The organism is Brevundimonas sp. (assembly GCF_036405315.1).
In the GTDB taxonomy this organism is placed as follows: domain Bacteria; phylum Pseudomonadota; class Alphaproteobacteria; order Caulobacterales; family Caulobacteraceae; genus Brevundimonas.
In genome coordinates this window covers 1-48,587 of the sequence record NZ_DASWXW010000027.1, presented here as the reverse complement: position 1 = coordinate 48,587, position 48,587 = coordinate 1, and the positions used below count along the sequence as shown (strand labels likewise).

34 protein-coding genes and 1 tRNA gene are annotated in these 48,587 nt (G+C 67.8%); 22 read left to right on the top strand and 13 right to left on the bottom strand.

All coding sequences use genetic code 11. The features are described from left to right. The 16 genes from VGE49_RS01945 to VGE49_RS01870 form a co-directional block, all read left to right on the top strand. A partial coding sequence (locus VGE49_RS01945) for a bacterial transcriptional activator domain-containing protein (protein ID WP_331032904.1) occupies window positions 1-397 on the top strand: 397 nt, incomplete at its 5' end. 344 nt (window positions 398-741) lie between these two features. Next, window positions 742-3,981 carry a TonB-dependent receptor domain-containing protein gene (locus VGE49_RS01940; RefSeq protein ID WP_331032903.1) on the top strand — a complete coding sequence of 1,080 codons (3,240 nt, stop codon included), beginning with the start codon at window positions 742-744 and terminating at the stop codon, window positions 3,979-3,981. Window positions 3,982-4,228: 247 nt separating this feature from the next. Then, window positions 4,229-5,677, top strand: coding sequence for an aldehyde dehydrogenase family protein (locus tag VGE49_RS01935; RefSeq protein ID WP_331032902.1), 1,449 nt, complete (start codon window positions 4,229-4,231; stop codon window positions 5,675-5,677). A gap of 12 nt (window positions 5,678-5,689) precedes the next feature. Continuing rightward, window positions 5,690-6,454: a glucose 1-dehydrogenase gene (locus VGE49_RS01930; protein WP_331032901.1), complete on the top strand. Its 765-nt coding sequence runs from the start codon at window positions 5,690-5,692 to the stop codon at window positions 6,452-6,454. Between the two features lie 4 nt (window positions 6,455-6,458). Continuing rightward, complete coding sequence (gene leuB / locus VGE49_RS01925) at window positions 6,459-7,559, top strand: 3-isopropylmalate dehydrogenase (protein WP_331032906.1); 1,101 nt, start codon at window positions 6,459-6,461, stop codon at window positions 7,557-7,559. A 10-nt stretch (window positions 7,560-7,569) separates the two neighbouring features. After that, window positions 7,570-8,856, top strand: coding sequence for an acetylornithine deacetylase/succinyl-diaminopimelate desuccinylase family protein (locus VGE49_RS01920; protein ID WP_331032900.1), 1,287 nt, complete (start codon window positions 7,570-7,572; stop codon window positions 8,854-8,856). Window positions 8,857-8,861: 5 nt separating this feature from the next. Continuing rightward, window positions 8,862-9,431: a cupin domain-containing protein gene (locus VGE49_RS01915; RefSeq protein WP_331032899.1), complete on the top strand. Its 570-nt coding sequence runs from the start codon at window positions 8,862-8,864 to the stop codon at window positions 9,429-9,431. A gap of 296 nt (window positions 9,432-9,727) precedes the next feature. Then, window positions 9,728-11,923: a TonB-dependent receptor gene (locus VGE49_RS01910; protein WP_331032898.1), complete on the top strand. Its 2,196-nt coding sequence runs from the start codon at window positions 9,728-9,730 to the stop codon at window positions 11,921-11,923. Window positions 11,924-12,107: 184 nt separating this feature from the next. Further along, window positions 12,108-13,427: an omega-aminotransferase AptA gene (aptA, locus tag VGE49_RS01905; RefSeq protein WP_331032897.1), complete on the top strand. Its 1,320-nt coding sequence runs from the start codon at window positions 12,108-12,110 to the stop codon at window positions 13,425-13,427. Between the two features lie 28 nt (window positions 13,428-13,455). Beyond that, a complete protein-coding gene (locus tag VGE49_RS01900) occupies window positions 13,456-15,672 on the top strand; it encodes a TonB-dependent receptor (protein WP_331032896.1) in 2,217 nt (738 codons plus the stop codon). A gap of 78 nt (window positions 15,673-15,750) precedes the next feature. Further along, window positions 15,751-17,331: an alkaline phosphatase D family protein gene (locus tag VGE49_RS01895; protein WP_331032895.1), complete on the top strand. Its 1,581-nt coding sequence runs from the start codon at window positions 15,751-15,753 to the stop codon at window positions 17,329-17,331. Between the two features lie 17 nt (window positions 17,332-17,348). Continuing rightward, on the top strand, window positions 17,349-18,200 hold the full coding sequence (locus tag VGE49_RS01890) for an acid phosphatase (RefSeq protein WP_331032894.1): 852 nt from the start codon (window positions 17,349-17,351) through the stop codon (window positions 18,198-18,200). 114 nt (window positions 18,201-18,314) lie between these two features. Then, window positions 18,315-20,894 (top strand): ABC transporter substrate-binding protein, encoded by a 2,580-nt coding sequence (locus VGE49_RS01885; RefSeq protein ID WP_331032893.1) that lies wholly within the window; start codon window positions 18,315-18,317, stop codon window positions 20,892-20,894. Beyond that, entirely contained in the window at window positions 20,891-21,742 is an 852-nt protein-coding gene (locus VGE49_RS01880) for an ABC transporter permease (protein WP_331032892.1), read from the top strand. The genes VGE49_RS01885 and VGE49_RS01880 overlap by 4 nt, the downstream gene beginning before the upstream one ends. 2 nt (window positions 21,743-21,744) lie before the next feature. Further along, window positions 21,745-23,361: an ABC transporter ATP-binding protein gene (locus tag VGE49_RS01875; RefSeq protein ID WP_331032891.1), complete on the top strand. Its 1,617-nt coding sequence runs from the start codon at window positions 21,745-21,747 to the stop codon at window positions 23,359-23,361. Continuing rightward, window positions 23,358-24,479, top strand: a complete 1,122-nt coding sequence (locus tag VGE49_RS01870; protein WP_331032890.1) for a P1 family peptidase — start codon at window positions 23,358-23,360, stop codon at window positions 24,477-24,479. Before VGE49_RS01875 ends, VGE49_RS01870 begins: the two co-directional genes overlap by 4 nt. Window positions 24,480-24,653: 174 nt before the next feature. Here the strand turns inward: VGE49_RS01870 and VGE49_RS01865 are convergent, their stop codons facing one another. Then, the gene (locus tag VGE49_RS01865) at window positions 24,654-27,125 is read right to left on the bottom strand and encodes a zinc-dependent metalloprotease (protein ID WP_331032889.1); all 2,472 of its coding nucleotides are present in this window, start codon (window positions 27,123-27,125) and stop codon (window positions 24,654-24,656) included. Between the two features lie 24 nt (window positions 27,126-27,149). Then, a complete protein-coding gene (gene ggt / locus VGE49_RS01860; protein ID WP_331032888.1) occupies window positions 27,150-28,889 on the bottom strand; it encodes a gamma-glutamyltransferase in 1,740 nt (579 codons plus the stop codon). Window positions 28,890-29,281: 392 nt separating this feature from the next. Between ggt and VGE49_RS01855 the strand changes: the two genes are divergently transcribed. Next, window positions 29,282-32,338, top strand: coding sequence for a TonB-dependent receptor domain-containing protein (locus tag VGE49_RS01855; protein WP_331032887.1), 3,057 nt, complete (start codon window positions 29,282-29,284; stop codon window positions 32,336-32,338). An 83-nt stretch (window positions 32,339-32,421) separates the two neighbouring features. Then, complete coding sequence (locus VGE49_RS01850) at window positions 32,422-33,873, top strand: amidohydrolase (RefSeq protein ID WP_331032886.1); 1,452 nt, start codon at window positions 32,422-32,424, stop codon at window positions 33,871-33,873. 280 nt (window positions 33,874-34,153) lie between these two features. On the opposite strand, the gene VGE49_RS01845 is transcribed toward VGE49_RS01850, so the two are convergent. Further along, window positions 34,154-34,588 carry a low affinity iron permease family protein gene (locus VGE49_RS01845; protein ID WP_331032885.1) on the bottom strand — a complete coding sequence of 145 codons (435 nt, stop codon included), beginning with the start codon at window positions 34,586-34,588 and terminating at the stop codon, window positions 34,154-34,156. A 50-nt stretch (window positions 34,589-34,638) separates the two neighbouring features. After that, window positions 34,639-36,921 (bottom strand): S9 family peptidase, encoded by a 2,283-nt coding sequence (locus VGE49_RS01840; RefSeq protein WP_331032884.1) that lies wholly within the window; start codon window positions 36,919-36,921, stop codon window positions 34,639-34,641. A 106-nt stretch (window positions 36,922-37,027) separates the two neighbouring features. Here VGE49_RS01840 and VGE49_RS01835 point away from each other — a divergent pair, with 106 nt between their 5' ends. Then, on the top strand, window positions 37,028-37,843 hold the full coding sequence (locus VGE49_RS01835; RefSeq protein ID WP_331032883.1) for a ferredoxin--NADP reductase: 816 nt from the start codon (window positions 37,028-37,030) through the stop codon (window positions 37,841-37,843). A gap of 4 nt (window positions 37,844-37,847) precedes the next feature. Further along, on the top strand, window positions 37,848-38,180 hold the full coding sequence (locus tag VGE49_RS01830) for a chorismate mutase (protein WP_331032882.1): 333 nt from the start codon (window positions 37,848-37,850) through the stop codon (window positions 38,178-38,180). 132 nt (window positions 38,181-38,312) lie between these two features. Here VGE49_RS01830 and VGE49_RS01825 read toward each other — a convergent pair whose 3' ends face one another. After that, window positions 38,313-38,666 (bottom strand): Hpt domain-containing protein, encoded by a 354-nt coding sequence (locus tag VGE49_RS01825; protein ID WP_331032881.1) that lies wholly within the window; start codon window positions 38,664-38,666, stop codon window positions 38,313-38,315. Next, window positions 38,666-40,075 (bottom strand): amino acid permease, encoded by a 1,410-nt coding sequence (locus VGE49_RS01820; protein ID WP_331032880.1) that lies wholly within the window; start codon window positions 40,073-40,075, stop codon window positions 38,666-38,668. The genes VGE49_RS01825 and VGE49_RS01820 overlap by 1 nt, the downstream gene beginning before the upstream one ends. A 195-nt stretch (window positions 40,076-40,270) precedes the next feature. Here VGE49_RS01820 and VGE49_RS01815 point away from each other — a divergent pair. Beyond that, window positions 40,271-40,346: transfer RNA gene (locus VGE49_RS01815), tRNA-Lys, on the top strand. 145 nt (window positions 40,347-40,491) lie between these two features. Further along, window positions 40,492-41,433, top strand: a complete 942-nt coding sequence (locus VGE49_RS01810) for a DUF808 domain-containing protein (protein ID WP_331032879.1) — start codon at window positions 40,492-40,494, stop codon at window positions 41,431-41,433. 15 nt (window positions 41,434-41,448) lie between these two features. On the opposite strand, the gene VGE49_RS01805 is transcribed toward VGE49_RS01810, so the two are convergent. From VGE49_RS01805 to cyoA, 7 genes are all read right to left on the bottom strand, one after another. Further along, entirely contained in the window at window positions 41,449-41,994 is a 546-nt protein-coding gene (locus VGE49_RS01805; protein WP_331032878.1) for a response regulator transcription factor, read from the bottom strand. Then, window positions 41,991-43,304 (bottom strand): ATP-binding protein, encoded by a 1,314-nt coding sequence (locus tag VGE49_RS01800; protein WP_331032905.1) that lies wholly within the window; start codon window positions 43,302-43,304, stop codon window positions 41,991-41,993. Before VGE49_RS01800 ends, VGE49_RS01805 begins: the two co-directional genes overlap by 4 nt. Window positions 43,305-43,309: 5 nt before the next feature. Next, window positions 43,310-44,023, bottom strand: a complete 714-nt coding sequence (locus tag VGE49_RS01795; protein WP_331032877.1) for an SURF1 family protein — start codon at window positions 44,021-44,023, stop codon at window positions 43,310-43,312. Window positions 44,024-44,093: 70 nt separating this feature from the next. Continuing rightward, complete coding sequence (gene cyoD / locus VGE49_RS01790) at window positions 44,094-44,477, bottom strand: cytochrome o ubiquinol oxidase subunit IV (protein WP_331032876.1); 384 nt, start codon at window positions 44,475-44,477, stop codon at window positions 44,094-44,096. Then, complete coding sequence (cyoC, locus tag VGE49_RS01785; protein WP_331032875.1) at window positions 44,474-45,118, bottom strand: cytochrome o ubiquinol oxidase subunit III; 645 nt, start codon at window positions 45,116-45,118, stop codon at window positions 44,474-44,476. The genes cyoD and cyoC overlap by 4 nt, the downstream gene beginning before the upstream one ends. A gap of 4 nt (window positions 45,119-45,122) precedes the next feature. Beyond that, entirely contained in the window at window positions 45,123-47,132 is a 2,010-nt protein-coding gene (gene cyoB, locus VGE49_RS01780; protein ID WP_414643585.1) for a cytochrome o ubiquinol oxidase subunit I, read from the bottom strand. Between the two features lie 13 nt (window positions 47,133-47,145). Continuing rightward, a complete protein-coding gene (cyoA, locus tag VGE49_RS01775) occupies window positions 47,146-48,375 on the bottom strand; it encodes a ubiquinol oxidase subunit II (RefSeq protein WP_331032873.1) in 1,230 nt (409 codons plus the stop codon). Between the last annotated feature and the right edge of the window lie 212 nt (window positions 48,376-48,587).

The following is a 48,587-nucleotide window of genomic DNA, read 5'->3' as shown; positions in this document are numbered from 1 at the left end:
GGACGACGCGCTGACGCTCTACCGCCTCGGCCGCCTCCTGGCGAGGAGAGGCGACCACGCCGAAGCGGCGCCGCTGTTCTCCCGCTCGGTGGCGATCGAGCCCTGGGGCGAGAACGCCTGGATGAAGCTGGCGCTGTCGCTCCAAGCTCTGGGAGACGACGCCGCGGCGCTCAAAGCCTGTCGCGAGGTCGTCCGCTTGCAGCCTGAGAATGAAGAGGCCAAGCGGCTGATCCTGCAACTTGTGCTTTCGACCCAACGGGCGCCGGCCGCAATCAGGCTGTCGTCGGGTCAACCCGCCGGGGTCGCGTTCAGCGGCGGCCCGACTCCCGACTGGATGCGGATCGGGCCGGCGGGCTGGGGCGCCCCTCAAACCGGCGTTGCGCCCGCACGCCCCTGAGGCGCGCGCCCGCCAAGAATGGCCTTCCCTGACGGACGCGCCAGGCGGCCGCCGGGGATTCGGCGACCTCCATCACAGGGCGGAAGACCGCGCGCACCATGACGCCCCCGACGCGGCGGCGAAGCACCGCGCTGAGCAGCTTCCTTCGAGCGCCCCACTCGCGGCCAAAACCCGACAAACCGTCACCCAAAAGTCTCATTGCATCGTAATTGCGTCGCCCCGCGGCCATAATTCTTGCCGTTACGTCCGCGAGCGACGATTGAGCTACGGCGGCAAAGGCGCCGTTTACCCGGACGCAGCTCCGGGAGGGGAAATATAAAATGTCCACAATCAAATCCCGGCTCATGAGCACGACCCTGATCGCGGGCCTAACGGCCGCTGCCGCGATCGGCGCGGCTCCGGTCGCCGCATCGGCTCAGACCCAGGAACAGGCGACCAACGTCGGCGAGATCGTCGTCACCGGCTCGCGCATCCGTCGCAGCCCGACCAACTCGCCCACGCCCCTGATCCAGATCGGTCAGGAAGAGCTGCTGCAGTCGGGCGAAGTCAACGTCATCGACTTCCTGGCCGACATCCCCGCCCTGTCGACGTCGCAGGTGCCGGAAGACACCACGGGTTCGAACCTGAACGACGGCGGCCTGTCGCTGCTGAGCCTGCGCGCCCTGGGCGCCGTTCGCACCCTGGTCCTGGTTGACGGCCGTCGTCACGTCGGTTCGAGCCCCGGCTCGCTGGCGGTCGACGTCGACACCATCCCGCGCCTGCTGGTCGCCAGCACGGAAGTCATCACCGGCGGCGCCGCCGCCGTCTACGGCGCCGACGCCGTCTCCGGCGTGGTCAACTTCATCCAGCGCAAGGACTTCGACGGTCTGGAGATCGACGGCTCGATCGCCGAGATCAACCAGGACCACCAACTGAGCCAGCGCCTCTCGGTCCTGTGGGGCCAGAACCTGATGGACGGCCGCCTGAACTACTATGTGTCGGGCGAGTACCAGCGTAATGACGAGGTTCTGGACTCCGACGTCGATTGGCGCCGTGAATCCTGGGCCCTGATCGGCAACGACGCCGACCCGTCCAGCGCCCCCTCGGACGGCGTGCCGGACCAGATCCTGATCCGCGACGCCCGCACCTACATTCGCGGCACCAACTTCGGCGGCGTGACCATCCTGTCGACCGGCACCAAGCCCAGCGCCGCCAACGACCCCGACGTGCCGTTCCAGACCTGCTCGGCCACGACCTTCTCGGCCAACTGCTTCTCGCTGGCGCCGTCGAACCGTCTGGACAACTCCTACCTCTATAATGATCAGGGCCAGTCGCGCCCTGTCACCTTCGGCTCGATCCGTCAGGGCACCGGCTTCAGCCGCACCACCAGCAACGGCGGCGAAGGCCAGGTCTCGAACACCGAACAGGGCCAGGCCAGCCGTCTGCCGGAATCGGAGAACTATCGCTTCCAGACCGGCCTGAACTTCGACATCACCGACCGGGTCAGCCTGTTCGCCGAAGCCAAGTACGTCGAGGAAGAAACCTACGACGCCGGCCAGCGCGTCTTCCACGACTTCAACATCCGCAGCCTGGCCGCCAACACCGTCGGCGCCATCACGGCGACCTCGGCCTTCGAAATCGGCCTGGACAACGCCTACCTGCCGGCTGACGTGCGTCAGGCGATCACCAACAACCGCCGCGACATCTTCAACTCGGCCGGCGTCGTCACCAGCACGGTCGCCGACGCCCGCGCCCAGCACAAGCTGTACGGCCCGGCCCGTAACCAGCAGAACACCCGCGACCTGCAACGCTACGTCGTCGGCCTGCGCGGCGACATGGGCGACATCGGCTTCGTCAAGGACGTCAACTGGGAAGCCGGTTACACCTATGGCGAGATGAACAACTCGAACCGCGAACTGGGCGTGGACGTGGTCCGCTACCAGGCTGCGGCCGACGCCGTCGTCGACGTCGCGGGCAAGGTCCACGGCAAGCCGGGCGAAATCGTCTGCCGCGTGCAACTGATGAAGGCCAACGGCGTCGCCGTGCCGGACGCCGTCATCGGCGGCGTCACCTACTCGCGTCAGGGCGCCGTGATCGACGACTGCTCGCCGGTCCGCGTCTTCGGCCCGAACGGCTTCACCCAGCAAGGCCTGGACTACCTGCAGGCCGCCGTCACGGTGACTGACCAGAACAAGCAGCACGATTTCATGGCCTACACCTCGGGCAAGCTGTGGGACTTCTGGGGCGCCGGCCCGATCGGCGCGTCGATCGGCTATGAATACCGCAAGGAAATCACCAGCGGCACGGGCCGCGACCGCGACACCGCCGGCCGCTTCCTGTTCCTGAACGCCGGCCCTGACTTCGAAGAAGCCAGCTACGACACCAACGACGTCTTCGCCGAAGTCAGCATCCCGCTGTTCCGCGACAGCTTCCTGGGCAAGTCGGCTGAAATCAGCGGCGCCTATCGCTTCTCGGACTACTCGCACGTCGGTCAGCAAGAGACCTACAGCGGCCAGTTCCAGTGGCGCCCGGTCGATCAGTTCATGTTCCGCGCCACGACCGCCACGGCGATCCGCGTGCCGAACCTGGGCGAAACCAATGAACCGCTGGGCCAGACCTTCGCCAACGGCTTCAGCGACCCCTGCTCGGCCACGGTCATCAACAACCTGGCCGACCGTTCGATCGCCGCCAACCGCATCGCCAACTGCGGCGCTCTGGCCAAGGCCGCCGGCCTGAACCTGAACTTCGCCGACGCCTCGGCCTCCAACGCCTACCTGCCCAACTACGGCAGCGGCTCGGTGTCGGGTCTGGCGGGCGGCAACCCCTTCCTGAAGCCCGAAACCTCGGAAAGCTTCACGGTCGGCGGCGTCTGGACGCCGGACTATCTGCTGCCGAACTTCTCGCTGGTCCTCGACTACTATGACATCGAGATCAACGACGCGATCTCCTCCGTGACCGCCCAGCAAGCCGCCAACCAGTGCGTGAACGGCGACTCGGTCAACGTCGGTGCCTGCGCCACCCAGACCCGCGACCCGTCCAGCTTCCAGGTGACGAGCTTCATCCAGGGCTCGCTGAACTATGCGGCGCTGACGGCCAAGGGCGTGGACTTCACCGCCAGCTACCGCACCGATCTGCCGGAATTCATGGGCCGCAACTGGGGCACGTTCAGCCACTCGATCCGCGGCAACTGGCTGATCGAGCAGCATGACTTCGTCAACATTGTCGATCCGACCGACTCGTCGGACTTCGAAGACACTGTCGGCATGCCGCGCGTGCGCTTCCTGTCGACCGTCACCTGGGCGCCCGTCGACACCCTGGCCTTCACCTGGGACTGGGACTGGCAAGCCAGCCAGGAAATCCTCGACAAGGACAACCTGGTCGCCAACCCCGACCTGTATGAAACCGCCAAGTACCTGGAAACGGGCGACTTCTCGCAGCACGACTTCTCGGTGCGCTGGGCCGCTCGCGACAACCTGACGGTTCGCGCCGGCGTCGTGAACGCCTTCGACGCCGAGCCGGCGCGCTGGCTGGGCAATACGACGGCCGACAACTTCGACCTGTTCGGACGTCGCTTCTTCCTGAGCCTGAACTACCGTCCGTTCTAAGCCTCAGGGCCTGAACGGAAGAGGGGCGGCGGACTTCGGTCCGCCGCCCCTTTTTGCATTCTGGGCCCGGCCCGACTTCGACTGCTTGATCAAGAGCGTGCAAAACGCTCATAATATCGATCAGCGCGAACACAAAATCAGTGACTTGAGCCCTGCCCATAAAGGGCTTGTTGCGTAATCGATAATTGTGCCCACTGCTGGTTCAGCGTTCGCAGCGGCGATCCGCGATGATGGTGAGCACGGATTGATGGTCGCGCCCTTCCCTACCGATCAGGTCTTCATCGACGGCCAATGGCGCACGCCCGCCGGCGGCGGCGCCCTGCCCATAGAGAACCCCTCCACCGGCGAACCGATGGGGATGCTGGCGGCCGGCGGGGCCGCAGACGTCGACGCGGCGGTGCGTGCGGCGCGCGGCGCTCTCAATGGTCCCTGGGGGCGGATGACGGCGGCGGAGCGCGGACGGGTGCTGGCCCGCATGGGGCGCGAGGTCGAGGCCCGCATCGACATGCTGGCGCAATTGGAGGCCCTGGACGTCGGCAAGCCGCTGAAACAGGCCCGGGCCGATGTGCTCGCCCTGGCGCGCTATCTGGAGTTCTACGCAGGGGCGGCGGACAAGCTGCACGGCGAGACCATCCCCTTCCTGGACGGCTACACTGTCTACACCCTGCGCGAGCCGCACGGGGTGACGGGGCACATCATCCCCTGGAACTATCCGATGCAGATCATCGGCCGGTCCGTGGTCGCCGCCTTGGCGGTCGGCAACGCCGTGGTGCTGAAGCCCGCCGAACAGGCGTCGATGACCGCCCTGGCCTTTGCTCACATCGCCGCCGACTGCGGCCTGCCCGCCGGCGCCCTGAACGTCGTGACCGGCACGGGGGCAGAGGCGGGCGCGGCGCTAGCCGCTCATCCGGGGATCAACCATCTGTCCTTCACCGGCTCGACCGGGGTGGGCGTGGCCATCCAGCAGGCGGCGGCGCTGAACGCCGTGCCGGTGACGCTGGAGCTGGGCGGCAAGTCGCCCCAGCTGGTGTTCGACGACGCCGATCTGGACAAGGCCCTGCCCTTCCTCGTCAACGCGGGGATCCAGAACGCGGGCCAGACCTGCTCGGCGGGCTCGCGCGTCCTGGTGCAACGCGGCGTCCATGAAGAGGTGATCGCGCGGATGAGCGAACGCTATCGCGCGCTCAGGGTCGGCGCCGCCATCGACGACCGCGACCTGGGCCCCCTGATCTCGGCCAAGCAGAAGGCCATGGTGGACCGCTATCTGGACCTCGGCGCGCAGGCCCGCCTGATCGCGGCCCAGGGCGAGATCGTCGCCGACGCCCCCGCGGGCGGCCACTATGTGCGCCCCACCCTGTTCGCGGGCGTGGCCCCGGATCACCCGCTGGCGCAGGAAGAGATCTTCGGCCCCGCCGTCGTCGTCATCCCCTTCGACACCGAGGAGGACGCGGTCGCCATCGCCAACGGCACCGACTACGGCCTGGTCGCCGGGGTCTGGACCGCCGACGGCGGGCGGCAGATGCGGCTGGCGAAACGCCTGCGGGCCGGACAGGTCTTCATCAACAACTACGGCGCGGCGGGCGGGGTTGAACTGCCCTTCGGCGGCGTCGGCAAGTCGGGCCACGGTCGCGAGAAAGGGTTCGAGGCGCTCTACGCCTTCACCACCCTGAAGACCGTCGCGGCCCATCACGGATAGGGAGTAGGCGTCTTGGGGGAGAACAGATCGAAGCGGCTGGAGGGCAAGCGAGCGATCGTCACGGGCGGAGCCTCCGGCTTCGGCGCCGGCATCGCGCGCCGCTTCACCGAGGAAGGCGCCCGCGTCATCGTCGCCGACCTGAACGGCGACGCGGCGCGCGCCCTGGCCGCTGAACTGGGTGACGCCGAGCTGGGCCTGGCCGTCGACGTGTCCAGCGCCGCCGACGTCGCCGCCCTGGCCGAGACGGCCAACCGCCTGCTGGGCGGAATCGACATCGTGGTCAACAACGCCGGCGTCGGCCACACGCCCCAGCCGCTGGACGAACTGTCGGACGAGGCCTTCGACCGCATCGCCAACGTCAACATGCGCGCCATCTATCTCATGTCGAAGGCCTTCGTGCCGGGCATGAAGGCGCAAGGCGCAGGCGCCATCCTGAACATCGCCTCGACCGGCGGGGTCAGCCCCCGGCCCAACCTGACCTGGTACAACGCCTCCAAGGGCTGGGTCATCACGGCGACGCGGGCGATGGCGGTCGAGCTGGCGCCCTTCCAGGTGCGGGTGAACGCCCTCAACCCGGTGGCGGGCGACACTCCCCTGCTGAAGACCTTCATGGGCGCCGACACGCCCGAGGTGCGGGCCAGGTTCCTGGCCTCCATCCCCATCGGCCGCTTCTCGACGCCCGAGGACATGGGGGCCGCCGCCGCCTTCCTCTGTTCGGACGACGCCTCGATGATCACCGGCGTGGCGATGGAGGTGGACGGTGGCCGCTGCATCTGACCGCGTGTTCAAGCTGCTGGTCCTGCCTGGCGACGGCATCGGGCCCGAGATCATCCGCGAGACCCTGCGCGTCGTCGACTGGTTCAGCCGGAACGCCGGGTTGCGAATTGAACTGAGCGAGGGATTGGCCGGGGGCGCCAGCATCGACGCCGTGGGCGCGCCCATCGCGGATGATGTCGTGCAGCAGGCCCTGGCCTCCGACGCCGTCCTGTTCGGCGCGGTCGGCGGGCCCAAGTGGGACCACCTGCCCCGCGCCCAGCGGCCCGAGATGGGCATCCTGCGCCTGCGTCAGGCCCTGGACCTCTACGCCAACCTGCGCCCCGCCGTCTGCTTCGACGAATTGCGGGACGCCTCGGCGCTGAAGCCCGAACTGATCCGGGGCCTCGACATCATGATCGTGCGCGAGGCCACGGCGGGCGTCTATTTCAGCCTGCCCCGCGCCAACGAGGTCGATGCGGACGGCCAGCGCCGCGCCTATGACACCCAGGCCTATACCGAAGCCGAGATCGCCCGCGTCTGCCGCGTCGCCTTCGAGATCGCGCGTGGTCGACAGCGCCGTGTCTGCTCGGTGGACAAGGCCAATGTCATGGAGACGGGCGCCCTGTGGCGGGCCGTGGCGACCGAGGTCGCCGCCGACTATCCCGACGTGGAGCTGTCGCACATGTACGCCGACAACTGCGCCATGCAGTTGGTGCGGCGACCGGATCAGTTCGATGTCATCGTCACCGACAACCTGTTCGGCGACATCCTGTCGGACGCCGCGGCGGCCCTGACCGGATCTCTGGGCCTGCTGCCCTCGGCCTCCCTGTCCGGCCTCGGTCAGGGCGGGCGCAGCCGGGGCCTGTACGAGCCGATCCACGGCTCGGCGCCGGACATCGCCGGGCAAGGCGTCGCCAATCCCATCGCGACCATCCTGTCCTTCGCCCTGTGCCTGCGCTGGTCGTTCGACCGGGCGGACCTGGCCGATGCGCTGGAGCGCGCCGTGCGACGGGTCGTGTCCAGCGGCGTGCGCACCCCCGACATCGCGGCGCCGGGCGTCGCCCCCGTCTCCACCCTTCAGATGACCGACGCGGTTCTGGCCGCGCTGGACGCCCAGTTCGCGTGAGGATCGACCGATGAGCGCCCCCACCTTGCAGACCGTCATGGACCTGATCGACGGCCGCACCGACGAACTGGTCGCCCTGACCCAGGACCTGATCCGCTTTCCCACCGTCAACCCGCCGGGCGAGGCCTATCGCCCCTGCGCCGAATACATCGGCGAGCGGCTGAAGAAGCGCGGCTTCACCGTCGAATATGTGCGCGGCGAAGGCTCGCCCGGCGACAGCGACGCCTATCCCCGCACCAACGTCATCGCCCGCTGGACCGGCTCTGAACCGGGGCCTTGCGTCCACTTCAACAGCCACATCGACGTGGTCGAGGTCGGCGCCGGCTGGACCGTCGATCCCTTCGGCGGCGAGGTGAAGGACGGCCGCGTCTATGGCCGGGGCGCCTGCGACATGAAGGGCGGGCTGGCCGCCTCCATCATCGCCGTCGAGGCCCTGATCGATTCCGGCCTGCCCCTGCCCGGCGCGCTGGAGATTTCCGGCACGGTGGACGAGGAATCGGGCGGCTACGGCGGCGTCGCCTATCTGGCCGAGCGTGGCTGGTTCTCCACCCCGCGCGTCGATCACGTCATCATCCCCGAGCCGCTGAACGTGGACCGGGTCTGCATAGGCCACCGCGGCGTCTGGTGGGCCGAGATCGAGACCAAGGGGCGCATCGCCCACGGCTCCATGCCCTTCCTCGGCGACTCGGCCATCCGCCACATGGGCGCAGTGATGGAAGAGTTCGAATCCAAGCTCTATCCCGCCATGGCCGCCCGCCGCTCCGACATGCCCGTCGTACCCGAAGGCGCGCGTCAGTCGACGATGAACATCAACTCGATCCACGGCGGTCAGGCCGAGGGCTTCGACGGCCTGCCCGCCCCCTGCGTGGCCGATTCCAGCCGCATGATCATCGACCGCCGCTTCCTGATCGAAGAGACGCTGGACGACGTGAAGGGCGAGGTGAAGGCCATCCTCGACGGGTTGGCCGCCCAGCGTCACGGCTTCCGCTACGAGATGCGCGACCTGTTCGAGGTGGCCCCCAGCATGGCCGACCGCGACGGGCCGGTGGCCAGCACCACCGCCGCCGCCATCGAGACGGTGCTGGGCAAGAAGGCCCAGTTCGTCTGCTCGCCCGGCACCTATGACCAGAAGCACATCGACCGCATCGGCAAGCTGAAGGACTGCATCGCCTATGGTCCCGGCGTGCTGGACCTGGCGCACCAGCCCGACGAATGGGTCGGCATCGACGACATGACCAATTCGGCCAAGGTCATGGCCCGCGCGGCCTATGACCTGCTGACCCGCAAGCGAGGATGAGCGACATGGCGCGCGGAGACGGGGACGACGGCGACAACATCATCGGTCCGCGCCTGCGGGCGCTGCGGGACCGGCTGGGCCTGTCGCAACGGGCGCTGGCGCGAAAGGCGGGGGTGCCGTCCAGCACCGTCAGCCTGGTGGAAAGCGGCCGCACCAGCCCCTCGGTCGGCTCGCTGAAACGCCTGCTGGACGCCGCCGGCGTGTCGCTGGGCGAGTTTTTCAGCTCGGACTTCGAAGCCCCGACCAAATACTTCTATCGCCACGACGAACTGACCGACATCTCACGCGGCGAGGTCTCCTACCGTCAACTCGGCTCGGGCCAGGACAGCAGCCTGCAGATCCTGCACGAGACCTATCAGCCGGGGTCCGACAGCGGACGGGTCATGCTGTCTCATGAAGGCGAGGAAGGCGGCCTGATCATATCGGGCCGCCTCGAAGTCACCGTGGACGGTCAGGCTCGCGTGCTGAAAGCCGGCGACGGCTACCTGTTCCCCAGCACCCTGCCGCATCGGTTCCGCAACGTCGGCGACTGCCCCTGCGTCGTCATCAGCGCCTGCACGCCGCCGACCTTCTGACAGCCGCGTTGCGAATGATCGGAATACTGAGCAACAGATTTAATTTTCCAAATCTCTCAGCGCCTTGGTGAACCAAAGAAACAGGCTTGCGAGAAAACGGACTTCGTCAGCTACTGCGTGCGCGAAATGAGTTCGGCACGGGGAGGTGACGACACAAGGTTGCGCCTTGCTGCATTGCACAACCGCATAATGCCAGAGATACAAAGGACATGGTGAACTGAGCCTGTGCCCAGTTCGCACTCGCAACGAGTCCGCTGAAGAACGGTTCGGGCGAGAACATCGGGAGGGATGAGGCGATGAATCGTCTGTTGGTCAGCGTATCCGCCGGGGCGCTCGCAGCCCTGTGTTCCACCACCGCCATGGCTCAACAGGCGCCGCCTGGACAGGCCACGACGGTCGACGAGGTCATCGTCACCGCCCAGCGCCGCGAACAGGCGGCCCAGGACGTCGGCATCGCCCTCAGCGTTCTCAGCGGCGAGAGCCTGACGCAGCAGGGCATCACCAACGTCAACCAGCTTCAGAACGCCACGCCCAACCTGGAGGTCGAACCGGCCTTCGGCGGCGGCGCGGCCCAGTTCCGCATGCGCGGCGTCGGTTTCCAGGACTACGCCTCGAACAACTCGCCCACAGTCGGCGTCTATGTGAACGAGGTCGCCTATCCGGTCCCGGTCATGACCCAGGGCCTGATCTTCGACATCGACCGGGTCGAGGTCCTGCGCGGACCGCAAGGCACCCTCTACGGCCGCAACACCACCGGCGGCGCCATCAGCTTCGTCACCAAGCGCCCGACCGAGGACCTGTCGGCCGGCCTGATGACCGAATGGGGCAGCCACGACCAGTTCCGAGCCGAAGGCCATGCCTCGGGCCCGCTGGCCGGCGGCCTGCGCGGCCGCCTGGCCGTCTCGACCGAACAGGGCGGCGCCTGGCAGCACAACCGCACCACCGGCGAATCCATCGGCGACGCCGACCGCACGGGCGCCCGCGCCCTGCTGGCCTGGGATCCGACCGAGACCCTGTCCCTGCTGCTGGACGTCCACGGAGGGATCGACAAGTCCGAGAACCAGGCTCTCTACCTGTTCAGCGACCTGCGCACGCGCGGCGGAACCGGGCCGGTGATTCCCGCGGACAAGGATCACTCCAAGACCGGCTGGGGCCTGTCGCCGCGCTTCGCCGCCTCGATCGGCCGCGACGTCACGGACAAGCCGGGTCGCGACAACTCGTCCTGGGGCACGTCGCTGAACGCCAACCTGGCGCTCAAGGGCATGACCCTCACCAGCATCAGCAGCTTCGAAACCCTGGACCGCAGCGAATACGGCGACTGGGACTCCAGCGCCTCGGTCGAGGCCGACACCTTCTTCGGCAGCGACGTGGACGTGGTTTCGCAGGAACTGCGCCTGGCCTCGGACAACGACGGCGCCCTGACCTGGGTGGCGGGATTCTACTATTCCAAGCAGGACCTGAACGAGCGTTACTTCTCGGACTTCATCGACATCTACGGCACCTACGCCCAGGTGACATATGACCAGAAGGTCGAGTCCTGGAGCCTGTTCGGCCAGGCGGAATACGCCTTCGCCGAACGCTGGAAAGCCATCCTGGGCCTGCGCTACGAGGAGGAAACGCGCGAGCTTGAAGGCTTCGGCTCGGCCTTCGGCGGCGCCACCGCGCTGCCCCCGACCAGCGTCGACACCGAGATGACGCCCCTGACCGGCAAGGCCGCGCTGGAGTTCAAACCCTCCGACAACCTGCTGATCTACGGCTCGGCCAGCCGCGGGGCCAAGTCGGGCGGCTTCACCACCTACAACACCGGGAACCGCAGCGGCATCGAGCCCTTCAACCCGGAAATCCTCTGGGCCTACGAGGTCGGCTTCAAGGCCGATCCCTCGCGGGCGCTGCAGATCAACGGCGCGGCCTACTACTACGACTACACTGACCAGCAGGTGCTGTCGGCGGTCTGGGGCGCCAACGGGCCGGTCGGGCGCTTCACCAATGTGCCGTCCTCGCACATCTGGGGCGCCGAGCTGGAGGCCGTGCTGAAGCCGGTCCAGGGCCTGCGGATCGGCCAGTCGCTGAGTTACAAATCCGGCGAGTACGATGAGTACGAAGCCCTGGACGTGCCCGCCTCGCGCGCGGCGAACCAGGCGATCTTTGTCGACAAGGCCGGCGACCCGATCCTGTTCCCCAAATGGAGCTACGCCGGGTCGGCCAGCTATGACTGGATGGTCAGCGGCTTCGCCGTCACGGCCGAGGCCAACTACAGCTACCGCGACGACTATCCCTCGTGGCTGGGCGCCAAGTACGACGTCGAGGGCTACTGGCTGGCCAACGCCAGCGTGACCGTCGGCCCCGAAGCCGCCAACTGGTCCGTCACCTTCTGGGCGCGCAACCTGTTTGATCAGGAATACGACCTGACACGCAACTTCTTCACCAGCGCCGACATCGCCCAGCCGGGTCGGCCGCGCACCATCGGCGCGCGCCTCAGCTTGCAATACTGAACGCGCCTTCGGGCTGGAAGGATCTCCGTCCGCCTTCCAGCCCGCCTTCCCTTGATCGGGGCGCCCACGATCCTGATCGCCGACCGCCCTATTGACGGAAAATCAGTCACTTAGGGCGCGCGAATAACAGACTTCCCATCGCCCTCCATTCATCCGCTACTGGCCGCTCTGAAAGGATGCATGCATGACCGCACGGGCCGCCAACGACCTTGATCCCTTCTGGATGCCGTTCACCGCGAACCGCAGCTTCAAGGCGCATCCGCGGCTGCTGGCCTCGGCCAAGGACATGCATTACTTCACGCCGGACGGTCGCCCGATCCTCGACGGCACGGCAGGCCTGTGGTGCGTCAACGCCGGCCACGCCCGCCGCCCCATCGTCGAGGCCATTCAGCGTCAGGCCGAGGTTCTGGACTATGCTCCGACCTTCCAGCTGGGCCATCCGCTGGCGTTCGAACTGGCCGCGCGCCTGGGCATGCTCTTCCCGGCCGACATCGACCATGTCTTCTTCGCCGGCTCGGGCTCCGAAGGCGTCGACACCGCCCTGAAGATCGCCCTGGCCTATCAGCAGGCGAAGGGACAGCCCGAACGCACCCGCCTGATCGGTCGGCAAAAAGGCTATCACGGCGTCGGTTTCGGCGGCATTTCCGTGGGCGGGCTGGAGAACAACCGCCGCGGCTTCCCGACCCTGCCGGGCGTCGACCACCTGTCGCACACGCTGAACCTGGAGGAAGCCGCCTTTTCGCGCGGCCAGCCGGCCTGGGGCGCGCATCTGGCCGACGAACTGGAATCCCTGATCTGGTCGCATGGGCCGGAGACCATCGCCGCCGTCATCGTCGAGCCCCTGTCGGGGTCGGCGGGCGTGATCGTGCCTCCCGTCGGCTATCTGGAGCGACTGCGCGAGATCACGCGGCGACACGGCATCCTGCTGATCTTCGACGAAGTCATCACCGGCTTCGGCCGCATCGGCGGGGCCACGGCGTCCGAGACCCTGGGCGTCATTCCCGACCTGCTGGTCTGCGCCAAGGGACTGACCAACGGCGCCGTGCCGATGGGCGCGGTCGGGGTGCGCGGCGAAATCCATGACGCCATTGTCAAGGACGCCGCCGCGCCCGGCATCGAGTTCTTCCACGGCTACACCTATTCCGGCCACCCGCTGGCCGCCGCCGCCGGTCTGGCGACGCTGGACGTCTATGAGAGCGAAGGCCTGTTCCAGCGCGCTGCGGACACGGCGCCCTATTGGGAAGACGCGGTGCACGCTCTGAAGGGGCTGCCGCACGTCATCGACATCCGCAACCTGGGCATGGTCGCCGCCGTCGAGCTGGCGCCGCGCCCGGACGCGCCCGGCGCACGCGCCATGGACGTGTTCCATACGGCCTTCAACGAAGGAATTCTGATCCGAGTGACGGGAGATGTCATCGCCCTGTCGCCTCCGCTGATTATCAGCCGCGCGCAGATCGATGAGTTGATCGATCACTTGTCACAGATCATTCGCCGCACGCCTTAAATCCAGGCTCGACGAAAAGGGGGATAACATGAATAGATTACTGCTTGGCGCTTCCGTCAGCATCCTGACGATTGCCGCATCGTCGGCCGCAAATGCTCAATCTGCTTCCAACAATACTCAGCAAGTAACGACGGTTGGTGAAATCATCGTCACCGCCCAGCGTCGCGAACAGGCCAGCCAGGATGTCGGCGTTTCGCTGAGCGTCGTCGGCGGCGAGCAACTGGACGAAAAAGGCATCTCGGTCGTCAACGACCTCGAGAACGCCGTCCCCAACATGGAGGTCGACAGCCAGTTCGGCGGCGGCCAGCCCCAGTTCCGCATCCGCGGCATCGGCGCGCGCGAATACTCCTCGAACAACGCCTCGACCGTCGGCATCTACGTCGATGAAGTCGCCCACCCCTATACGGTGACGACCCAGGGCGCCCTGTTCGACATCGCCCGGATGGAAGTGCTGCGCGGCCCGCAGGGCACCCTCTACGGCCGCAACACCACCGGCGGCGCGGTCAACATCATCACCAACGCCCCGACCGCCGATTTCGGCGCCGGCTTCAACGCCGAATACGGCAGCTTCGATCGCATGAAGGTCGAAGGTTACGTCTCGGGCCAGATCGCGCCCAACCTGCTGGGCCGCCTGGCCGCCGTCACCGAACAGGGCGGCGCCTGGCAATACAACCGCGACACCGGCGAGAAGCTGGGCGACCTCGACAAGACCGCCATCCGCGGCCGCCTGACCTGGGACGCCAGCGAGGCCGTCACCGTCGATCTGGCCGCCACCTATTCGGTGGACAAGTCGGACGGCCGCGGCTTCCGCCTGCTGGGCCCGTACACGGTCTCGGGCAACAGCGTGACCTATCCCAAGGACACCGCCTGGCGGATCACCGGCTGGGGCATCTCGCCGGCGATGGCCGCCGTGGCCGGGGTCGGCCTGAACGCCAAGCCCTTCCGCGACAACGACGGCTTCGACCTCAGCGCCCGCATCAAGGCCGACCTGGGCTGGGCCGACCTGACGTCCATCACCGCCTACCAGACCTTCTCGCGCAGCGAGTTCAACGACTGGGACAGCACCCGCTTCAACGAGTCCAACGTCTTCTTCTACAACGACATCGACGTCTTCGCTCAGGAACTGCGCCTCAGCTCCAACGGCGACGGCAGGCTCAGCTGGATGGTCGGCGCCCACTACGCCGATGAAAGCATCGACGGCGGCTTCTACACCAACTTCCGGGGCAACCCGAACCTGATCAACACCGGCTACGGCCAGTCGGTGTCGGCCTTCGGCGTCTTCACCCACAATTCCTATCAGGTGAACGACAAGCTGAACCTGATCGCCGGCCTGCGCTGGGAGACGGAGGAGCGGACCCTGGACAGCGGCGGCACCTTCGTCGCCCCCAACCCGCCGCCCGCGACCAAGTCCTACGACACCGACCTGAACGAGGTCTCGGGCCGCCTGGGACTGGAATACAAGCTGACGGACGACGCCCTCTTCTACGCCAGCGTGGCGCGCGGGGTGAAGTCGGGCGGTTTCACCACCTACAACGCGACCTCGGCGACCCCGTTCAAGCCGGAGATCGTCATCGCCTATGAGACCGGGATCAAGTCGGACCTGTTCGACCGTCGCCTGCGTCTGAACGGCGCCCTGTTCTACTACGACTACAAGGACCAGCAGGTTCAGGGGCTGGAATACGACCGTCTGACCGGGCGCCTGGGCAAGATCACCAACGTGCCCAAGTCGCACATCTACGGCGGTGAAATCGAGCTGACCTGGGTGCCGCTGGACGGCCTGACCATCAGCCAGAACATCGGCTACAAGACCGGCGAATACGACGAATACTTCGCCATCGACGGCGCCAAGACCGACGCCGCCAACCCCAAGGACGGCCCCTGGGACGTCATCATCACCAACGACCGCTCGGGCGAACGCCTGTCCTTCCCCAAGATGAACTACGGCGGCTCGATCGCCTATGACTGGGAAATGGCCGGCTGGGATCTGCGCGCCGAGACCAACTACAACTATCGCGACGAGCTCTATTCGGTCAGCTCCTCGTCGATCATCGACGCCTACTGGCTGTGGAACGCCAACTTCAGCGTCGCCCCGACCGGCGCCAACTGGCGTGTGGGCCTGTGGGGCCGCAACCTCTTCAACACCTACTACGAAGAGACCCGCAACGGCTTCAACGGCTCGGCCCGTCCGACCACCTCGCCCAGCCAGGGCCGCACCTACGGCGTGCGCCTGTCGATGGACTTCTAGTTCCTGTCTCCCCGAAGGGGCGGGCCGGCTTCGGTCGGCTCGCCCCCGCTTTTTCCCGTTTCCCGGACAGCGCGTTTCATGAGCTTCCCGTCCTCCCGCCTGGATCGCCGCGCCCTGCTGACGGGCCTGGTCGTCGCGCCGGCCGTCCTCAGCTTCGGCCGGGCTAAGGCGGGCGGCGCCTATCTGTTCCCGCTCGGCGTCGCCAGCGGCGATCCGGCCCCCGACGGCTTCGTCATCTGGACGCGTCTGGCCGCCGATCCCCTGGCGCCCGATGGTCTGGGCGGCCTGTCCGCGCCCGTACCCGTGCATTGGGAAGTCGCCGCCGACGACCAGTTCCGCCGCATCGCCGCCTCGGGCCAGGTCGTCGCCGGCGCCGAGGCCGCCCACAGCGTTCATGTCGAGGTCGCGGGCCTGCGCCCCGATCGTCCCTATTGGTATCGCTTCACCGCCCAGGGCCAGCAGAGCCCCGCCGGCCGGGCCCGCACCACGCCGTCCGCCGGCGCCCCTGTCGACAAGCTGCGCCTGGCCGTCGCCTCCTGCTCGCACTGGGAGCGCGGCTATTTCAGCGCCTACGGCCACATGGCCGACGAGGCCCCGGACCTGACCCTGTTCCTCGGCGACTACATCTATGAATACAGCCTGGGGCCGGACCGCGCCGACCAGGTGGTGCGCCCCTACAACCTCGAGGAAGCGACGAGCCTGGCGGGCTATCGCAACCGCTACGCCCTGCACCGCACCGACGCGAACCTGCAGCGCCTGCACGCCGCCGCCCCCTGCCTCGCCGTCTGGGACGACCACGAGGTTCAGGACGACTATTCCGGCGTCTGGTCCAAGGCAGCAGGCGTTTCGCCGCGCGACTTCCTGCAACGCCGCGCCGCCGCCTATCAGGCCTTCTTCGAGGCCATGCCGATCCGCCGCACCCAGCTGTCGGCGGCGATGCAGATGCCCATCCATCGCCGCGTCCGCTACGGCCAGTTGGCCGAGTTCTTCATGCTGGACGGACGCCAGTATCGCTCGAAACAGCCGTGCAGCGACGGCGCCAACGGCGGCAAGGGCCAGATTGTGGCCGACAGCACCTGCACCGACCGGCTGGACCCGTCGCGCACCTTCCTGGGGTTCGAGCAGGAACGCTGGCTCTACGACAACCTGGCCCAGTCCAAGGCGCGCTGGAACATCCTGGGCCAGAACCTGGTCATGGCGGGTCTGCGCCTCGGCGGCGCCGACGGGTCCGAGCCGCGCTACTGGACCGACACCTGGGACGGCTTCCCCGCCGCCCGCGACCGCCTCACCGGCGCCCTGGCCGCCATCAAGCCGCAGAACCCGGTCGTCCTCAGCGGCGACTACCACTCCTTCTGGACCAATGACGTCAAGGCCGACAGCCGCGATCCCGGCTCGCCCACCCTGGCCACCGAGTTCGTCGGCACCTCCATCACCTCGACCGGCCCGACCTATGACGGCCTGATGGCTGTCATGCCGAACAACCCCCAGGTCAAGTTCTTCGACAGTCGCGTGCGCGGCTATATGGCCATAGACGTAGAGCGTGACCGTATGAGCACCCGCTATCGCGCCATCTCGGACGTGCGCGATCCCAAGGCCTCGATCTCGACCCTCAAGTCCTGGGTGGTCGAGGCCGGCAAGCCGGGCGCGGTCGAAACATGATTTTCAGGAGTTCCCCCATGACGCCCACGCCCCTCGCCCGCCTCGGCGCCGCCGCGATCGCCGCCGCCCTCGTCCTCGGCGGCTGCGCGGGTCAGGTCGAGGCGCCGCACGCCGTCGCGGCGATCCCGGCCTCGGGCCCCGTCACCTTCTGGACCGGCTTTCGCGACCATCCGCACGGCTATCTGACCGCCGAGAACACGCCGAACGCCGCCAACTTCCTGCCGCCGCCGCCCACCGAGGGCTCGCTGCGCGAACAGGCCGACATCGCCGCCTATCGCCAGATGCGGGCTCTGGAAGGGACCGAACGCTGGGCCATCGCCCGCGCCGACAACGAGATCGAGACTCCCGGCGCCCCGCGCGCCTTCGACTGCGCCCTCGGCTTCAAGTTCGAGCCGGAGAAGACGCCGACCTTGACGCTTCTATTGGGCAAGATGCTGGGCGATCTGGAGATGATCCAGACCCCGGCCAAGCGGGGTTGGTTCCGCAAGCGTCCCTTCGTGGTCGAATCCCTGCCGACTTGCATCGCGCCGGAAAGCTGGCTGGCGGCCAGCGGCTCCTATCCGTCCGGTCACTCGGCCCTGGGCTGGGCCTGGGCCCTGGTGCTGGCGGAACTGGCGCCCGACCGCTCTGATCAGATCCTGCGCCGCGGCCTGGCCTATGGCGAAAGCCGCGCGGTCTGCGGCGTCCACTATCCCAGCGACGTCGAGGCGGGCCGCATCGTCGGCGCGACCATCGTCACCCGGCTGAAGGCCGACCCGGCCTTCCAGGCCGACTTCGCCAAGGCCAAGATCGAGTTTGAGGCCGCCCGCGCCGCCGCGACCGAGGCTGCCGCCGCCTGTCCCGCCTCGCTGGCGCGCCAGCCGTGGTGAGGCGCGCTTATTCGATGGCGTGATTGGAAATCCATGACGTAGGCTGACGAAGATCGGCCGCGTCGCCGAGGGGGAGATCAAGGCAAGGTGACGAGAACAGGGGCGAAGACTTCGGTGATCGGGCGGACGCGACGCGGGCTGGCGGCGCGGCTGCTGTTTGCGCTGACCCTGACCCTTTCGCTCGCCCTGCACGGCGTCCCGTCTCACGCCCAGACGCCCGCCGCCCGCGACCGTCTGGTGCTGGGCCTGCCGCTGGAGCCGCCGAACCTCGACCCGACCTCGGGCGCGGCGGCGGCGGTGGACGAGGTGGTCTACGCCAACGTCTTCGAGGGCCTGACCAAACTGACCCAGACCGGGGTCGTCGCCCCGGCCCTGGCCGAGACCTGGGAGGCCGCGCCCGACGGCCTGACCTGGACCTTCCACCTGCGGCGCGGCGTGACCTTCTCCAACGGGGCGCCGTTCAACGCCTCGGTCGCCAAGTTCTCGCTGGACCGGATCACCGCCGAGGGTTCGACCAACGCCCAGAAGGCCCTCTTCGCGCCGATCCGATCCGTCGAGGTCGTCGATCCGGCCACCCTGCGCATCCAGCTGTCGCGGCCTATGGCCACCCTGCCCTACCTCCTGGCCTGGGGCGACGCGGTCATGGTCTCGCCCAACAGCGCCGCAACCAACGCCGTCACGCCGATCGGCACCGGCCCGTTCAAGCTGCAGAGCTGGCAGCGCGGCAGCCAGCTGACCCTGGTCCGCCGCGACGGCTACTGGGGGACGCCGCCGCGCCTTAACACCGTCGTCTTCCGCTTCATCAGCGACCCCACCGCCGCCTTCGCCGCCGTCAGCGCCGGCGACGTGGACGCCTTCCCCAACTATCCCGCGCCCGAAAACGTGGCCCAGTTCCAGCGCGACCCGCGTTTCCGCGTCGTCGTCGGCGCCTCCGAGGGCAAGGTCATCCTTGGCATGAACAACACCAGGGCCCCGTTCAACGACGTGCGCGTGCGCCGCGCCGTCTCCTACGCCATCGACCGCGACGCCTTGATCCAGGGGGCCATGTTCGGCTTCGGCCAGCCAATCGGCAGCCATTATTCGCGACAGGCCCCGGGCTATGTCGATCTGACCGGCCTCTATCCGCACGACCCGGCCAAGGCGCGTCAGCTGCTGGCCGAGGCGGGCTATCCCAACGGCATCGACGTGACCCTGCGTCTGCCGCCCCGCCCCTACGCCCGGCGCAGCGGCGAGGTGCTGATCTCGCAACTGGCCCAGGCGGGCATCCGCGCGAAGATCGAGAATCTGGAATGGGCCCAGTGGCTGGACCAGGTGTTCAAGCGCCGCCAGTTCGACCTGACCATCGTCGAGCACGTCGAGCCGATGGACTACGACATCTATGGCCGCAAGGACTACTATTTCGGCTACGACAGCCCCGCCTTCGACGCCCTGCTGGCCCAGGTCAACGCCGCCCCGGACGAGCCGACGCGCAACCGCCTGCTGGGCGATCTGCAGCGCCGCATCGCCGACGACGCCGTCAACGGCTTCCTGTTCCAGTCCTCGCGCATCGGCGTGTGGAAGGCCGACCTGAACGGTTTGTGGATCAACGGCCCCATCGCCGCCAACGACGTCACCGGGGCCTACTGGACCGGCGCAGGCGCGGCGGGCGCGGCGACCGCCGAGCGCACCGGCGGCGGCCCGCCCTGGGGCTGGATCAGCCTGATCGCGGGCGCCGCCCTGCTGGCCTTCGTCGCCTGGCGCTTCGGCGCGGCCTGGCTGCTGAAGAAGCTGGGCGGCCACGCCCTGACCCTGCTGGCGGCCACCGTGGTCATCTTCCTGCTGCTGCAGGTCGTGCCCGGCGACCCGGCCAGCTATATGATGGGCCTGAACGCCAGCCCGGAGGCCATCGCCGCCCTGCGTCAGCAGATGGGGCTGGAGGGCTCCGGTTTCGAACGCTATCTCGCCTGGCTCGGCGACCTGCTGACCGGCAAGTTCGGGACCAGCTACACCTATCAGGTGCCGGTCGGCGGCCTGATCCTTGAGCGCCTGGCCGTGTCCGCGCCCCTGGCCCTGATGGCCACCGTCCTGTCGCTGCTGGTCGCCCTGCCCATCGGCGTCACCGCCGCCAGCCGCCGTGGCGCCGCCGTCGACACCGGCCTGATCGGCGTAACGCAGGTGGGCGTCGCCCTGCCCAATTTCTGGATCGCCATGCTGCTGATCCTGCTCTTCTCGGTGAACCTGGGCTGGTTCTCGGCGGGCGGCTTCCCCGGCTGGAGCGCCGGCTTCTGGCCCGCCTTCAAGGCCCTGATCCTGCCCGCCGTGGCCCTGGCCGCGCCCCAGGCCGCCATCCTGGCCCGCGTCCTGCGCACCGCCCTGCTCGACACCATGAACGAGGACTATGTCCGCACCGCCCGCGCCAAGGGCCTGTCGGTCAATCAGGCCCTGTGGCGGCACGCCCTGAGGAACGCCTGGATCCCGGTCCTGACCATCCTCGGCCTTCAGTTCCCCTTCCTGCTGGCGGGCGGCATCATCATCGAGAACGTCTTCTCCCTGCCCGGTCTCGGCCGACTGGTCTTCCAGGCTATCACCCAGCGCGACCTGATCGTGGTCCAGAGCGTGGTGGTGGTGCTGGTCTTCGCCGTGGTCATGGTCAGCTTCCTGATCGACCTCGCCTACCTGTTCGCTGATCCGCGCCTGAGGGGACGCCGCGCATGACCGACGCCCCCGCCATCCCCGCCAAGGCCCGCGTGCGCTGGCCCCTGTCCCTGATCGTCGGCGCGACGCTGACGGCCGTGGTGCTGGCGACCGCCCTCCTCGCCCTCGTCTGGACGCCCTATGACGTCGAGGCGGTGGACATCGCCGCCAAGCTGGCCGCCCCCTCCGCCGCCCACCCGTTCGGCACGGACCACTTCGGCCGCGACGTCCTGTCGATGATCATGGCGGGGGCGCAGAACTCCCTGATCGTGGCCTTCGTCGCCGTCGGCATCGGCGTCGGCGTCGGCACGCCGCTGGGCCTGACCGCGGCGGCGCGCGGCGGCTGGATCGACGAACTGGTCATGCGCGGCAACGACCTGATCTTCGCCTTTCCCGCCCTGCTGCTGGCCGTGATGATCACCGCCGTCATGGGACCGGGCGCGATCAATGCGATCATCGCCATCGGCGTCTTCAACATCCCCGTCTTCACCCGCGTGGCGCGCGGCGCGGCGCAAGGATTGTGGACTCGCGAATATGTCCTGGCCGCCCGCACGGCGGGCAAGTCCAAGACACTGATCTCGCTCCAGCACATCCTGCCCAATCTGATGAGCCTGCTGGTCGTGCAGGCCGCGATCCAGTTCGCCGTCGGCATCGTGGCCGAGGCCGGGCTGTCCTACGTCGGCCTGGGCGCCCAGCCGCCCGCGCCCAGCTGGGGCCGGATGCTGGCCGAGGCCCAGACCATGATCGGCTTCGCCCCCTGGCTGGCCGTCATGCCAGGCCTGGCCATCTTCTTGACCGTGCTGGGCCTCAGCCTGACCGGCGACGGCCTGCGCGACCTGTTCGACCCGCGCGTGCGGCGGGAGCGTTGACCATGAGCGTCCTCGACATCCGCGACCTCAGCCTGTCGATCGGTTCCACGCCGATCCTGAAGAATGTCAGCCTGTCCGTCGCCCCCGGCGAGATCCTCGGCCTGGTCGGCGAGAGCGGATCGGGCAAGTCCATGACCTCTCTGGCCGTGCTGGGCCTGACGCCGCCGCGCGCGGCGATGACCGGCGAGATCCGCCTGAACGGCCAGCTCGTCTCGAACGCCCCTGACGCCCTGATGCAGCAGGTGCGCGGCCGCGACGTGGGCATCATCTTTCAGGAGCCGATGACGGCCCTGAACCCCGTCATGACCATCGGCGATCAGGTCGCCGAGACCGTGCGCCTGCACAGGAAGACCTCGCGCAAGGAAGCCCTCTCCGTCGCCCGTTCCGTGCTGGACCGCGTCGGCCTGCCCGCCGAACGTTTCCCCCTGAGCCGCTATCCGCACGAACTGTCGGGCGGCCAGAGGCAGCGCGTCGCCATCGCCATCGCCATCGCCCTGACGCCCAGGCTGCTGATCGCGGACGAGGCGACGACGGCGCTGGACGTGACGACCCAGGCTCAGGTGCTGGACCTGCTGAAGCGGCTGGTGCGCGAGGACGGCATGGGCCTGATCCTCATCACCCACGACCTGGCCGTGGTGGCCGAAACCGCCGACCGCGTGGCGGTGATGAAGGACGGCGAACTGGTCGAGGAGGCGCCGGTCGCGCGCATCCAGACCGGCATGGCCCACCCCTATTCGCAACGCCTGCTGGCCAACGCCGTCCACGCTCCGACGCGCCGCAGCCGCCCCCAGGCCGACGCCGCCCCTGTGCTTCAGGTCGAGGGCCTGGTCCGCGAGTACGGCGGCGCCCCCGCCCTGTTCGGCAAGGCCAGGACCTTCCGCGCCGTCGATCAGGTCAGCCTGTCGATCCAGCCGGGCGAGAGCGTCGGCCTGGTCGGCGAGAGCGGCTGCGGCAAGTCCACCCTGCTGCGCGCCATTCTCGCTCTGGAGACGCCGCAAGCCGGCCGCGTCCGGGTCAAGGGCCGCGACATCACCGCCGCCCGCGGCGCCGCCCTGAAATCCATCCGCCGCGACATCCAGGTGGTGTTCCAGGACCCCTACGGCAGCTTCGATCCGCGCTGGAAGGTCAGCGACCTCGTGGCCGAGAACTTCCACCTGCTGGACGCGAAGCCGTCGCCCGCCGAAGCCCGTCGCCGCGTCGACGAGATGCTGGAGCGCGTGGGCCTGACCAGCGCCGCCGCCGACCGCTATCCCCACGAGTTCTCGGGCGGCCAGCGCCAGCGCATCGCCATCGCCCGCGCCCTGATCACCGAGCCCTCGGTCATCGCTCTGGACGAGGCGGTGTCGGCGCTGGACGTCTCGGTCCGGGCCCAGGTGCTGGACCTGCTGGCCGACCTGTCGGACCGGCTGGGCCTGTCTTACCTGTTCGTCACTCATGACCTCAGCGTGGTCCGCACCGTGACGGATCGCCTGCTGGTCATGCAGGCCGGACAGATCGTCGAGCAGGGCGAAACCGCCGCCGTCTTCGCCGCGCCGTCCCACCCCTATACGCAGGAGCTTCTGGCGGCGACGCCGGATCTGGTCCGCAATCACGCTCTGGAAAAGGAAACCGCCGGATGAACCGCAGAACCGTCCTCGGCTCGGCCCTGATCGGCGCCGCCGCCTCCGCCGCCGGCGCCGCCAGCGCCAAACCGGCCGCGCAATCCGCCGCCCGAGCATCGGGCCGCACCGGACCGCTGAACCTGATCACCGATGTCGAAGGCATCAAGGTCGGTCAGGCCCATGATGCAGGCGTGCGCACCGGCGTCACCGTCATCCTGGCCGAGAAGCCCGCCGTCGCCGCCGTGGACGTGCGCGGCGGCGGCCCCGCCGGGCGCGAGACCGACGTCCTGCGCGCCGAAAACCTGGTGCAGGAGGTGGACGCCGTCATCCTGTCGGGCGGGTCGGTCTATGGCCTGGGTTCGGCCGACAGCGTCGCCGCCTGGATGGGGATGCGCGGGCGCGGCTACGGCATGGGCGGGGCGCCCGGCGTGCCCCCCTCGCCCATCATCCCGACCGCCTGCCTCTATGACCTGGCCAACGGCGGCGACAAGCAGTGGGAGATGGAGCCGCCCTATCGCCGCCTGTCGGTTCAAGCCCTGGAGGCCGCCAGCGACCGCTTCGACCTGGGCACCGCCGGCGCGGGCTATGGCGCCGAGGCCGGGGCGCTGAAGGGCGGGATCGGCTCGGCCTCGGCCGTCATGGCCTCGGGCTGGACGGTCGGCGCCATCGTCGCGGTCAACAGCGTCGGCTCGGTCGTGGCGCCGGGCGGCAAGACCTTCTGGGCCGCCCCCTATGAGATCGGCGACGAGTTCGGCGGCCTGGGTTCGTCCGGCCTTGCCGCCTCGGCCGAGGACTGGGGCCTGTCCAAGTTCGGCGCCCGCCCGCGTGAGAACACCACCATCGCCTGCATCGCCACCGACGTGGCCCTGACCCGCGTCGAGCTGCAACGCATGGCCATCATGGCCCAGGACGGCATGGCTCGCGCCATCCGCCCGGCCCACGCCCCCTTTGATGGCGACACCCTGTTCTGCCTGTCCACCGGCAAGAAGGTCATCGACAATCCCGCCATGCGTCAGGTCGCGGTGGCCCAACTGGGCAATGTCGCCGCCGACGTCCTGGCCCGCGCCGTGGCGCGCGGCGTCTATCACGCTGCCAACTACGAAGGCGTGACGGGCAAGACCTGGCGGGAGATGTGACCGTCCTTTCCTCCCCATTCTATGGGGAGGGGGACCGCGAAGCGGTGGAGGGGCGTCTCGACGCATGACGCCTGCGCGCAATGGGCAAGGCCGGTGTCGCCCCCTCCGTCTCGTCCGCTCCGCGACCGATCCACCTCCCCATTCGCTAGGCGAACAGGGAGGAAAGAGACCTCGTCAATGCCACTCGCCGCCGCCGATGGGGGCGCCCGGCGGCACGGCCTGGGCGACCGGCAGGGTCTCGCTAAGCGCCTTGAGCCCCTCGACCGGCCCGGTCAGGGCTTCGGCCAGCCAGGCGCACTGGGCCGTTTCCAGTCGATCGCCGCGGCAACGCTTCAACTGTTCGCCGAAGCGGCGGGCGGCGTCGCGCACCGCACCCTGGGCCGTGGACGACAAGTCCTTGCCCTGCATCAGCGCCGCGAGATGCGCCGCGTAGCGGGCGCGCACGACACGGCGCAGTTCGGCCTGGCGCGGGCTGAGCATCGCCCCCGCCCCCACCGCCGTCGCTGTCCGGTCCAATACCTCAGTCAGGCCCAACTGGCCCGCATCGCGGCGCCGCTGCTCGACCAGGCGGTTCAGGCGCTCGGGCGCCAGCAGGGTCTCGAACACCACCTCTGACGCCGCCGCCGCCGCCGACGAAGGATCGAAGACCGCGTCGGTCTTGCCCTCGAACAGTTCAATCTCCGCCTGCCGGTCGCCATTGCCCGACTGGGCCGAGGACAGCAGGTCGATCAGATCGTCGCGCAGGTCCAGCACCTCCGGCGACAGGGCCTGCATCAGGGCCTCCAGCGCCGCGCGCTGCCTGTCGGCGGGCACGACCTCGGCGCGCTCGTGACCGTCGCCGCTGACGGCGTAGGCGTAGTCCACCCCGCCGATCTGCCGCCCCACCGCCGTCGCCTGATAGCGGTGATAGAGATAGATCGGCACGATCACCCGCCGCAGATCCGCCGCCGGCGCCCCCGCCGGCAGATTGGCCAGCCCGAACCGCGACAGGGCGATGCGCCGCACGGCCAGGGTATTGGCGAACTCTGCCGTCGGGTCGGTCCCATTGTCCCACATGGCGCCATAGGGCTGCAGACTGCCCAGGGGCCGGGTGTCGGTGTCGTTGACGAAGCGATAGCCCTTGGCTTGCACCTGCGCCGCCAGCCCGGCGCGCCGGGCGACCGGGTCCTGCCCCGGCGCATCGCCGTAGAGCCAGTCCACCACATAGCGGTCCCAGGCTCCCACGCCCGTCGTATAGGCGCGGCTGAAGTCCAGGCGGTCGCCGTCGGCGATCACCCAGGGGGCCGGATAGTCCATGACCGAGGCCCGGTCCTCATAGGTCGAGGCGGCGAAGTTGTGGGCGATGCCCAGGGCGTGGCCGATCTCATGCGCCGACAGGTGGCGCAGGCGCTGATAGGCCAGACGGTCGGGATCGTCCTCGCCGCCCGCGCCGCTGCGGTCGGCGCCGACCAGACCCTCGAAGATCATCTTGTCCTGACGGTCGCGCAGCGAGCCCAGTTGCACCACCCCGCGCACGATCTCGCCGGTGCGCGGGTCGTTGACGCTGGTGCCGGTGGACCAGCCGCGCGTCTCGCGGTGGACCCAGGAGACGATGTTGTAGCGCGCGTCCATCGGGTGCGCCCCTTCGGGCAGCAGCTCGACCCGGAAGGCGTCGATATAGCCGGCCTTGTCAAAGGCTTGCGCCCACCAGCCCCCGCCTTCGATCAAGGCCTGACGAATGGCCGGCGGGGCGGCGCGATCCACATAGAAGATAATGGGCTTCTTCACCGTCGAGCGCGCGGCGGTCGGATCGGTCTTTTCCAGCCGGAAGCGACGCGCCAGACGGCTGACCACCGGCTGATCCAGATCGGCGGCGAAGTCCGTCACCATGATCTGGGCCGAGGTGCCTGAACGAGGATCGTGCAGCACCGGCTGGAAGCCCTCGTCGGGCAAACGAATGAAGGAGTGGCGCACCGTCAGCGTGACCGAACGGGACTCGGGCGCGACACGCGAAAGCTCTCCTCCCGGCTCATCGCTGGTGAAGGTCTGGACCGTCTGGAACTCAACGTTGTCCGGGAAGACCAGGGTCTGGTCGGCGTCGAGATAGCCCAGCGTCGGCGCTGCCTTGAAGGTCCCCAAACGCGCCCGCTTCAGGCGTCCCACAGCGTTGATCGCGTCGCGTTCTAGGAAGCCCGACAGGTCCACGCTGATCGACCCGTCGCCCCCCGTCTCGACCACCTCCCCGGACCAGACCACCGACGGCGAGAAGGAGGCCGCGACCGCGTTCACCTGATCGGCGTCGGCGTCCACGGCGCGGAAGCGGGTGTTCTCGAACGCGGCGAAGACGCGGTTGCCGACCCTGCGGAAGGCCACGATCTGGGCCGAACCCAGGCCCGAGCGGTCCAGACCGGCCCCGTCCATGCCCAGCCCCGCCGACAGGCCGGGCTGATAGAGGTAGCGTCCCAGAACCCCGTCCGCGCCGGGCGCCGGCAGACGCACCGTCGCCTTGCCCTTCTGCCGATCCAGCTTCACGCCGAACAGGCCGTCCTGCCAGGCCGAGGCCGCCGACGCCACAGCGGTCGGACTTCCCGCCTGGGCCAGAACCGGCGCCGCACCGGCGGCCACGACCAGACCGGCGACACTCGCCAGCAGAACCTTGCGCAACATGAACCGCCCCCCGGATGACTGGATTTACTGGACGCCGAGCGCCAGGGCGTCGGGCCGGCGGGTGTCCGCCGCGCCCAGGAATCGATCGCCCTCGATCATGATGGACTGGGTGCTGCCCATTGTCATGGACGGGCGGACCGTATGGCCGCGCTCGCGCAGCAGGCGCTCGACGTCGGGCGAGAAGCCGCCCTCGAGCTCCAGCGGGCTGTCGCCGCCGGCCTGATTGAGGCGCGGCCGCATGGCCGCCTCGGCGATGTTCAGCTGGTGGTCGATAACGTTGGAGACCAGCTGGACCATGGTGGCGATGATGTAGCCGCCGCCCGGCGTGCCCGTGACCAGCCAGGGCTTGTCGTCGTCAAAGACGATCATGGGCGTGATGGTCGAGCCCAGACGCTTGCCCGGCGCCGGCGAGTTCGGCTGGCCGGTCGTGCCCCACGAGAAGTTGTCGAGCGAGTTGTTCAGCAGGATGCCCGTCCCCACCGGCGCGACGTGCGCGCCATAGGAGTTGGACAGGGTGTAGGTGTTCGACACCGCATTGCCGTGGGCGTCGGCCACCGAATAGTGGGTCGTGTCCTGGCTCTCATAGGGATAGGGGTTGCCCTCGGGGATGTCGGCGGCGGCCAGCGAGCGATCCATGCGGATCAGCTTGACCCGCTCGGCGGCGAATTCCTTGCTGGCCAGCCCCTGCGCGGGCGTCGTCCACTGCGGCGCGCCGCCGATCAGGCGACGGTCCGACGAGACGATCTTCATCGCTTCCGAGATCAGGTGCAGGCTGTCGACGCTGCCCCAGCGCAGCTCGCGCATGGGGAAATGCTCCAGCAGGTTCAGCCCCTCGGCCACGCTGACGCCCGAGGCGGTCGGCGGCATGTAGGCGATCCGGTGGTCGCGATAGGTGGACCAGATCGGAGCGGTCACGTCGGCGCGGTAATCGGCCAGGTCCTTCGCATCCATGACGCCGCCACGCGCCTGAACGCCCTCGATGATCTTCTGGGCCAGTTCGCCGCGATAGAAGGCGTCGGCCCCGCCCTGCTGCACCTGACGCAGGCTCCAGGCCAGCTGAGGCTGCTTGAACAGCTCGCCCGCGCGATAGGGCGTGCCGTCGGGCTTCAGATAGGCCTCGCGCGCGCCGGGATCGGTCGCCAGGACGCGGGCGCGGCCGGCGGTGGCGTCGGCCTCGCCGTCCGACAGGATCACGCCGTCCTCGGCCTGCTTGACCGCCGGGGCCACGACCTGGGCCCAGGTCAGGGCGCCGAAGCGTTTGTGCGCCTCCCACATGCCGGCGACGGTGCCGGGCACGGAAACATTGCGGAAGCTGGAGGGCGCGGCGCGGTCGAACTTGCCGCTGTCGTCGAGCAGCAGGTCCGGCGTCGTGGCGCGCGGCGCCGTGCCGTAATAGTTGATGGCGATGTCCTGGGCCGGACGATCCGCCGTCGCCGCCATGTGGACGATCATGTAGCCGCCGCCGCCGATGTTGCCGGCGCGCGGCAGGGTCACGGCCTCGGCGAAGGCCACGGCCACGGCCGCGTCCACGGCGTTGCCGCCCTGCTTCAGAATGTCGACGCCGACCTGAGTCGCGATCGCGCTCTGACTCACCACCATGCCGCCCCGTCCGACGACCGGGCTGTGGATCTGGCCGTAGTTGACGATATCGCCGCCGCTGCCGACCGCCGGCCGGACCTGGGCCGGCGCCTGCTGCGCCATCGCAGGCGCAGCCGCCAACAGGGCCGCCGCCGCGACCGCCAGAATTTTCAGATGAGAACGCATAGCCACCCCGTCACAATTCGCATCAGCCCGCCGGACCCCGAAACAAAATTCGGTCGCCGCTCGTCATAAATGCCGAAAGTGAAGCGATAGCATTGCTGAAACTGGAAGCTCAAGGCCGATTATGAGTGATTATTTCGCTCGTTATTATGGATACCAGCAATATTTTTGCATCTGCGGTTGACGCGGTCATTGTGTCCGTTTCTAGTTCTCAAGGAGGCGAAATCTCCGAACACGGCCGATCCAGCGGACGGCCGGCGGATCACGAAATCGCCTTCCAAATCGGAACGCCGGCCGCCGCCGGACGGGATCGGGGGATACCGGGCTCGATGACCAACAACGGGGATGACAAGACCATGCATGCAGCTTTTGCTCGCCTTAGCTTGAAGACGGCCATGTTGGCCACCACCGCGCTGTTCGGCGTCGCCACCGCCGCCGTCGCCCAGGAAGCGCCGCCGCAGGAAGCCACCCAGGTCGATGAAATCGTCGTCGTCGGCTCGCAAATTCGCGGCGCCAAGGTCACGGCGGCCCTGCCCGTCACCGTGGTCGGCGAGGAACAAATTCTGGCGTCCGCCGCGGTCTCGGGCGACGAACTGATCCGCTCGATCCCGCAAATGGGCGACGTGACCTTCAACTCCAGCTACCTGCCCGCCAGCTCCAACTCGGCGCGCGGCGACACCGGCTCGGTCAACCTGCGCGGCCTCGGCATCGGCAACACCCTGGTGCTGCTGAACGGCCGCCGCGTCGTCGGCCACCCGACCAGCCAGGCGAACGAGCATCTGGTCCCGGTGCTGACCTACAACACCAACGCTATTCCGGTGACGGGCCTGAAGCGCCTGGAAGTCCTGCGCGACGGCGCCGCCGCCATCTACGGCGCGGACGCCGTGGCGGGCGTCATCAACACGGTCCTGCGCGACGACCTGAACGGCCTGACCGTCTCGGCCCAGTACGGCGGCGCCGAGGGCACGGGCATGCGCGAGACCAATCTCAGCGCCTATGGCGGCAAGGACCTCTTCGACGGCCGGGGCAACCTCTCCTTCTTCCTGAACTATGACCAGCGCACCGAGCTTTCGACCACGGATCAGGACTACACCGCCTCGCTGGACAAGCGCCCGCTGTTCGCCGGGACGGGCTTCGAGGGCAACACGTCGCTGAACGGCCGTTCGTCGCTGACGCCCTGGGGGCTGTTCCGCCCCACCGGCGGCACGGTGCGCCTGCCGGGCGCGACCTCCAACCTGACCGCCTTCAGCACCCAGCCCGCGAGCTTCACCGGCTGCGGCGCCGCGCTGGGCAATGGCCTGTGCCTCAGGTCGGGCACGACGGTCGATTCCCGTCTCTATTCGGACTCGGCGGCCCAGGGCCTGACCGTCATGCCCGAGGTCGAACGCCTCAACCTCTTCCTGAACGGCAAGTACAAGCTCAACGACAGCATCGAGGCCTTCGGCGAACTGGGCTATTATCACGCGGAAACCACCGCCTGGCAGGCGCCGCTCAGCACCCTGTCCTCGATCGTCCTGACGATCCCGAAAACCAACTTCTACAACCCGTTCGGGGCCACGACCCTGCCGGGCGGCGGGGCCAACCCGAACCGTCTGCCGGGCATCACCGCGCCCGCCGGCGGCGTCGACCTGCTGCTCAGCGGCTATCGCTTCGACGACCTGGGCCCGATCGAGGTCAACGTCACCAACAAGCAGTATCGCGCCCTGGGCGGCCTGCGCGGCGAGTTCGCCGGATGGGACTGGGAGAGCGCCCTGCTCTACTCCGAGGCCAGCGCCGAGGACATCAGCGACAACGTCTCGACCACGGCCCTGCAGAAGCAGCTCGCCCTGTCGACGGCCGACGCCTACAACCCGTTCAACGGCGGTGATCTGAACAACCTCAGCTTCGGCGACGGCACGCCCAGCAGCAAGGCCGCCCTGGACGCCATCCGCCAGAAGATGCGCCGCTACACCGAGACCACCCTGGCGCTGTGGGACTTCAAGGTGTCGCGCCCCGACCTGTTCGCCCTGCCCGCCGGCGATCTGGGCATGGCCGCCGGGGTCGAGGCCCGTCGTGAAACCCAGCTGGACGACCGCGACGCCCGCATCGACGGGACCATCACCTTCACGGACGTCTCGGGCGCGGTTTACAGCGACCTGATCAACTCCTCGATGAACCCGGACACCGAGGGCGACCGGACCGTCTATTCGGCCTACGCCGAACTGGCCGTGCCCATCATCTCGCCCGAGATGAACATCCCCTTCGTCCATAATCTGGAAGCCCAGGTCGCCGGCCGCTACGAGCACTATTCGGACTTCGGCGACATCGCCAAGCCCAAGGTCGCCGTGGCCTGGGACCTGGCCGAGGGCCTGCGTCTGCGCGGCTCCTGGGCCCAGGGCTTCCGCGCTCCGAACCTGGAGCAGGTCAACGCCAGCATCGTCACCCGCTCGAACAGCAGCACCGACTGGGCCTATTGCGAGGCCCTCACTCGTCGCGGCGCGATCACCGGCCTGAACCGCTGCGTCAGCCCGACCATCACCCCCGGCTTCCCCGACGCGGGCTCGGTCAACACGGCGCGCATCCGCCGCAACGTGGCCGAACAGCGCGCCGGCAATCCGAACCTGAAGCCGGAAGAGTCAGAAACCCTGTCGATCGGCACGGTGATCCAGCCGGACTTCACCCCCGCCAATCTCGGCGACTTCACCATCACCATCGACTGGTGGAACGTGAAGCAGGAAGGCATGGTCGGCGTCTTCCGCGGCCAGAACGCCCTGACGCTGGACTATCTGCTGCGCAAGCAGGGCAGCTTCAACCCGAACGTGGTGCGCGCCGCAGCCACGCCGGAAGACATCGCCATCTTCGCCGGAACCGGCATGCAGGCGGCGGGCGAGATCCTCTACGTCAAGGACCTCTACGACAACCTGCAACCGCAGGAGGTCCAGGGCATCGACCTGGGCGTCATGTGGAGCCTGCGCGGCACGGACCTGGGCGACTTCAGCGTCAATCTGAACGTCTCGCACCTGCTGAAGTATCATCTGGAGCCCTCGCCGGCCGTTCAGGCCCTGATGGACGCCAAGGCCAAGGGCGACATCGACGCGGCCATCGCCTTCAGCGGCAGCGCCGGCGATCTGATCCGCCAGGGCGGGCGCCCGGAATGGAAGTGGTCGGCCTCGACCACCTGGCGCTATCAGAACGTCACGCTTGGCGCCTACACCGCCTATACCGGCAGCGTCGAACAGGACGGCCTGACCAACTCGGTCGGCGAAGTCTGGACCGTCGACTCGCAGATCACCGCCAACCTCTACGGCGAGTATGAGTTCGAGAACGACGGCCTGCTGGGCGGAACCGCGGTTCGCGTCGGCGTCCGCAACCTGACCGATGAAGCTCCGCCCCTGGCCTCGGACGGCTACCTGGGCACCGTCTATCAGCCCTACGGCCGCTACTGGTACGCCAGCATCCGCAAGTCGTTCTGACGCGACCCGCTTCTGATCGGGCGGAAGACGAGGCATCGTCTTCCGCCCTTCTCTGTTCCTGACGCCTGTTTGTGGAGTTCCTGATGAAACCCGTCTCGATACGCGCCCTGGCGCTCGCCGCCGCCCTGACCGGCCTCAGCGTCCCGGCCGTCGCCGCCGAGCTGTCGCCCCAGGCCCGCACCCAGATCACCGGCACGGTCGAGCGCAACCAGCCCGCCCTGGACCACGCCGCCCTGGAAATCTGGAAATTCGCGGAACTGGGCTATCAGGAAACCCAGAGCACGGCGCTGCTGCAGGGTCAGCTTCGCGACGCCGGCTTCAACGTCACCTCGGGCATCGCCAATGAACCCACCGCCTTCCTGGCCAGCTTCAAGACCGGCGACGGCCCGGTCATCGCGGTCCTGGCCGAATACGACGCCCTGCCCGGCCTGTCGCAGACCCTGAACCCGGTGCAGGAATCGGCCGGGGGCCACGCCGGTCACGGCTGCGGCCACAACCTGTTCGGCGCCGCCTCGGTCCACGCCGCCATCGCGGTCAAGGACTGGATGGTCGCCAACAACATCAAGGGCGAACTGCGCGTCTATGGCACCCCGGCCGAGGAGGGCGGCTCGGGCAAGGTCTACATGGTCCGCGACGGCCTGTTCGACGACGTGGACGTGGCCGTCCACTGGCACCCCGGCAACGTCAACAGCGCCCGTCAGGGCGACACCATGTCCAACGTCTCGGGCAAGTTCCGCTTCTACGGCACGGCCGCCCACGCCGCCGCCGCGCCGGATCGCGGCCGCTCGGCCCTGGACGGGGTCGAGGCCATGAACGCCATGGTCAACCTGATGCGCGAGCATATTCCCGACCGTACCCGCATCCACTACGCCATCACCGACGGGGCCAAGGCCCCCAACGTCGTCCCCGCCTTCGCCGAGAGCTACTACTACGTCCGTCACAACGACCCGCAGATCGTCCGCGACGTGCTGGAGCGGGTGAAGAAGGCGGCCGAGGGCGCGGCGCTCGGCACCGGCACCCGCGTCGAGTTCGAGGCCATCGGCGGCGTCTATTCCATGCTGCCGAACGAGGCCCTGATGACCGTCATGGACCGCAACCTTCGCCATGTCGGCGGCATCACCTGGACGCCCGAGGAAATCGCCCTGGCCACCGAGATCCAGAAGACCCTGCCGACGAAACCCGACCTGGCCAGCGTCGGTCAGATCGAGCCGGCGGTGATCGGCGGCGACTTCGGCGGCTCGACCGACGTGTCGGACGTCTCCTGGGTCGCGCCGACCGTCGGCCTGTCCACCGCCACCTTCGTCCCCGGCTCGGCGGGCCACTCCTGGCAAAACGTCGTGGCCGCCGGCTCGACCATCGGCCTGAAGGGCGCCCACCTGGCCGCCAAGACCCTGGCCCTGACCACCGCCGAACTGTTCCAGAGCCCGGAAACGATCCAGGCCGCCAAGGCCGAGTTCGACCGCCGTCGCGGCCCGGACTTCAAATACGAGGCCCTTGTGGGCGACCGCGCCCCGGCGCTCAACTATCGCGACTAAGGCCCCGCGCCCCTTCTCCCCTTGTGGGAGAAGGGGCTCAAGAAGCCGCAGGCGATAGCCCACTAAAACCCTTCTCCCACAAGGGGAGAAGGACTCACGGAACGTCGCCCCAGCCCGCCTAATTTCGCCGCTCCAATCCCGGAAAATCACGGCGATTGCGCGCCTCTCGGGCCCATTGGTCCGCGGTCTTCCATCCATCTGTCATGATGAGCCTTCCACCAGCGCCGCGGAGGGATTTCAGACGATTCAGACGAATTGGACTCTGTTTTTCTGAGCGAACTCACTCCGAGGTCTGGGCCCCGCTCTCCTCGGCGCGCTTGGCCGGAACGCCCTTGATCGCCCGCGCCGGGTTGCCCGCATGAATGGCCAGGGCCCGCGCCTCGACCTCTTCCAGAATTGCGGCCAACTGCTTGTCAGTCAGATGCTCGATGCCGATGAAGCGCGCGTCGGCCTTCCGAACCGCATAGATCAGCTCGTCCATCTTGGCGTGCATGGCCGCCGCGTCGCGGTTCTGGGTGTTCTGGATCAGGAAGACCATCAGGAAGGTGATGATGGTCGTGCCGGTGTTGATCACCAGCTGCCAGGTCTCGCTGAACTTGAAGATCGGCCCTGTCGACGCCCAGACCACGACCAGCAGCAGGCAGAGAATGAAGGTCCACGGTCGGCCCGCCATCTTGGCCGTCGTATTGGCGAAATGGTTGAACAGCTTTTCCATTCCGGCGGAACGGCGGCGCTTGCCGCTTGTTCCGCCGGGACAGGATCAGATCAGTCCGCCTTGGCGGGCGCCCGCGCGCCGATGGTGCGGTCCAGGAAGTCGAGGTAGGTGCGCCACAGGTGCAACTGACGCTCGTTGCCGCGCACGCCATGGCGCTGTCCGGGATAGAGCATGGTCTCGAACGGGATGCTCTTGGCCTGAAGGCCGTCCAGCACCCGCGTGGTGTTCTCGAAGATGACGTTGTCGTCGGCCATGCCGTGCAGCAGCAGCAGACGCCCGGTCAGGTTGTCGAGACGGCCCAGCACGTCCGAGGCGGCGTAGCCCTCCACATTGGCCTGGGGCGTCGACATGTAACGCTCGGTATAGGCGGTGTCGTAGAGGCTCCACTCGGTCGGCGGGGCGCCGGCCAGGGCCGAGGCCAGGCCCATCCTGGGCTCGGTCAGGGCCATCAGGCTCATGAAGCCGCCATAGGACCAGCCCATCATGGCGATGCGGCTGTCGTCGACGTAGGGCAGCGACCGCAGATAGTCGGCGGCGATGACCTGATCCTCGATCTCCGGCTGGCCCATCTTCAGATAGAGGGCCTGCTTGAAGGCCGCTGAACGGTCGCCCTCGCCCCGGTTGTCCAGGCGGAAGACGATGTAGCCCGCCTCGGTCAGAAGCTGGTTGGTCGCGCCCTGCCAGGCGTTCTTGACGCCGCCGCCCGACGGGCCGCCGTAAACCTGCATGACCACCGGATAGGTCCTGGTCGGATCAAAGTCCGGCGGCGTCGTCATCTGCCACATCAGCGTCTCGCCGTGGCTTTGCAGCGTGCCGAAGGTCGGCTTCTGCTGCCGTTCGGCATAGGGCCAGAAGGGATGGCCGGGCTGCAGCCTGTTCTCCTCGATCCAGCGCACGCGCGTGCCGTCGATGCTGTAAAGCGCCGACTGCGACGGCGTGTTCACGTCGGTGTAGTTGCCGACATAGGCCGTGCCCGTGTCGTTGACCGAGGCGCTCCACCAGCCGCCGCGCGGCGTGACCTCGGTCGGCGCGCCCGTCCGCTTGTAGCTGGCGCGGAACAGTTGCTGCTCGATCGGGTATTCCTTGCCGTCGCGCATCGAGGCGGTGAAGAAGACCTCGCCCGTCGTCGGGTTGACGCCCGCCAGCGACTTGACCGGATAGTTCCCCTGCGTGATCGCACGCAGGCGGCGGCCGTCGCGGTTGTAGAGGTAGAGGTGGTTCCAGCCGCTCTCTTCCGACGACCAGATGAAGTTGCCGTCGGCCAAGGCCTTGAAGCTGTGGCTCAGCGGCACCCAGGCGGCGGATCGCTGGGTGGCGATGACGCGGCTGGCGCCGGTGGTCGGATCAACGCTCAGCAGGTCCAGGGTCTTCTGATCGCGCGACAGGCGTTGGACGTACATGGTCCGCCCGTCCTTGGCCCAGTTGACGCGGGCCAGATAGATGTCGGCGTCGGCGCCCAGGTCAACCTTGACCCGTTTACCGGCCTGCACGTCCTGAACATAGAGCTCGACCACGGCGTTGGGGCGACCGGCGCGAGGATAACGCTGCGAGATGACCGAGGCGCCGCCGCCGGTGATGTCGAGGCGCGGGATCACATCCACCGTGCTCTCGTCCGTGCGTTGCAGGGCGATGAAGCGTTCGTCAGGACTCCACCAGTAGCCGGTGTCGCGATCCAGTTCCTCCTGAGCGATGAACTCGGCGGTGGCCCAGGTGATCAGATCCTTGCCGTCCGCGGTGATCGCCCGCTCGGCGCCCGTCTCCAGATTGACCACGAACAGGTTCTGATCGCGCACGAAGCTGACAAACGAGCCCTTGGGCGAGACCTTGGCGTCGATCTCATCGGCCGTCGTCTCGGTCAGGCGACGCACGCCGCCGTCGGCGCGATTGGCCAGGAAGATGTCGCCCTCCAGCGGCGCCAGGATGTAGCGGCCCTGCTCGTCCCAGGAATATTCCACCACGCCGCGCTGCGAAATCCGCATCCGTTCGCGGCGCGCCTTCTCGGCCTCGGACAGTTCGCCGGCGTCGGGAACCAGGGCGCGCGCGTCGATCAGCTTGAACGGCTCGCCCCCCGCCACCGGCGCGGCCCACAGGTCCAGGACGTCTACGTCGTCCTCGCGCGAGCGCAGGAAGGCGACCAGTTCGCCGTCCGGCGACAGACTGACGCCCTTGGCCACCGGCCCGGCCAGAGACGGATTGGCGAACACCCGCTCGACCGTCAGGATCGAGGAGGCCGGCGCCGTCGCGGCCGGCGGCGTCGCCGGTTGGGGAGCTGTTTGGGCGAAGGCCGAGGTCGCAGCCATCAGGATCGTCGAAGCAAGAAGGAATGTGCGCATGGCGGCGAAGCTAGAGGCGGATTCTTCCGCCGTCATCCGCAATTCTTGTCGCGCTGCGACCCTCGCGAGCCTTTCGCATTCGCCCGCGACCGCCTAGTTAGGCCCCATGTCCGACGCCTCCCTCGCCGCGCCGCCCGTCAAGGCCAGCCCCTTCCACAACCTCGAGGTCCTGTGGGTCCGCCACTGGAACGACCAGCTGTTCAGCTTCGGCGTGAAACGGCCTGAGGATTTCCGCTTCCGCTCGGGCGAGTTCGTCATGATCGGCCTGCCGGGCGAAGACGGCGCAAAGCCCGTCCTGCGCGCCTATTCCATCGCCAGCCCCTTCTGGGCCGAGGAGCTGGAGTTCTTCTCGATCAAGGTCGAGGACGGCCCCCTGACCTCGCGCCTGCAAAAAATCCAGCCGGGCGACAGCGTCCTGATGGGCAAGAAGCCGACCGGGACGCTGGTTCTGGACGCCCTGACCGGGGGCGAACGTCTGTGGCTGATCGGCACCGGCACCGGCCTGGCGCCCTGGCTGTCGGTGGCGCGCGATCCCGAGACCTATTCCCGCTTCAAGCAGGTCATCGTCTGCCACACGGTGCGCAACGTCGCCGACCTGGCCTATCGCGACTTCTTCAGCCACGAGATCCACGACGACCCGTTGATCGGCGACGAAGCCAAGGCCCAGCTGACCTATTATCCCACCGTGACGCGCGAGCGGTTCGAGACGCCGGGCCGCATCACCGACCGCATCAAGTCGGGCGATGTCTTCGCCGACCTGCAACTGCCCATCGGCTTCTCGCCCAACAGCGACCGCGTCATGCTGTGCGGCTCGATGGCCATGATCAAGGAGACCGGCGAGCTGCTGGAATCCTACGGCCTCAAGGAAGGCTCGAACGCCGAACCCGGCGACTATGTTCTGGAGCGCGCCTTTGTCGGCTGACCTGATGACCGCCCCCCGCACCGTCGCCATCGACGACCGCAAGGCCCCGGAAGACTGCGCTGACATGATCGACGTGCGTCAGGGCGTGGACGCCCTGGACCGTGCGCTCGTCACCCTGCTGGCCGAGCGTCAACGCTACATGGACGCCGCCGCCCGCATCAAGCCGAACCGCGACGCCGTCTTCGATCAGGCCCGCATCGACGACGTGGTGGCCAAGGTCCTGGCCGCAGCCCAGCCCGCCGGCCTGTCAGCCGATATCGCCGAGCCGGTCTGGCGCCTGCTGATAGACCGCTGCATCGCCCACGAGTTCGCCAAATACGACGCCACGCGGGGCTGACTTCCCCTTCCTCCCCATTTCATGGGGAGGGGGACCGCGTAGCGGCGGAGGGGCTGTTGCGCTTGAACGAGGCCGCCCCTCCGTCACGTCGCCTACGGCGCCGCGCCGCCTCCCCATGTCATGGGAAGGAAATCAGCCCTTCAGGCTTCTCAACATCAGTTCATGGCGATAGGCGGCGACGTCGGCCAGGGCCGCGTCCAGCGCCGTCCTGACCCGTTCCAGCCCCGCCGGAGCCGACGACTGCTCGCCATGCTCGACCTCGGCGCAGACCGTGGCCAGGTCGCGCGCGCCGATGCCGGCGCTGGCGCCGCGTATGGTGTGCACGGCGTCGCGCCATCCTTCTGACGCGGCGTCCAGCAGCGACGACCACAGGGCTGCCTGCTGGGCGAACAGGCCCAGCACCTCCTCGGTCACGTCGTCCATGCCGCCGGTCATGGTCTCGAGGACGGTGAAATCCACCGCCCCCGTCAGATCACGCCGCGCCATCAGGCCTCCGGACTCTTGGCCAACTGAGCGTTCCTGGACGACCACAGCAGGTAGATGGCCAGGCCGAACAGGTTCCACAGCAGGAAGTAGAACTGGGTCGAGGCCTTCAGGCTGAAGAAGAAGACGATGCAGCCGACGATGGCGATCGTCCCCACCAGCCACCACAGCGGCGTCTTGAACTGGCGCTCGCGGTTGGGTTCGCGGACACGCAGCACGATCAGGCTGATCCCGACGGCCATGAAGGCCATCAGGGTGCCGGCGTTGGCCAGCGAGGCCAGCTCGTCCAGACGCATGACGCCCGCCAGGATAGCGACGACGATGGCGGTGAAGACCGTCACCACGGTCGGCACGCCGCGCGTCGAGATCTTGGCCAATCGGTTGGGCAGCAGGCCGTCGCGGGCCATGCCCAGGAAGATGCGGCTCTGACCGAACAGGAAGGCCAGCAGAACCGTCGGCAGGGCGACCACGGCCGCCGCCGCGATCCACTGGGCCGCGACGCCCTGTCCCAGGCCGCGCATGATCAGGGCCAGGGGTTCGGGACTGTCAGAGAAGGTCGCCACCGGCGCGGCGCCGATCGCGGCGGCCGCGACGACGATGTAAAGCAGGGTGCAGACCACCATCGAGCCGATGATGCCGATGGCCAGGTCGCGCTCGGGCTTCTTGGTTTCTTCCGCCGCCGTGGCGATGGCGTCAAAGCCGTAGAAGGCGAAGAAGATGATGGCCGCCGCCGCCATGACCCCTGTCTGGACGAAGGGCGCGCCGAAGCCGTGCGGCATGAAGGGGGTGAAGTTGGCCGCGTCGAAGCGCGGCAGGGCGATGGCCACGAAGGCGACCAGGGCCGAAATCTTGATCACCACCAGGACGACGTTCAGCGTGGCGCTCTCCTTGGTGCCCAACAGCAGCAGCCCCGTCACCACGGCGATGATGAAGACGGCGGGCAGGTTGATCAGGCCGCCCTCGACGTGCGGGCCGACCGTCAACGCCAGCGGCAGGTCGAGGCCGATCCCGCTGAGGAAGGGAATGGCGTACCCCGACCAGCCCACGGCCACCGCCGAGACGACCAGCGAATATTCCAGGATCAGGCTCCACCCCACGACCCAGGCGAAGATCTCACCCAGGACTGCGTAGGAGTAGGTGTAGGCGCTGCCCGAGGCGGGCATGATGGTCGACAGCTCGGCATAGGCCAGGGCCGCGCAGGCGCAGACCAGACCGGCCAGGGCGAAGCTGATCAGCACCGCCGGCCCCGCCAGACCGGCGCCGACCCCGATCAGGGTCAGGATGCCGGTGCCGACAATGGCGCCGACGCCCAGCGCCATCAGATGCGGCCAGCTGAGGGTCTTTTTCAGCGCCGGCCCTTCGTGCGGGGCCAGCATCGCATCGATCGACCGCCTGCGGTTCCAGAACGCCATCTTCATTTCCTCGTTTGCCGCGTCTGTCGGCGGCTGATTCCGGGCGCGACATTAGCGCGCGCTCGAAACTTTTAGAAATCCCGCAATTCAGCCCTTGCGCGCCTCCGGCATCCTGAGTAATAGGACGGCCCTTCGGGCAACCCAGCGGGTCGCAGCGAAGGACCGGCGCCACACCAAGGGCGCAGACGACGGTACGGGTGATTAGCTCAGTTGGTAGAGCAGCTGACTCTTAATCAGCGGGTCCACAGTTCGAACCTGTGATCACCCACCATCGTCTCTTCTGATCTTCAGGCAAGCTTTCTCCCCTCTGGGGATGTTTCTGCGTCCGCAGCCTGACCGAAAGCTCGGCCTCTTTCCAAGACGTCTCGACGCGGGCAGGAAGAAGGCTCTGATTCTCCTCCCCTGCCGGTGTTCCCATGCCCTCTGGACTTATGGCCCTGATCGACGACGTCGCGGGGATCGCCAAGCTGGCGGCCGCATCCATCGACGACGTCGGCGCCGCGTCGAGCAAGGCCGCGAGCAAGGCCGCCGGCGTGGTCGTGGACGACGCGGCCGTGACGCCGAAATACGTCACCGGCCTGTCGCCCAGCCGCGAGTTGCCGATCATCGGCAAGATCGCCGTGGGCTCTATCCGCAACAAGCTGTTGCTGATCCTTCCCGTCGCCCTGCTGCTGACCGCCTTCGCCCCCTGGGTCATCACGCCGCTGCTGATGTGCGGCGGCGCCTACCTCTGTTTCGAGGGGGCGGAGAAGGTGATGGAGATGTTCGGCGGCCATGCGGCGGAGGAAACGCCGGTCAGCGACGATCCCGCTCACCTGGAAAAGGCCACGATTTCCGGGGCCGTACGGACCGACCTGATCCTGTCGGCCGAAATCATGACCATCGCCCTGGCCGACGTCGCCGATGCGCCGTTGCTGACCCAGGCGGGCGTGCTGATCGTGGTCGGCCTGGCCATGACCGTGGCCGTCTATGGCGCGGTCGGCCTGCTGGTGAAGCTGGACGACATCGGCCTGCACATGGCTGAGCGCGCATCGAAGACCAGCCGATCTGTCGGGCGCGGCCTGGTCAAGGCCATGCCGGGCGTCTTCTCGTCCCTGTCGATCATCGGCACCGTGGCCATGTTGTGGGTCGGGGGCGGCATCCTGCTGCACGGCACGCATACGCTGGGCCTGGCCTGGCCTGCGGAGCCCGTCGAGCATTTGGCCCATGCGGTCGGCGCATTGGCCGGGCCGTTGTCCGGCGCGGTCAGCTGGACCACCACCGCCCTGCTGTCGGGTCTGCTCGGCCTGATCGTCGGCGGGGTCCTCGCCGTCATGCTGCACCAGGTCATGCGGCTGCTCGGGCGCGGCGCGCATTAGGGTGACGCGTCGTCGTCAGATGACCTGACGCTTCTCCAGCTTCCGGGCCAGGGTGCGGCGGTGCATCCCCAGGCGGCGCGCCGTCTCTGAGATATTGAAATTGGTCTCGGCCAGCACTTCGTGGATGCGCTCCCATTCCAGCGTCTTGATCGAGGTCGGGCGGGCGCTGAGCGCAGCGTCGGGATCGCCCTCTTGTCGCGCGAAGGCGGCCTCAATCTCGTCCGTTCCCGCCGGCTTGGCCAGATAGTGCCGCGCGCCCAGCTTGATGGCCTCGACCGCCGTGGCGATGCTGGCGAAGCCGGTCAGGACGACGATGTTCAGGTCCGGATCAAAGGCGTGCAGGGTCTGAACGCAGGTGAGACCCGAGGCGGCGCCCAGCTTCAGGTCCACGACGGCGTATTGCGGATGATGAATGGCCAGCAGTTCGACCAGTTGCTCATGGCTGCGCGCCGAAACCACCTCATACCCCCGCCGCTCGAACGACTTGCGTAGGGTCTTGGCGAAAGCCTCGTCGTCCTCGACGATCAGCAGCTGGCGCGGGGTGTCGGTCAGTTCGGTCATTTCGGAGCCAAGGCCTCCAGAGGCAGGGTCAGGCGGACGCTGGCGCCGCCGTCGCGTCGGTTGGCGGCGACCACGCCGCCACCCAGCTTGCGCATCACATTGACCAGCAGGAAGAGGCCCAGCCCCGCCCCTGCTCGACCCTTAGTCGACTGATAGGGCTGGCCGACCCGTTCCAGAATGTCTGGCGCAAAGCCCGGGCCGTCGTCGTTGAACTCGACCGACAGCAGGTCGTCGTCCAGCCTCGCGGCGACCATCATGCGCTCGGCCCCCGCCTCCTGGGCGTTGTCCAGCAGGGCGCTGAAGACCTGTTTCAGGGCTGGGTCGGCGATGATGCGCGGATCGCGCGGCGTCGGGCCGGTCAGGGTCACAGCCATGGCGTCGTTCGACTTCTCACGCCACTCCGCCACGATCTCGGACAGGAAGCCGCCCAGGGTGGTGACGGTCGGCGCTTCGCCCCGCGCCTCGCCCGCTGACATCAGGATGCCGGTGACGATGGTCTTGCAGCGTTCGACCTCGGCCTGCATCTCGGCGATGTCGGAGGTCAGGTCGGCGTCAGCGGTCAGCGTCGGCATCCGCTTCCAGTCGCTGAGGATGACCGACAGCGAGGCCAGGGGCGTGCCCAGCTCATGCGCGGCGCCCGAGGCCAGCAGGCCCATGCGGACGATGTGGTCCTGTTCCGCCGCCTGTTGCCGGGCGTCCGCCAGATAGGCGTCGCGCGCCCGGACGTTCTGGGTCGTGCGGGTGACGAAGGCGACCAGCAGCACGGCGATCAGGATGAAGTTGACCAGGGCCCCGGCCTGGATCAGCCCCATGTGGGCGTCGGTGTCCGGCGGCAGCAGCAACGGCTGATGCCAGACGGCCAGCAGCGTCAGACAGGCGCTGGTGACAAGAACAAAGCCCCAGGCGTAGGGCGGCCGCAGCAGCACCGCCGCCAACACGATCTGCATCAGATAGAGGGCGGCGAACGGATTGCTGGTCCCGCCGCTGAAGAACAGCAGCCAGGTCAGGGCGGCCACATCGACGAACAGGGCCAGCAGCAATTCGGGGTCCGTCACGCTATGACGACGCAGGGCGACAGGGGCGCTGGCCAGGTTCATCACCGCCAGGCCGGCCGGGGCCAGCAGCAGCATGCCTAGCGGCAGGGGGATTTTGAGACCCCAATGGACCACGGCGATGGTCACGACCTGCCCGATCACCGCCAGCCAGCGCAGCTGGATCAGCAGCAGCATGTTGCGCCGCCCGGCGGCGCCCGGCGACACCGGCGCCTCGGCCCGGTCGTCCAGACCCAGAAGGCTGCGCGCGAAGCTCATCGCGCTCACTGCCCCGCCCTCCGGCGTTTTTCCTCACGCGCGAACAGGAAGAAGCCCGCCGCCGACATCAGGGCCAGGCCGAACCAGGTCAGGGCATAGATCAGGTGGCTGTTGGCGAAGCGCACCACGGTCAGCCCCCCGCGCGGCCAGCCGCCGGGATTGGGCGTGGCGTCGGCGTCGATGAAATAGGCGGCGATCGGCCCGGCCAGCCCCCTCGCCCCGGCGATGCCCGCCACGTCGCGTGAGAACCAACGGCCGCCCGCCGGGTCGTTGGCGCGCAGGAAGCCGCCGTCCGGTTCAGTCAGACGCAGCAGGCCGACGACCCTCGCCTGGCCCTCGACCTGTCCGTCGGCGCGATCCGCCGGCTTCTGGCGCTCGGAGGGGACGAAGCCCCGGTTGATCAGGACGGTGAAGCCGCGGTCCGTCGTCAGCGGCGTCATGACCCAGTAGCCGGGGCCGAGGTCCGTCACCGCCTTCACCAGAGCTTCGCGCGAATGATCGAAGCGGCCGCTGACGACGACCCGACGATATTGATCCGCCTGACGCGTGATGGTCTGTTCCGGCGGCGGCGCGGCCACGGGCGCGGCGTGGATGCGGGCATCGACCTGACGGATCAGGTCCTGCTTCCACAGCAGACGCTGCACCTGCCAGACGCCGAGCGCCGAGAAGCCGGCGAACAGCAGGGCGAACATGACCGCGCCCAGGATCAGGGCGGTCATGCTGCGCGGCGGCCGGGCGGGTCGCGACGACGGCTCTATGGCGCTTCTCCCCTGCCTCGCCCTGTCAGGCTCAGCCCATGGTCTGCATGTCGTGGGTAGGCATCATGTTGACGTTCAGGTGATACATCACCCAGACCGAACCCGCGACGGCGATCACCACCACCACGATGGTGAAGATCAGGGCCAGCATGTTCCACCCGCCCTCGGACTTGTGGTTCATGTGCAGGAAGAAGATCATGTGCACGATGATCTGCACCACGGCGAAGGCCGTGATGATCAGACCCGTCGTCGCCGCCGGCAGGGCGCCGGTCATGACCAGCCAGAACGGGATGGCCGTCAGCACCACCGACAGCAGGAACCCGATCATATAGGTCTTGAACGAGCCGTGATCGTGGTCGTCGCCGTGGTGATCGTGATGATCGACCGCGTGGTCGTTGTGGGCCTCGGCGCTCATCGCAGCATCCCGAACAGATAGACGAAGGTGAAGACGCCGATCCAGATGACGTCCAGGAAGTGCCAGAACAGGCTGAGGCACATCAGCCGGCGCTTGTTGGCGGGGATCAGGCCCTTTTGCCAGACCTGGATCATCAGCGTGACCAGCCAGATGCAGCCGAAGGTGACGTGCAGGCCGTGGGTGCCGACCAGAACGAAGAAGGCCGACAGGAAGCCGCTGCGCTGAGGCGTGGCGCCGATATGGATCAGGTGGGCGAACTCATAGAGCTCGATCCCCAGGAAGCAGAGGCCGAAGATCCCGGTGATCGCCAGCCAGATCTGCATCTGGGCCGTGCGGTTCTTGACCATGGCCAGCATGGCGAAGCCGTAGGTGATCGACGACAGCAGCAGCATCGACGTGTTCAGCGCCACCAGCGGCAGGTCGAACAGGTCCTTGGGCGCGGGCCCGGCGGCGTAGTTGGCGCCGATCACCGCATAGACGGCGAACAGCATCGCGAAGATGAGGCAGTCGCTCATCAGATAGATCCAGAAGCCCAGCATGGTGCTGTGGCCTTCCGGATGATGCGGCTCCTCGACCGGGTGGTAGATAGGCCGCCCGGCCTCGTCGACGTAGTCAGGGTTCAGGGAGGAAGCGTGGCTCATCGGATCACCCCTTCGCCGCTGCGGCCGCCAGGGCCTTAGTGTGTGCGTCTTCCGTCGCCTGCACCTTCTCGGCCGGGATGTAGTAGTCGCGCTTGTAGTTGAAGGTGTGGAAGATGGCGTAGGCGATCAGCGCGAAGAAGCTCAGCGCCGCCAGCCACCACATGTACCAGATCAGGGCGAAGCCCATGACCGTCGACAGGCCGGCCAGGATCACCCCTGCGCCCGTGTTGGACGGCATGTGGATAGGCTTGTAGCCGTCGGTCGGACGCTCGTAGCCGCGCGCCTTCATGTCCCACCAGGCGTCGGAGTCATGGATGATCGGCGTCTTGGCGAAGTTGTAGTCCGGCGGCGGCGAGGACGTGGACCACTCCAGGGTGCGGCCGTGCCAGGGATCGCCGGTCTCGTCGCGCAGCTTGTCGCGGTTGATGATCGAGACGGCGAACTGGATCAGCATGGCCAGGATGCCGACGGCGATGATGCCGACGCCGACCGCCGCGATGATGAACCAGATCTGGTAGGACGGATCGTCGAAGACCCGCATCCGCCGCGTCACGCCCATGAAGCCCAGGACGTAGAGCGGGGCGAAGGCGACCCAGAAGCCGACCACCCAGCACCAGAAGCTGACCAGGCCCCAGGTCTTGTCCAGCTTGAAGCCGAAGGCCTTGGGCCACCAGAAGTTGATGGCCGCGAACAGGCCGAACAGCACGCCGGCGATGATGACGTTGTGGAAGTGGGCGATCAGGAACAGCGAGTTGTGCAGGACGAAGTCCGCCGGCGGCACCGCCAGCATGACGCCGGTCATGCCGCCGATCACGAAGGTCAGCATGAAGGCGACCGTCCACATCATCGGCAACTCGAACCGGATACGGCCGCGGTACATGGTGAACAGCCAGTTGAACAACTTGGCCCCGGTCGGGATCGAGATGATCATCGTCGTGATCCCGAAGAAGGAGTTCACGGACGCGCCCGAGCCCATGGTGAAGAAGTGGTGCAGCCACACCAGATACGACAGGATGGTGATGACCACCGTGGCATAGACCATCGAGGTGTAGCCAAAGAGCTTCTTGCCCGAGAAGGTCGAAGTGACTTCCGAGAAGACGCCGAACAGCGGCAGCACCAGGATGTAGACCTCGGGGTGGCCCCAGATCCAGATCAGGTTCACGTACATCATCGGGTTGCCGCCGAAGTCGTTCGTGAAGAAGTTGGTGCCCAGGTAGCGGTCAGCCGTCAGCAGGGCCAGAACGGCGGTCAGCACCGGGAAGGAAGCCACGATCAGGATGTTGGCGCACAGCGAGGTCCAGGTGAAGACCGGCATCTTCATCAGACCCATGCCCGGCGCGCGCATCTTCACGATGGTCGCGATCAGGTTGATGCCGGACAGGGTGGTCCCCACCCCGGCGATCTGCAGCGCCCAGATGTAATAGTCGACGCCGACGCCCGGACTGTAGCCGATGCCCGACAGCGGCGGATAGGCCAGCCAGCCGGTGCGGGCGAACTCGCCGATGAACAGCGAGGCCATGACCAGCACCGCGCCCGCCGTCGTCATCCAGAAGCTGAAGTTGTTCAGGAAGGGGAAGGAGACGTCGCGCGCCCCGATCTGGAGCGGCACCAGATAGTTCATCAGGCCGGTGATCAGCGGCATGGCCACGAAGAAGATCATGATCACGCCGTGCGCGGTGAAGATCTGATCATAGTGGTGAGCGTTGAGGTAGCCCTCGGCCCCGCCGAAGGCCATGGCCTGTTGCAGACGCATCATGACGGCGTCGGCGAAGCCGCGCAACAGCATCACGATCCCCAGGATCATGTACATGATGCCGATCTTCTTGTGGTCGACCGTCGTGAACCACTCGGTCCAGAGATAGCCCCACAACTTGTATCGGGTGATCAGCCCCAGGGTCGCCAGACCGCCGAGCACGACGACGGTGAAGGTGGCGACCAGGATCGGCTCGTGGAACGGCAGGGCGTTCCAGTCCAGCCGGCCGAAGATCATGGATGCGATTTGCTCAATAGACATGTCGGTCAGGCGCTCAGGATTGCGACGCGGATGCGTCGGCCGCGGTCGGCGCAGGAATACGGGGGGCGAAGGGCCAGCCGGCGGCGGCGACTTCGGTGCGTGCGGCCTGACCGGGACGGGCCAGACCCATGCCCATGATCTGTTCGCTCGGGGCCGAACGGGTCAGCTGCACGGCCAGTTCCTGACGGCGGCGGGCGGCGTCCACGGCGGCCTTCTCCGCCTCCAGCGGGGTGCAGATCGCCATGACATAGGACTCGCCAGAACCCAGGACGGCCTGGCCGCGGCGAGCATATTTGTCGTGGACCAGAGGCCAGGTGGCGTGGACGGCGGTCAGACCCAGGCCGCCCTTCTTGTCGATGGCCATCATCTCGCCCATGCACATCTTGCCCGGCTCGACGCACATGTTCAGCACGGCGTCGAACAGACCTTCATCGACCGAGCCGTAGTGGATGACCGGCACCTTCTCGCTGGGCTTTTCCAGCTCCAGATAGGTCTCGCGGTCCAGGCCCTGGCCCGCGGCGCGAACGCCGGAGACCCACCGGTCAAAGCCCGCGTCGTCCAGACCGTGGAAGGTGAAGCGCATGTTGGAGAAGCCGTCGCCGGAATAGTTGGCCGAAAAGCCGACGTATTCGCCCGGACGATTGATGACGGCGTTCATCTTCGTCTCCATGCCCGGCATGGCGTAGATCTGACCGGCCAGGGCGGGAATGTAGAAGGAGTTCATCACCCCGGTCGAAGTGATGTGGAAACGGATCGGCCGGTCCACCGGCGCGGCCAGCTCATTGACCGTGGCGATGCCGTATTCCGGGTAGATGAACAGCCACTTCCAATCCATGGCGACCACGTTGACCTGCAGCGGCTCGACGCCCTCGGCGACGGCCTGCCCTTTGTTGACCCGATCCAGCGACCGATAGGGGTCCAGCAGGTGGGTGCCCGACCAGGTGATGGCGCCCAGGCAGATGATGATGAGCAGAGGCGCGGCCCAGATCACCAGCTCCAGATGGGTCGAGTGATCCCAGTCCGGCTCGTAGCGGGCTTCCTTGTTCGACTCCCGGTACTTCCAGGCGAAGAAGACGGTCAGCATCATCACCGGAATGATGATGATCAGCATCAGGAAGACCGACATCAGCAGCAGGTCGCGCTGCTGGGCGGCGATATCCCCGGCCGGCGACAGCACCACGGCTTCGCAGCCGGGCAGCAGGGCCAGCAAGGGCAACAACAATAGGGGTCGCAGGCGGCGCACGAAGGCTCCTGTCCGGGAATGAGGCTCTGGCACGGTCATCGTGCGCCGCCCCTACCCCTGGCCACCGAGGAGCGACATTGGACAATCCGTCCTATCCCCCCCGACGCCGATCGGGAGCAAATGGCGGCTTTCGTCATTCTTACCATGTCGGCGCGCGTGTCGCGCCCGGGTCCAGGGAACGTCATCGGTCATGAACGCCACCAGCGGCGCGC

Coding starts and splice junctions, on each gene's coding strand:
- VGE49_RS01910 (WP_331032898.1), top strand. CDS start 9,728: ATGAATCGTCTGTTGGTCAGCGTATCCGCCGGGGCGCTCGCAGCCCTG.
- aptA (WP_331032897.1), top strand. CDS start 12,108: ATGACCGCACGGGCCGCCAACGACCTTGATCCCTTCTGGATGCCGTTC.
- VGE49_RS01820 (WP_331032880.1), bottom strand. CDS start 40,075: ATGGCGTTCTGGAACCGCAGGCGGTCGATCGATGCGATGCTGGCCCCG.
- VGE49_RS01875 (WP_331032891.1), top strand. CDS start 21,745: ATGAGCGTCCTCGACATCCGCGACCTCAGCCTGTCGATCGGTTCCACG.
- VGE49_RS01915 (WP_331032899.1), top strand. CDS start 8,862: ATGGCGCGCGGAGACGGGGACGACGGCGACAACATCATCGGTCCGCGC.
- VGE49_RS01855 (WP_331032887.1), top strand. CDS start 29,282: ATGTTGGCCACCACCGCGCTGTTCGGCGTCGCCACCGCCGCCGTCGCC.
- VGE49_RS01810 (WP_331032879.1), top strand. CDS start 40,492: ATGCCCTCTGGACTTATGGCCCTGATCGACGACGTCGCGGGGATCGCC.
- VGE49_RS01935 (WP_331032902.1), top strand. CDS start 4,229: ATGGTCGCGCCCTTCCCTACCGATCAGGTCTTCATCGACGGCCAATGG.
- VGE49_RS01865 (WP_331032889.1), bottom strand. CDS start 27,125: ATGTTGCGCAAGGTTCTGCTGGCGAGTGTCGCCGGTCTGGTCGTGGCC.
- VGE49_RS01830 (WP_331032882.1), top strand. CDS start 37,848: ATGACCGCCCCCCGCACCGTCGCCATCGACGACCGCAAGGCCCCGGAA.
- cyoB (WP_414643585.1), bottom strand. CDS start 47,132: ATGTCTATTGAGCAAATCGCATCCATGATCTTCGGCCGGCTGGACTGG.
- VGE49_RS01840 (WP_331032884.1), bottom strand. CDS start 36,921: ATGCGCACATTCCTTCTTGCTTCGACGATCCTGATGGCTGCGACCTCG.
- VGE49_RS01895 (WP_331032895.1), top strand. CDS start 15,751: ATGAGCTTCCCGTCCTCCCGCCTGGATCGCCGCGCCCTGCTGACGGGC.
- VGE49_RS01870 (WP_331032890.1), top strand. CDS start 23,358: ATGAACCGCAGAACCGTCCTCGGCTCGGCCCTGATCGGCGCCGCCGCC.
- VGE49_RS01920 (WP_331032900.1), top strand. CDS start 7,570: ATGAGCGCCCCCACCTTGCAGACCGTCATGGACCTGATCGACGGCCGC.
- VGE49_RS01805 (WP_331032878.1), bottom strand. CDS start 41,994: ATGACCGAACTGACCGACACCCCGCGCCAGCTGCTGATCGTCGAGGAC.
- VGE49_RS01825 (WP_331032881.1), bottom strand. CDS start 38,666: ATGGCGCGGCGTGATCTGACGGGGGCGGTGGATTTCACCGTCCTCGAG.
- VGE49_RS01900 (WP_331032896.1), top strand. CDS start 13,456: ATGAATAGATTACTGCTTGGCGCTTCCGTCAGCATCCTGACGATTGCC.
- VGE49_RS01795 (WP_331032877.1), bottom strand. CDS start 44,023: ATGACCGCCCTGATCCTGGGCGCGGTCATGTTCGCCCTGCTGTTCGCC.
- VGE49_RS01890 (WP_331032894.1), top strand. CDS start 17,349: ATGACGCCCACGCCCCTCGCCCGCCTCGGCGCCGCCGCGATCGCCGCC.
- cyoC (WP_331032875.1), bottom strand. CDS start 45,118: ATGAGCCACGCTTCCTCCCTGAACCCTGACTACGTCGACGAGGCCGGG.
- VGE49_RS01940 (WP_331032903.1), top strand. CDS start 742: ATGAGCACGACCCTGATCGCGGGCCTAACGGCCGCTGCCGCGATCGGC.
- VGE49_RS01845 (WP_331032885.1), bottom strand. CDS start 34,588: ATGGAAAAGCTGTTCAACCATTTCGCCAATACGACGGCCAAGATGGCG.
- VGE49_RS01800 (WP_331032905.1), bottom strand. CDS start 43,304: ATGAGCTTCGCGCGCAGCCTTCTGGGTCTGGACGACCGGGCCGAGGCG.
- VGE49_RS01850 (WP_331032886.1), top strand. CDS start 32,422: ATGAAACCCGTCTCGATACGCGCCCTGGCGCTCGCCGCCGCCCTGACC.
- VGE49_RS01835 (WP_331032883.1), top strand. CDS start 37,028: ATGTCCGACGCCTCCCTCGCCGCGCCGCCCGTCAAGGCCAGCCCCTTC.
- ggt (WP_331032888.1), bottom strand. CDS start 28,889: ATGCGTTCTCATCTGAAAATTCTGGCGGTCGCGGCGGCGGCCCTGTTG.
- VGE49_RS01880 (WP_331032892.1), top strand. CDS start 20,891: ATGACCGACGCCCCCGCCATCCCCGCCAAGGCCCGCGTGCGCTGGCCC.
- cyoD (WP_331032876.1), bottom strand. CDS start 44,477: ATGAGCGCCGAGGCCCACAACGACCACGCGGTCGATCATCACGATCAC.